Raw genomic sequence first — 57,671 nt, 5'->3', positions numbered from 1 at the left:
CAGTGGTAATACCAGAAATCCGGTTATCATCTTTTAAAATTACTCCGGCTCCCAGAAAACCCAGACCGGTTAAAACATTGGCTGCCAGACGGTCGGGGTTGGCGACGCCGATTTTTAAGGAAATAATAGTAAATAGACAAGAACTCAGACTGACCATGATCATGGTGCGCAGTCCGGCAGATTTACTGTGATATTCCCGTTCTGCCCCAATAACTGCACCAATCACGACTGCTAACAGCAAATCATAAAGTTCATGATACATGCTTCGTCCCTGGACCTTATTATTGTCTCCAGATATACGAAATATTGGGGCGAGGATACAAGTCGAAACTTGCATCCTTGTGAGTTGTTATTGTAACTTTTCCCATTCAATTACAGCTTGGGCCTGATCACCGATCAGGGTCCATTCACCATCCATAACATTCAGTTGCAGCTGCATGGTACGTTCACATAACTGTTGTACCGCTTCAGTGCTGGCAGTTGAAATTTTCCAGACCTCAACATTCGACAGCGTTTTCAGTTTGGAATTACGTTTATACCATTCATCAACTGAAGAACCATAAGCAACTACTGCGACCTGTTTGCAACGTGCGCTGGCTTTTTTGACTTTATCTTCGTCAGGACAACCCACTTCGATCCATTTCAATAATTGGCCAGTCAGGTCTTTTTCCCACAGCGCTGGCTCATCAGTCTCAAACAGATCCTTGGTAAATTCAAGCGCCTCGCCAGCAAAACGTGCATAAGCCAAAACACGTACCATCAGACGTTCAATGGTTTCCGAAGGATGCAGCGCCATCGTCAACTGATAGTCTTCATAACGATGGGTATCCATATCGGCAACGTTCAAATCTGCCTTATAAATTGTCGCTTTTAACGCCATAATACAATCCTCAAATTTGGCGCCTAGCATATAAGATTTATTGCATTTTTGCTGAACAGATTTCATCTTATCCAGCTATTTTCAACACGCAGATTCGAAGTTATTTTTCCTGAACAATCCGGCATTGCATTAAGGCGGTTTCAAATTCCAGCCAGTCACGTGAGGTCTGGTAAATCACTTCTACCCGGTTATCAATGCCTTCTTCGGCAGACTGATAATTAAACTGATCAGGATTGAAATTAAAGCTTTTCCAGCCCTGATTGGTATTAAAAATCCCTTTGATTCTGAGCCAATCCTGCTGCTCACAAAGCAGATCCAGCAGATCATAAAAATCAAACTGCCAGCGTTTTGGCAATTTCCAACCTGCCACCTGATAGCCTTGTGCACTTTCAACATAATGATAAGGCAACTGATGTACGACAGCCGGCACCTCTCCCAACACTTGGCGCTGTTGCTTGAGCAGTGGCTGAATCTGCCGTGAAGCACCCTGATAATCCTGTTTGATTTGCTCAATATCCAGCTGTCCGTTTTCTATCATCAGCCAGTGCTGGGCATATGGCTGATACTCAGACTTGAGTTCAGTTAAAGCAGCATGATCAGTTTCAGTCATCAAATCAGCATGGGAAATAACCACGATATTGGCAACTTTCAGCTGATCCGCATACAGGTTCTGATGCGTCCAGTCCCGATCATGTAAACGTGAACCATCGACTACCGTGACCAGAGCCTGCATTTTCAAATGACTCTGCCAATGCGGTTCGGTGAGCTGTTCCAGCAGTTGCCCGGGATGTCCGAGTCCTGTAGGTTCAATAAATAGCCGGTCCGGTTTGGTTTCTGACAATAGCCGGGACAGAGCAATCTGCATTGGCAACTGACTGCTACAACATAAACAGCCGCCCAGCAATTCTTTTACTGCATAGCCCTGATCCTGAGGCAGTAATTGCTGGTCGACGCCAATCTGACCAAATTCATTCATCAGCACAGCCCAGACTTCTTGCTCCGGTTTCTGGCTCAGTAAATATTTTAATAAAGTGGTTTTACCAGCACCCAAGAATCCGGAAATGATGTGTACAGGAATAGGCTGCTGAGCGGCAAGAACTTTCAAAATTGATTCTCAAAGATAGAATTAGAATGAGTAAACCTGACTATTATAGAGCACTGGACTTTAGCAAAAGTGTTCATTTTTGGATGAGTAGATCCTATTTATCTCAGTGCAAATAAAAATAACAATCTGTAGTAAGCACTTTTTAACCATTAACTAGTTCACTTAAATGCTATATTTGAAATATTTACACACATTTCCAGCTAACAATTTCCTATACATTTAACAGAAGAAAACAAATTTCCAGTGATTGTATTTGCTTGGTTAACAGCTTCGTGCGGCTTTTGTTAATTGCTTTGCTCCATAAAATTTTCATGCTTAGGATGAATTCCTGCCGGATTGATGTGATGGTCATTCGGCAGTTTATAAATGTAATAAAAAGGATGCTCAACATGAAATATGCACAAATCTTACTCGCAACAACGCTTACTGCAGCCGCAGCTACCAGTTTTGCAGCAAACAATACGACTGACACGAAGACCACTGAGGAACAGAAAGTCACTGTGACAACTCAGGAACTTCCTGCAACGAATAACCCAAATCCGAATGTAACCACGGCTGGACCTGCTGACCAGCCTGCTGCATCTGAAGCTGCTACAGAAGACAAAGATGGTAAAAAAACGACCAAGTCGACATCGACTCGCTAATCAGGTTTAAAGCAACATCTCGTGCAGTAAATCTCCAGTAGGTTCGACCTATGCTGCCGGATGTAGACTGAGGCTGAATCATGCAACTGCGTGATTCAGCTTTTTTATATGTTATAGGCTATTCACTATAGCCAGAAATAATCATAGGATTCATTCATCTTATGAATAAATTTAAATATTATTATTTATTATCAATAATTTATTAAAATTAAAATCTTTTCCATTGAATCTTTTTGATAGACATGACCTACTATGGACTAGCTTGTTTAGCGCTCTTGATTGTTCCTTAATAGTCTCAATCCTGAATTGATTGAATGGACATTCGCTATGAGCAATACAAATTACACAACTGAAGTGGCGATTTTGGGTGCTGGCCCGGTAGGCTTAACGATTGCCAACTACCTTAGCAAACAGGGTGTTCAAGTCACTGTAGTTGAACAGCTGGATAGTTTAATCGATTATCCGCGTGCCATCGGCATTGATGATGAATCCTTGCGTACCATTCAATCTTTGGGACTGGTTGATCAGGTCTTGCCGCATACCACTCCTAACCATGCTATGCGCTTCCTGACACCCAAAGGCCGTTGCTTTGCAGACATTCAGCCACTGACTCGTGAATTTGGTTTCTCCCGCCGTAATGCTTTCATTCAACCTCAAGTAGATAATGTTCTGTTAGAAGGCCTCAAACAATATAAAAAAACTGAAGTACTTTTCTCTCGCCATCTGACACATTTCAGCCAGGATGCTGAGGGTGTAACTTTAAATGTTCAAACTAAAGACGGTGGCGCAGAAGTTATACATGCCCAATACCTGATTGCTTGTGATGGTGGTAACTCTTATGTACGCCGTACGCTGAATATTCCATTTGAAGGTGAAACTGCACCGAACCAGTGGATCGTGATTGATATCGATAATGACCCATTGGCAACCCCTCACATTTACTTATGCTGCGACCCGGTACGTCCTTATGTATCGGCTGCCCTGCCGCACGGCATCCGCCGCTTCGAATTCATGGTCATGCCAGGCGAAACTCAGGAAGAACTCAGCAAACCAGAAAATATTGCCAAACTACTATCTAAAGTTTTACCAAATACCGATGGAATCGAAGTGATTCGTCAACGTGTCTATACCCACAATGCACGTATTGCAGATAAATTCCGTGCTGACCGTATCCTGCTTGCTGGTGATGCTGCGCACATCATGCCCGTATGGCAAGGCCAGGGTTATAACAGCGGTATGCGTGATGCCTTTAACTTGGCGTGGAAAGTTGCATTGGTGATCCAGGGTAAAGCAAGCCACGAATTACTGAACTCTTACCAATTGGAACGTAAGGATCATGCCAAGGCGATGATTGATCTTTCTGTGATGGCCGGTCATGTACTGGCGCCACCAAAAAAATGGCAAGGTTTTGTTCGTGATGGTATTGCCTATGCATTGAACTATATCAAGCCAATCAAACAGTACCTGCTGGAAATGCGCTTTAAGCCTATGCCGAAGTATCATGATGGTGCCCTGCTGGCCAATACTCAGAAAGACTCTCCAGTCGGCAAGATGTTTATTCAGCCGCAGGTACAGCTGGAATCTGGTGAAACTGTATTACTCGATGAAGTGATTGGCAATGACTTCGCCATCATTGCTTGGGGTGTGGATCCGAAATGGGGCTTAAGTCAAGAATCGATGCAACAATGGAAAAAATTGGGTTTGAAATTTATCCAAGTCATTCCTGCGGTTCAATTGTCCAACCAACAGCGCAAGAAATACGAAGATGTGATCACCATTGGTGATATTGGTACGGACATTCGTACCTGGTTCGGCAAGACCAAAGACTCTATTGTCATCCTGCGTCCAGACCGCTTCGTGGCAGCCTTAGCGATTCCTCAATCTATGGAAAGCACAAGTCAGGCGCTATTTAGCAAGCTCCATGTCAAATAATTGACCTCAGTCAAAAAACCACGCTCAGGCGTGGTTTTTTTATTTATAGATGAACATAAAAGCTAAGTCCGGTATTGCTCAAACCATGAAATATCTTTGAGAGAATCACGACGTGCCATCTGCTGTAGGAAAGGTTTAAATTCTTCCAACGGCGGCAAAATTTTTGTACTAATTGCGAAGATCAGACAATAGGCTACATATAGATCTGCAGCAGAAACTTTTTCACCTAAAAGATAGGGCTTAGCCTGCGACAAACCTCGTTTAAAAAAATCAAATACCGCGGCTTCATTACCAAAACTTAAACTGGTTCGGACCTTTTCAATCTGTTCTTGAGATACTTGTAAATTTTTTACATCAATATATTCAGTCAGTGGCCCATGACAGAAGAAAATCCATTTTAAATAAGTACCACGCTTGGGATCATCTAAAGCGGGTGCCAATCCTTTGTCCTGATACTTATCTGCCAGATAGATGATAATAGCCGCCATTTCTGAAATTACGACGCCTTGATCAACCAGACAGGGAACTTTACCCATCGGATTGATCTGAAGATATTCAGGTTGATGCATATCTTTAAAAGGAACTTCCACCTGCTCAAGCTGGTCTTCAATCTGTAGTTCTTTAAGGATAGGCAGCAAGGTCATGCCACGTGACTGAGGGTTGTTATAGAGCTTTATCATTCTGCTTCAACCGATTTCTTATTTTTTGAATTTCAGTATAAAGCGATTTTCTTCTTCGATTAAAAAGCATGTGCTACAGATCATTTCTGTAGCACATTTCATTTATGGAAGATCAATAATTTACTTAAAAAGGTCCACACAAAACTTTTCTTTGAGCACTTTCAGAATCAGTTCAATCGCAGGATGCTGGTTATTTTTACGGTAACTGACATAGAGAGCAATCATCGGTAAAGGTTCCAGCGTTTTCTTCACCACAATATTATCGCCGAGTAAAGGAATCACATAGGCTGGTACCAGACTCCAGCCAACCCCCATGCCGACCAGGTTGACATTCAGCAGAATATTGGTGGAATACTGCACCACATTCACGTTCAGTTTCGACTGCCTAAAGAAATCATCAATAATCTTATGCAGCTGTGGCGAGGCCTGTTCATCACTAATCACAAAATCCTGATTTTCAAACTTCTTGATGCTGACATAAGGTATTTCTGCGACCGGAGAATTTTTCGGCACAATCAGCGTCAGTGGCTCATCAAAAATCTGAACGGACTCAAACTCATCCGACTGATCTCGGTAGCGGGTAAAGGCAATATCAATACTGCCCTGTCTCAGCGCGCTAAACTGTTCTGCATCGGTCAGGCTATGAAACAGTGCTTTCAGTTCAGGAAAATGTGCACGGATATTCGGCATGATATAAGGAAAAATTTTCATTTCCGCGACCGGTACGAAGCCGATATTCAGCTGACCCTTATGTGCATGGGCGATCTGACGGGCTGCCTGCACGGCACGTTCCGCATGTTCTAAGCTCAACAGAGCTTCCTTTAGAAAAGCCTGTCCAGCCTCGGTCAGCTCAACCTTGCGGTTATTCCGCTCCAGCAATTGCGCATCCACTTCACGCTCCAGATCCTTAATCTGCTGACTGAGTGAAGGCTGAACAGTATTCAGCTTTTCAGCTGCCCGAGTGAAATTCAGCTCTTCAGCCACTGTAACAAAATAGCGTAAATGTCTTAATTCCATTTTATTCTTCCGGTAAGGATGCTGAAATCGAAGGTCGCTTCCTGGCCACATATTGACGGTAGATCAATAAAGTGAAAATCACCATCACTGCACAGAACATATAGGTCTTTTCAAAACCGTATTGCGCAATGATCATACCCATCACTACTGAACCCACTGCCAGTCCAATATCAAACAGGGTAAAAAAGGTAGAAATTGCATGGCCCATACGCTGTTTTTCGACAGATTGAATCGCTAGAGTTTGTAAACATGGAAATAATGAACCGTAACCAATTCCGATAAATACCGCAGACAACCACATAGTCCATTGGCTGGACATGACACTGACAATCATCATGCCAATCGCAAAGAAAATAAAGGAAGGATAGATAACTGCACTTGGTCCTTTACGGTCGTAAATTTTGCCCACCCAAGGCCGTACCAACAACATTGAGGCCGCAAAAACAATAAAGAAGATGCCGGTATAAGCCAGTAGTTGCTTGGTTTCACTAAAGGGCGTGATAAAACTCATGATACTGGAGTAAGCAAAAGCCGTGAGCAGTGCCACAAAACTCACCGCCAGCACTTTGACTTCAATAATGTCATGCAGGCTGAATTTTGATTTTTCGACCACTGTAGCTTGAGGTTTTACTAATTCGGTAATTTTCAGCATGAAGGAAAAGATCAAGCCGATAGAGATAATCACGGCAAGCAAGCCAAACAGCACTTTAAAGCTGGTGAACTGAACTACGGTTAAGGCCAGTAATGGACCAAATACCACACCCAGATTAGTCGACATGACAAAATAGCCCATGCCCTCACCCTTACGAGATTCCGGAATAAACTCATTTGCAACGGGAACGGTGACCGTCGTCAGTATGCTGAACCAGATCCCATGTAAGAAACGCACTGCCAATAATGACCACATGCTATCGACCAGCAGATAACTAAAGGAAAATAAGGCAAAAATAACTCCGGCTCCGCGCATTGCCAATTTCTTGCCGAGTTTCTCGATGATCATGCCAGAAAAAGGTCGAATGGCGATGGAGGAAACTAAGAACAGGGTCAAAGCTAAACCTGCTTCTTTGACTGATCCGCCCAGATCTTTCATGATATAAACCGGCAGAATGGTCAGTAAGGCAAAGTAATAGACAAACAGGAACAGATTGTTCAATAAACACAGAATAAAGGAGCGATTCCATAAGCGCTCAGGACTAGCAGACATAACACGCAACTTTTAAAAACAAATTTAAGAACTGACTAAACTCAGGGAGAAATCAAAGCTGGGCTTAAGGCCAGATCTACCAGATTCTGGATATATTGATCATCCGGCATGCGGTTGAAGAAAATGATCTGGTAATGAATCGGCCCGTATAAGGTGTCCAGCATCAGATCAAAAGGATAATCCGCACGTAATTCCCCACGCTCGATGGCCTGTTGAATCAATTGGTGGGTTTGTTTTCGACGTGGTAATAGATACTGCTGAAAAAAGTCTGCAGCCAGCTCCCGATGATTGGCCATAACGACCAGCAAAGCTCGGCCTACCGGATGATTAAGCGCCTGAACCAGCAGAGTTAGCTGTTGAACCAGATTGCTGCGCAAGCTTTGTGAAGCATCCAGTTCAAATACCCCTGCTGTGCGCTGCTTGAAAGCATCTAGTACCAGTTCAGATTTATGTTTCCACCAGCGGTAAATCGTAGATTTGCCAACCCCTGCCCGTGCAGCCACATCTTCAATGGTTAGCTGATGATATTCACCTTCTGCCAGTGCATCCGAAACCGCCTGCAGAATACTGTGCTGACGCCGTGAACATTTTTCTTCTTCACTCATGCTTAAAACCAAAAAACAAAACGATACGTATCGTTTCATATTAGATTAAAAAAGAAGCTTAAGCCAGAGTTAAATGAATTTTATAGGCAAAAAAAAGACCTCTCATTGAAGGTCTTTTTAATAAGCAAATTAAGTTTAGTTCTTAGCTATGCGCTGATTTTTTATAGATACTGCATGAAGGATGATGATTTTCCTGCAGACGGGCAACTTTACGTTGTTCAGCTGCTTCAAAACGGCAACGTTTCCAGTCATTGTCCAGATTCAGCGGTGGAATCTGTTTAGGCTTACCATTTTCATCAACAGCGACCATCGTGAAGTAGCAACTATTGGTATGGCGTACAGTACGTTTCTGAATATTTTGCGCTTCTACACGAATGCCAATTTCCATTGAAGTACGACCTACATGGTTCACACTTGCCAGGAAAGTCACCAGCTCACCCACATGAATCGGTTCTTTGAAATTTACTTTGTCTACAGACAGGGTTACGACATAACTACCCGAATAGCGACTCGCACAAGCATAAGCAACCTGGTCCAATAATTTCAGAATTGTTCCACCATGTACATTTCCTGAAAAGTTCGCCATATCTGGCGTCATAAGGACCGACATCGTTAACTCTGACTGGTCATCCGATGCTGTTGCAATTTGATCTAAAGGGGCCATCGTTTTCTCTGAACTCTTTGAATGACAATGATATAGACCATTATTATAGCGTTTTTGGCCTAAATAAAATGTTCAATTCGGCAAATAAAACATCATAATTCTTGATATGAAATTTTTCTCCATACAAAAAAAAAGATATTCCTCTGAGGATCCATAGAAATCATCAGAAAGTTATTTTCAGTAACTATAAAATAAACAGGAATTTATCCCGTGAATTATTTTTCTGGATTAATAAACGGTGGCTGAAAGATTTTTGATTAAACATGCAGAACTCCATTCAAGAAAACTGCATGCATTAACAAAAAATAACCTCGATTTAGGCAGGTACCTGCCTCAACATTTCGCGAGCCACATTCTCATAACTTAAAGTCTGCTGACCATGCAATATAGTTTCAACGGTAAAAGAGCCATCGGGATGAACTTTAGTTACAGTAAAAATCGTATTTTCAAACTGAGCTAGTATGACTTGCTGGCCAATTTCGATGTGGTTCATATGGCTTTTACATTTATTAATCTGTCGATTTTTATTCTGTCATGATCTTCTAAGCTTTTGAACAGTTGTTTAACTTAAGTCTGTGAATAATTTTGTTAAAATCAAAAAATAGCCTTAAAAACATTTTCATAAAATCACTATAGTTTTATAATTCAAAGATTTATTTCCCATTGAAACTTGGGCTTTAAGTGACTTTCAATAGGTAGAAAACATCAGCTCATCTCTAAAAACGATGAGCAAAAATGAACTGCTTTTCACCTATATGAGAAAAGCAGTGAATATTTTTATACATCTTTATGAAAAATAAGTATTTTGTTAAAAATATCAGAGCAAACTATTGTTGCTGAGCCAATAGCAAAGGGATCTGATGACCCTGGCTATAATTATGCTTCTGATAGACTTGAGCAATTTCTGGTAGCTTGAGTTTAGCTGCCTCGATGCCAGCGTCCATGGTCAATTCCCTACCACGCACATCAAAGATATGACCTTTTTCGCGTAAGTCTGGCTGAATCACCACATCGGCGTATTGTAGTTCCTCAGAAGCTAGACGTTGCTGCATGATATTAATATTCTGGTTGAATAGACCCCAGACATTGGTGGTTTCGGTATGGATCGGCTGCGCCAGAATATCGACAGCAATCACAATATCAGCGCCCAACTCACGAGCTACTTTGACCGGCACCGGACTGACCAGCCCTCCATCCACATATTCTTTTTTCTGGATGACAGTTGGAATAAACATGCTTGGAATAGAAACGGATGCACGCACCGCCTGACCGGTATTACCATAATTAAAAACTACGCGCTTGCCCTCTTTTAAGGCTGTTGCTACCACAAACATCGGGATTTTCATGGCTTGCAAAGGCGTCTGATCAACCTGCAAATTCACATAATTTTCAACTTTTTTGCCATCAAAAAAGCCTTTACGGTCCAGCTTGATGTCGCGAACATCAGTGGCTTTCATGCTTAATGCAATATTACGCAGTTCAATCGCTGGTTTACCACTAGCATAAATGGAACCTACGATACTGCCAGCACTGGTTCCCACAATAAAGTCAGGTTGTATGCCTGCCTGCTCCAACACTTCAATCGCACCGATATGCGCATAGCCACGCGCACCGCCACTGCCAAGAGCGAGTGCTATCACTGGACGGTTTTCTGTTTGCTTAATTTTGCGGAAATTGATCTGGTTTGGACGTGCCTGGGCTTCTGCTACTGAACTGGCAGATTTATGACTAGAGTTAGATGGATTAAAACCAGATGTCGTTTGGCAGCCGCTCAGACCTACCATTGTCATCGCCAATATACTCAGTACATATTTCTGCATGCAGAGCACGTCCTCAATTTGTTAAAGCAGCATAGTGTATAAACACATGCTTAAATAATCTGTAGAATTTCGTAAAACTGTCATACAGTTGCACTAATGTCTTTCAATTTTCAGCCACTGTATGAATATACCTTCACTGTACCGGATCTTTCTCACTTTCCTGCAACTGGGCTGTATGGCATTCGGTGGACCGGCAGCGCATCTGGTGTTTTTTCACCGTAAATTTGTCGACCAGTTACAATGGTTAAATGCAACACAATATGGCCAGCTGGTTGCATTAGCGCAGCTGTTACCCGGCCCAAGCAGCAGTCAGGTAGGCCTTTCAATTGGCTATCTGCAAAGGGGTTATGCTGGGGCATTCGTGGCTTGGCTTGGATTTACTCTGCCTTCAACGCTTCTGATGAGCTTGATCGCAGTACTCGGTCAGCACTATTTCCATATTCTAAACTCAAACAGCTTTCATAGCATTCAATTGATCGTTTTTTCTGTAATCGTCTGGGCATTCTGGCAAATGCTTAACAGTTTCTGCAAGAGCATCTGGCAGTATGTACTGGTCTTGATTTCAGTCCTAATCCTGAGCTTCATTAGTATCAGTTTGAATCAGCTATTAGTCATTATTTTAGGGGCAGTTTTTGGCGTTGTAATGGCAAAATTTTCCAATTCTCCTCAGGAAAATAAGCCTGCTTCAAATTCATCTACCATTCACTCAAGTTATATTCGTCCACGTCATGCACCCTACTGGTTCATCGCATTTATACTGCCCTTTTTCCTGATTCCTCTACTAGTCAAATCTGGTTCTTGGCCTGAACTCGCATTTTTTGCTGATTTCTATCAAACTGGCTCATTAGTCTTTGGTGGCGGACATGTCATTCTGCCTTTGCTGCATCAGGACTTTGTGGCGACCAATTTGCTTTCGTCCCAATCTTTCGATCTAGGTTATGCGTTTGCTCAACTGATGCCGGGTCCATTATTTAGCTTTGCCAGCTATGTCGGTGCCCTGTTGCCTTGGACAGGCTCACCCTGGATTAATACACTTTTAGCAACCTGTGCCATTTTCCTGCCTTCATTTTTTCTGATTTTTGCTACTTTGCCTTATTGGTCATGGTTAATGCAGCAACGTATTATTTTTCAGGCGGTAAGCGGGATTAATGCGGCAGTGGTCGGACTGCTTTTATATTTGCTGATTGATCTCTCTCAGGCATATTTTCGTTCTTGGTCTGATCTGGTTTTTGTCATCGTGATGATTCTACTGTTACGCTCAAAATTACCAGTCTGGTTCAGCCTGATTGCTGGCTTTATCCTATATCAAAGTTATCTTAATTTTGTGTCATTCTAACAATTTAAGCTCATAAAAAAGCCCCGAACCAGTCAGGGCTTTTTGCTCAAGTCTTACCAGATATCTGATTTAACTTTATCTTTAAATTTCGGATGATCATCGAGCTTAAACTCTGGTTGCTCGATGCCACGTTTCAGCTGACCGGTATAGTCCTTGAGCAGCATCAAAATAAATGGCATCAGCAGTACGATCGCAATCAGGTTGATACTGGCCATGACACCCATGAACAGATCTGCCATATTCCAGATCAATGGCACACTGGCAATCGAGCCGAAATACACCATAAACAATACCAGCAACCGGAAAATAAACATGACCTTGCTGTTATTATTGATGAACTGGATATTCCCCTCTGCATAGGCATAGTTACCAATGATAGAAGAATAGGCAAACAGGAACAGAATCAAGGCCAGGAAGTCATCACCCCAAGCACCAATCTGGCTTTCAAGCGCCATCTGAGTCAAGGTTACGCCTTCAAAACCGGCATTTTCATACAGGCCAGAAACCAGAATCACGATGGCGGTACATGAACACACAACGAAGGTATCTACAAATACACCAAGCATTTGAACCAGACCCTGATTCACCGGATGTTTCACGTCAGAGGCAGCCGCCGCATTCGGTGCTGAACCCATCCCCGCTTCATTCGAGAATAATCCGCGCTTAATCCCCATCATCATTGCCATCGAGATCATGGCGCCAAAGAAACCGCCTGCAGCTGCTTCAAACTCAAATGCTTTGCTAAAGATCAGCTGGAAAATAGATGGCAACATATCGTAATTGATGACGGCGATATATAAAGCAACAGCCAGGTAAAGAACTGCCATGAAAGGCACTACCCCTTCAGCAACTTTGGCAATCCGCTTGATCCCGCCAAAAATAATCATGGCCGTAATCAAGACCAAGACCAGACCGACCCAGGAAACTTCCAGATCGAAGCCGCCTAATGGCAACATCAGATTGGCTTCATTCCAGCCCCAGGCATGTGAGGTTGCACCAGTAATCGCATTGGCCTGCACAGCATTAAACACAAAACCGTAGGTCGTAATCAGCGCAATCGCAAATACAATTCCCAGCCATTTTTGCTTAAGACCCTGAGTAATGTAATACGCTGGTCCACCGCGGAATTGCTGGTTCTTGTTATCCCGAACTTTAAATAACTGGGCTAATGACGATTCTACAAAAGCAGAGCTCATTCCCAGAAATGCAGTAAACCACATCCAGAACACAGCACCTGGACCACCGACAGCAATCGCAATGGCGACACCAGCGACATTACCCACACCAACCCGGCTAGCTAGACCTGTAACAAAAGCCTGAAACGGCGTAATACCATGATCGTCTTCGACCTTGCCACGACTACGTTTCATGACTTTCATACTGTGCCAGAACAAACGGATTTGTACGGCACCGGTCATGATCGTATACAAAATACCGACTGCGACCAGGAATACCACCAAAAAGTCCCAGAGTGGACCATTTAAGGCATCGACCCAGCCCAGTAAGGTTTCATTTAGCTGATCATTCATGTCATATCCTTATGAGCTTATGACTCATTATCAAGCTTAAAATTAGACGAAAAATTTCAAGATCATCTGGATGATCGTGGCATTAATCAAGTCAACGAAGAAAGCACCACATAATGGAACGATCAGAAAGGCTTTATGCGAAGCGCCATACATATTGGTAATCGCCTGCATATTGGCAACAGCCGTTGGGGTTGCACCCATCCCGAAACCACAGTGACCTGCAGCAAGTACTGCGGCATCGTAGTTTTTGCCCATCACCCGGAAAGTGACAAATGCTGCATATAAAGCCATAGTCAAGGTCTGTGCACCGAGAATCACCATCAATGGTCCTGCCAGATCCGCTAGTTGCCATAATTTTAATGACAGCAGCGCCATGGCCAGATAAAGCGACAATGAAGCATTACCAAACACATCAATCGCACGGTCGAAGATCTGGATTTTCAGGATGCCTTCCAGCACGTTACGCAGAATCACGCCACCTGCCAGTGCCCATACAAATGTTGGCAGTTCAAATACTGTATCTTTACTGAAGCCAGTCATCAGTTCTGCAAATGCCAGACAGCCTGCAAACAGACCAAGTGTGGTAATGGCATTATCGGCAGTGATCAGACGGACACGATGTGGATATTCAAATTGCACATATTCATCTGTCGTGCTGTCCATTGGCGTGTTGTCACGTTTTTCGATCTGCTGATCGGTACGGGCCACAGCAAGATTATGACGGTTAATCAACAGTTTAGCCAAAGGCCCACCGATAATTCCACCAATAATCAGACCAAAGGTCGCACTTGCCATCCCGAGCGCCAAAGCCCCCTGAATACCATGCTGAACCTCAAGAATTTCACCCCAGGCGCCAGCAGTACCATGTCCACCAGTCAAGGTAATCGAACCGGCAATCAGACCGATCAGAGGATCAATACCTAACAAGCTTGCCAGTCCCATACCGACTGCATTTTGCAGTGCAATAAATGTCGAGATGGCAACCAGGAAGATCACCAGTCCGATCCCGCCTTCACGCAATTTGGCAAAGTTCGCGCTTAAACCGATTGACGCAAAGAAAATCAGCATGAAACTGGTTTGCAGCTCTGCACTCGTAGTAATGCTATAGCCCCAGAACGAATGAACCAGCAGAGAGATAACCGCTGCAACCAGACCACCTGCAACAGGTTCAGGAATGTTGTAACGTTTTAGAAAATCGATTTTATCCACCAAAAACCGACCCAGTAATAGAACAATTACTGCAGCGATCAGGGTATAAAATGCGTTAAAAGTAAAATCCATAATTTTTTTGTCCAAGATGGTTCTGAATTTTTGTCATTCTAAAAGTCGTGTTGCGATTCATTTCTATAAAAGAAAACCTTACATTACCCCATGTAATTGTCATCTTCTTCATTCATCCATCGCTTTTAGAATTAACAAAGCATTCCGCATCTGTTTCAAACTTATGAATATCATCGTGATGATCATATTCAGTGAGAGATTTATAAAAGCGAAAAACGGCCTTTTGCTGATTGCATAAGCTACGCCAGATGCGTAAATTCATCTAAACGTGCCACTCATAGCGATAACATCCAGCCTATATTTTTTACTTCTCAACCAGCATGAATTGCTGCATGAGTGCTTTTAACCTAACTGAGTTCATCAAGTCATTTGCAATAATGATATTTCAAATAGAGCTTGACCATGCAATCTTCATTATTTCTTCAAAATGCATGTATTCAACTGAAAAGTCGCACATTATGCTGTTTCTTTGTATAAAGTTTTATTGTTTTTTATTAACTATAGTTAGCGAATATATAAAAAATAATTATAACTTCTTATTTTTTATAGTTTACTACCCCTAAATTCTAATCGAAATAAAATATTAATTGAACGTAAAAACGGATATTTAATTTTATTTTTAAGATTGAATTTTAATCATTCTATTTTGTTTTTAACTTTCCTTTTAGTTCCAGCCATTGATGTTAATTGTTCAAGATATCAGCATCTAAAGTATTGGTTTCATTTTTAGAAGGAGTTTTGTTTAATCATTCAATAGATTTCTTAGGCTATTTATATAACTCCTATATCGGCTAAGTACATTCTCATTCATGTGATTTTTATTAATCATCATAATTCACTGTGAAACTAAAATTCCCCCTGCCCGACAGAGTTTGTTTGGTTTATAGTCAGTTCACCATCATTAAGGATATGAGATTGGAAATTAGAATGGATCAAAACCTCGTTCATGCTGTAGATCAAACCATTACTTCCCGTCATTCAGTTCGTGCTTTTCTGGATACGCCGGTCAGTACCGGCATGCTCAAAGACATTTTGACTGTGGCCAGCCGCGCCCCTTCAGGGACCAATACCCAGCCATGGAAAGTATATGTGCTGACAGGGAAAAAGCGTGATGAGCTGGTGCAACGTGTCTGTCAGGCGCAAATGGAGCTTTACCAGAATCCGGCACTGGCCGAACAATATAAAGAAACCTTTGCCTACTATCCCGAGCAATGGTTCTCTCCTTATATCGACCGACGCCGTGAAAATGGCTGGGGCTTATATGGTTTGCTGAATATCCAGAAAGGTGAAAAAGAGAAAATGGCACGCCAGAACCTGCGTAATTTTGAACTGTTTGATGCTCCGGTGGGGCTATTCTTCACCTTACATAAAGATTTGGGCGTAGGTTCAAAAATGGATATTTCCATGATGATTCAAAACGTGATGCTGGCTGCCAAGGCGCGTGGTCTGGACACCTGTCCGCAGGCTGCGTGGAATCATTTTCATAGTATCGTGCTGGATGTACTGGGCGCAGGTGAAGATGAAGAGCTGGTCTGTGGCATGTCACTAGGCTATGCAGATCCAGACCATATCGTAAATACCTTTATCACCCCACGTGTCCCGGTAGAGGAATTTGCCGTTTTTGTAGATGAATAATATCGAATAAACCATGATCCAAGCATCAACTTTGGGTAGCTTGCATCTGACAGAGATATAGAGCTCTTGCAGCTCCTTATCTCTGTTTAACTCTAGGCAGTTCTAATTTCAATACATATCTAAAGGCTATAACCACAAAGATCGCCATCACCAAAGCCATATTGAATAAAACATCCCACAGCATAAAGTTCAGTAAAACCCCACCCAATAAACCGCAGGCAAATTGCATACTGCCCATGATCGCACTGGCGGTTCCCGCACGCGCACCCTGCTCTGCCATGGCCAGCGCCATCGCATTCGGTCCCACAAAACCAATTGAAGCCACAACAACAAATAAGGCCGCCATAACCAGGACAACAGATTCAATGTTTAGATAACCTAAAACCAGTAAAGCCAGGACACCAATTCCCTGTAAAGAGGCACCTAGTTTTAAGCGACTTAATACTGAAAGATATTGAGCCAGATGCTTATTCAGAGTCGAAAACAGCATGATTCCCACAGCATTGCCTCCGAAAGCATAAGCAAACTGCTGTTCAGTGAGATGATAATGATCCATCAGAATGGCTGAAGAAGCACTGATATAGCAGAACATCACCGCCCCAGAAAAACAGCCTACCAGCATCGGTCGTCTGAAACTTTCATCCTGAAATATGGTTCGGTATAAACTCAATACCTGCTGCAAATTCAGTTTGAGACGGCGTTCCGGGGGCAAGGTTTCCTGAAAGAAAAAATGCACACAGACCAGACTAAACAAGCCACAGCCCATCAGCACCAAGAAAATAATATTCCACTCAAAGAACATCAGTACCCATGCGCCGAGACTTGGCGCAATAATCGGTGCAATGGTCGTTACAATCATCATGCTGGCAAAGGCCTGGGCAGCCGCCTGCATATCCAGCCGATCACGAATGGTTGCTCGGGCAACCACGACTCCTACACATCCTCCTAAGGCTTGTAATACCCGTGCTGCAATCAGGCTCCATTCATTCTGTGCAAACATACATAACAGGCTGGCCAGAATATACAGACTCAATCCAAAATAAAGCGGTGGCTTACGTCCAATCCGGTCACTGATCGGGCCATATAGCAACTGCCCAACCGCCAGTCCAAGGAAATAAGCTGGCAGACTATTGGAGACCATCTGGGTACTGACACCAAAATCCGCTGCCATTTCTGGCAAGGCAGAGAGATACATATCAATGGATAAAGGACCAAGTGCAGTCAGTGAAGCCAGCAAAATAATCCAGGACATGGCATAAGGTCGTGGTGCTGTCGTATTGGAGTTCATGTAATTAAAGATTTTAATGCGCAGTAGGCAGACAAATTAACATAGCGCATAGTATGATTTACATGGAAATTAAAAGTTATAAATATACTTTTTCTCATATGTATATTCAGCTTTGCAGCAAAGACTGCAAGAGAAAGGATCACCGTTGAAATCTTGGCTCAATCGTCTTAAGCACGCGACTTATAACACGACCCTGATGTATAACCTGCGTATGCTGATCGCTTTTGCAGGCACTGCCTTTGTTCCCTATTTCATGGGACAGCAGTTAATGACTATTCCACTCACCCTTGGAGTGGTGGCCGCAGGTTTAAGCGATATTGATGACCGCTTTTCCGTGCGTATCCTGAATCTGTTCTATACTTATTTAGGCTTCTTCATTACCGCAGTGGCAGTCTATCTGTTATTTCCTTATCCGCTGCTGTTTGCTTCTGCCCTCATTGTTTCTTGTATTGTCCTGATTCTGCTCGGCTCTCTCGGTCGACGTTATGCCACGATTTCCTATGGCTGTCTGGTGATTTCTGTCTATTCCATGCTGGGGGTTGAACTATTTGATGGATGGTATCAACAGGCGAGCCTGCTGCTGATTGGTGCAGTCTGGTATGGCTTTTTGTCGACCCTCAGCTTCCTGCTATTCCCAGCGCGACGTGCACAGGATAATCTGGCCAAATGCTATGCCTCTCTGGGTGATTTCCTCTATGCCAAATCGAATCTGTTTGATGTCGATATGACGGCAAAAAGTTATCAGCAAAGTATGATCGAGCTGTCACTGGAAAATGGCAAACTGATTTCAATTTTTAATGAAATGAAGACTGTTCTTTTGACCCGTCTGAAAGGTGATCGTGGTCAAAAGGATACCCGTCGTAGCCTGCAATACTATTTTGTAGCGCAAGATATTCACGAGCGTGCCGATTCTGCGCATATTGATTATCAGAAACTGGCCAAGATTTTTGAACACAGCGACGTTTTGTTCCGTTTTCAGCGCATCCTGTCGATTCAGGGCAAAGCCTGTAAAGACCTGAGTGAAAGCATTCAGCAGCGCAAAACCTATAAACATAATAAACGCTTCAAACATGCCTTTGAAAACCTGAGATTGTCCCTGGAAAAATTGCGTACAGAACAGCAGTATGATCAGGTCTGGATCAATGCCCTATTTGCTTTATTCCAGAATCTGAAATCCATTGATGCACAATTACGCAACCTGGAAACTGAACGTAATATCAAATTTGATCGTGCTAAACATATTGAAAACCAGCTCAAAGATGACGACCTGAAAGGCTGGGAAGATATCAAGATTCGGGTCAAGCAGCATCTGACACCTGAATCTGTGTTGTTCCGTCATGCCATTCGTCTGTCGATTGTGCTGCTGATCAGCTATATCTTTGTCCAGCTGACCGATATTCAGTATGGTTACTGGATCCTGCTTACAGCACTATTCGTCAGCCAGCCTAACTTTAATGCTACCAAGCGCCGCTTACGTTTACGTATTGTCGGGACTCTGGCAGGTATTCTTTTGGGATATGCCATTCTGTACTTTATTCCTTCTGTTGAAGGACAATTATTACTGCTGATTTTGAGTGGGATTCTGTTCTTTGAATTACGCAGTAAACAGTATGCACAGGCCACTGCCTTCATTACCATTCTGGCACTGATTAACTTTAATTTGGATGGTATGGGCTTTGCCGCAGCTATCCCCCGTATGATTGATACCCTGATTGGCTGTGCGATTGCCTGGTTTGGCGTGAGCTTTATCTTCCCGGACTGGAAATTCCGTCGCTTGCCGCGCAGCATTAGCCGCAGCCTTCAGGCAGAATGTGACTACTTGAGTGAAGTGATTGAACAGTATAAGTCTGGACGAAATAATGGTCTGACCTACCGCGTGGTACGCCGTGCAGCCCATAATACCGATGCTGAAGTCGCTTCCCTGATCTCGACTTTGGCCACCGAACCTGATTTTGATCCGGTTCAAAAATTACAGGCTTTTGAGTTCCTGTGCCTGAACCATACTTTTATCAGTTATATTGCCGCGCTGGGTGCGCATCGTGAAAAAATTCAGGATCAGGATGTGCTGGACTTGCTGGATCAAGCCCTAGAAAATATTCGTGGTGCCCTGCTCTATGATGAAGTACCTGACCTGAGCACCCAGAATATGATCCAGAATATCCGTCAGCGTCTGTCACAACAGCAGGAAGAAGACCAGAAACCATTGATCATTTTGCAGCAACTGTCTTTAATGTTTAGTATCTTGAAGCAATTGAGTCAATTAAAGCAGAGTTTGAGTCATGAACGTGACGAACAGGCCACTGAATTGGCTTCATTATAATTTGGCTGATTTTGGAACAATATACTCACTGAATCAGCACAATTAATGCTAAACTTTTTACAGTTTTAAATCTGTTAATTTCATTATGACCGCGAAAAATTTATACGCTTATACCCTACAGCCTGTGAACTATGAAATTTCAGAAGCTGAGCAGCGTCATGCTCAGCTGATGATCTGGCGTAGTACCAATAAAATTGGCATGAAAGCCTGGCTGATCATGGGTACTATTGTTGCCTTGTCTATTCTGGGAATTATCCTGATCAAGAACTACTCAACAGTCATTTGCTGGGTGGCGATTGTCTGTGTAGTACTGTATTACCTGATCCGTACTTTCGGTCTAGAATGGTATGTTAAACGCAAGATGAATGAATTTCCGGTACAGGAAATTAAAGGTATCCGTCTGGGCGTGCAACCGCATGGTATTGTGATGCGCCAGAAAATGGGCATGCAGGAAGGTGTGGGTGCTATTGGTTGGAAAGACATTTATGAATGGTATAACACGCCAGAATTCATGCTGATCAATTTTAAAGTCAAAGGTCAGCAAGGTGCTTATATCCTGCCTAAACGTTTAGACAGTAAAAACTTCTCTTTCGCGACCATTCGCAAGCATCTGCAAGAAGAAGTGGGCGCACCAAAAGAAATCTAAGATATATCCCGGTTTTGAAAGACCTCCTGTTTCGACATGGAGGTTTTTTTACGTCTATCTTTTATCCAACCCATCGACACAAATGATAATGAGAATAAATATTATCATCATAATCTATAATTTATTCTGATTCTTCAGTTATAATTTGCCTATTTTTACACATACCACCATAAATCTGACCATCATGTTTAAAAAGACATTTTTCCAAATCCACTGGTTTCTGGGGATTACTGCAGGTTTGATTCTCTCAATTATGGGAGTCACGGGTGCTATTTATTCTTATGAGCCGCAAATCTTAAAATGGATGAATAGCGACAGTTATACTGTACAGGTTCAAGAGCGAGACAAGCTTAGCCCTGCCCAGCTGTATCAGCATTTCCAGAACCAAAACCCTGAAATGAAAATTAACAGTATTACCGTGGCACAGGATCCAAGTGCCTCCAGTACGGTCAATATTGCGAAAGAGGGAGCACGTCGTGGTTATAACATGATGGTCAACCCCTACACGGCTGAAGTATTGCCTGAAATTAAAGGCCGTGAATTCTTCCAGTTTGTACAGCAGTTACATCGTAATTTAACAGTAGGTCCCGTTGGTAAACAAATTACCGGTGCCTGTACCCTGATGCTGATCTTTTTCGTCTTGTCTGGCCTGTACTTACGCTGGCCAAAACGTCATTCGATCAAGCAATGGCTGGCAGTGAAGCCGCAACTGAAAGGCCGTAACTTTATCTGGGATCTGCATGCAGTAGTGGGTACCTGGGTGGTGATTTTCTACCTGATTCTGGCTTGTACCGGTCTTACCTGGTCTTATGGCTGGTGGCGTGATGGTATGTATAAAGTTTTGGGCGTAGAACGTCCACAACCAGAAATGCAGGCCAATGGCGGTCGCGGCGAAGGTGGGCTACGTGGTGAACGCGGTCCTCGTGGCGATGGTGAAATGCGAGGCGAAGGTCGCCAAGGTGGTGAGCATGGACCTCGCGGTGAAGGTGAAATGCGTGCCGAAGGTCGTTCAGATGGCGAACGTGGTCCTCGTGGTGAACGCGGACAACGTGGTGAAGGCCGTGAAGAAGCTGGCATGAGTCCAGAAAGTATTTCACGTGCGCTGGATCAAAGCTGGACTGGCTTCAGTACTCAATTTGCAGGCAAATATTCGACTGTAACATTTAACCTGCCGAAAAAACCGGATGGTGAAATGCAGTTGAGTTTTGTTGACCCTGTGGCACAGCATGAACGTGCCCGCAACAATGCGACTTATAATTATCGCAGTGCTGAATTTACCGAAGTCCAGCTCTATGAAGATAAAAACCTCAATGAAAAAATTATGAGCAGCATGTTACCGGTACACCGTGGCAGCTTCTTTGGTCCTGTGTACCAGTTCCTGGTCATGATTGCCGCATTATTAATGCCATTGTTCTTCGTGACCGGCTGGATGCTCTATCTGAAACGTCGTAAGCAGAAAAAACTTACTCTGGCTGCACGCCAAGGGGCAACTGCCCTGCCTCTGGATCCAAATGCCAAGCCTTGGCTGATTGCGTATGCTTCACAAACGGGTGTCTCTGAACAACTGGCATGGCGCACAGCTACTGCCTTACAGGAAGCACGTCAACCTGTCAGCGTTAAAGCAGTACAGCAACTAAGCCTTGAAGATCTGCAACAAGCAGAACAGGTTCTATTTGTAGCCAGTACTTATGGCACAGGTGAAGCACCTGACCTAGCCTCCTCTTTTGAAAAGAAAATTTTGTCTGCCAAAGCGGATCTTAATCATCTCAATTATGCAGTTTTGGCTCTAGGCTCCCAGGAATATCCTGATACCTATTGCAGCTTTGGTCATCGGATCGACCAGTGGTTACAACAGAGTGGTGCCAAGCAGCTCTTCAAGACCATTGAAGTGGATAATGCCAATAATGAGCATATCCAGCAATGGACCAATGCCCTTGCCCATGTGACCCAGTTTGAATTGCAGGATATGGGTATCGATAAAACCTTCGATCAATGGACTTTGAGCAAACGTGAATTGCTGAATCCAGACAGTCTGGGGGCACCTGCATTCAATATTGAACTGGTTCCACAGCATGAAGCCGTCTGGCAGGCAGGTGATATTGCCGAAATCCAGCCAGGAAACAGCCCTGAACGTATCCGTGCATTTATGGAGAAATACCGTATTGCCGCGGGTACACAAGTGCCTTCTCTGAAGCAAAGTATCGAACAGGCACTTTGGAATCGTGATTTGACTCAGGTTGATCCTTTTGATTCAGTAGATGAGCTGTTACAGCAATTACCAACTCTTGCTACACGTGAATATTCAATCGCCAGTATTCCAAGTCAGCAAGTGCTACGTCTGGTCGTGCGTCAGCAATCTGATGCACAAGGCCAGTTAGGTCTGGGCTCAGGCTGGTTAACACAGCATACTGCCCTAAATTCACCGATTGCCCTGCGTATTCGCAAGAATGAATCTTTCCATCTGATTGCAGATAACCGTCCGATTATCTGTATTGGTAATGGTACGGGGATCGCAGGTTTGATGAGCTTGCTGAGTGCGCGTAACCGTCAGGACTATACTCAGAACTGGCTCATCTTTGGTGAACGTCAGCGTGCCCATGATTTCTTCTTTGAAGAAACCATTCAGGCCTGGCTGCAAATGGGTACATTAAAACGACTGGACCTTGCTTTCTCTCGTGACCAGCAGGAAAAAGTTTATGTGCATCATAAATTGCGTGAGCAAGCTGAAGAATTGAAACTCTGGGTCGCTCAAGGCGCCGTGATTTATGTGTGTGGTAGCATTAATGGCATGGCCAGCGATGTCGATCAGGCTCTGATTGAAATTCTCGGTGAAAGCACAGTGGATCAATTACGTCTGGATGGTCGTTATCGTCGTGATGTATATTAAGATCAGCTGATCTATAAAAGACCGGGCTTCATGCCCGGTTTTTTATTAATAAGATAGAAGAAAAGATAAAAAGATTAATAAAAATATGAGTATCCAAATATCCAACCCACTTAAACGAAGTCTCAGCCTGATCTTTGGTTTGATCCTTGGCATAAACAGCCTCTGGTTAATAAGTCAGGGACAAAGACATTTCGGTGTTCTTTTGCCAATTTTCATTAGTGTAGCACTGATCCTGTATACTCTGCTCTTTTCAAGTATTCAACGCTGGAAACAGCACTCCAGATTTAGAACCTGGTTCTGGAATAGCCTCTGGGCCGGATTTCTACTCTGGATGATCAGTGTCGTAATCTTCTTTGCTTATATCCAGATGTCTATTCGTACAAATGAATCTACACAACCTCCTGCCGCTATTCTGGTTTTAGGCAGCGGGATTACGAATGGACAGCCCTCACCCATCTTAAAAAGCCGTCTGGATACTGCAGCTAAATATGCAGCACACTATCCAGATGCTTTAATGATTATGACAGGTGGGCGTAATTATCGGGAAAGGCAAAGTGAAGCTGAGGTCATGCAGCACTATATCAACACCACCTATCCAGAACTCATCAACCCCATTCAACTTGAAGATCGAAGCAGAAGTACTGCTCAAAACCTGATGTATTCTCAAGTAATCTTGGAACAACAAAATATAAGTCAAAATGATCCGATTGCGATTGCAACCAGTGATTTTCATAGTCCTCGTGCTCGTGCCATTGCCAGACACCAAGGTTATCAGCAAGTGATTAGTTTGAGTGCCAGTACTCCCCTTTATCTGCGCTATAACTCCTGGTTAAGAGAATATTTTGCCTTTTTGAGTGGCTGGCTGCTCAATGAATATACACTATCTGAATAAGTGACTTAAACACTAAATTAATTTAAACGGATATGCCTTGGCGAAGGGATCGCTGGATTTTTGAATAGTTCAGGTTTCTGTACATAGACCTGATACAGGTAGTTTTTAAGATCCAGCAAAAGTTTTTCAGGCGCAACCAGAATATTCTGCCCTTCCGGTGTCAGATCCAATGACACAATAGTGCTTTCCTGACGTAAGAAAGGAATGACCTTTTCAACAAAATCTTTGAGGGTAATTTCCTGAATCTGGTAATTGGCCCAGTTATCTTTAATGAGTAGTCTGGCCAGACCTTTGCTTTGCCAGGTCGCGAAAGCTCGCTGTCCTGTCGGCGTGGCACATAAAGCCCAGCCCTCTTGATAAAGTGCAAAAATGCCACCTTGGGCAACAATAGCTTCAATAAAATTTTTATAAACTTGTAGCGGATCGTAGGCGATATTTTGCGATTTGATCGCTGCCTTACGCTGGTATGGATTTCTCATAGTCTGAAATCTTCAAATTATTATAGACTTCAAATTCTATGAAATATTCAGGATTTAGGCAAGAAAGATATGGTGGGCGCTGACGGGATCGAACCGCCGACATTCTGCTTGTAAGGCAGACGCTCTACCAACTGAGCTAAGCGCCCTGAAGAATAAAATAGCACTGCTATTTTATGATGCAAGACAAGCGAAGCGCGTAGTCTTGAATTATGAAACACATTTTCCACATCAGGGAATGAAAAATGGCGCAGCGGACGGGACTCGAACCCGCGACCCCCGGCGTGACAGGCCGGTATTCTAACCAACTGAACTACCGCTGCATCGCGTATATCTTTAGAAGATATGGTGGGCGCTGACGGGATCGAACCGCCGACATTCTGCTTGTAAGGCAGACGCTCTACCAACTGAGCTAAGCGCCCTTAAAGGGTCAAACTGTTTGATTCTTAGGATGGCGCAGCGGACGGGACTCGAACCCGCGACCCCCGGCGTGACAGGCCGGTATTCTAACCAACTGAACTACCGCTGCATCACAAAAAATCTGGTGGGCGCTGACGGGATCGAACCGCCGACATTCTGCTTGTAAGGCAGACGCTCTACCAACTGAGCTAAGCGCCCTCAAAAGGTCTATCATGTAAATGGCGCAGCGGACGGGACTCGAACCCGCGACCCCCGGCGTGACAGGCCGGTATTCTAACCAACTGAACTACCGCTGCACTTACACAATGTCGCTATTGTGGCAAACGATTTATCAAGAACTTAAAGTGGCGCAGCGGACGGGACTCGAACCCGCGACCCCCGGCGTGACAGGCCGGTATTCTAACCAACTGAACTACCGCTGCACTATAGTGTCTCAACTTTGAAAGAAGCTTGGTGGGCGCTGACGGGATCGAACCGCCGACATTCTGCTTGTAAGGCAGACGCTCTACCAACTGAGCTAAGCGCCCTTTCAAATCGACTTCATCGCTTGATGAGGTGCATTATAGAGAATCTTCACAGACTGTCAAACGCTTTTCTGACTGTTTTCTGCTTTTTCGGTGTGAGTGATTAAAAAATAGGTTGATTGTTAAAAAAAACAACACTTTTTGTTTATTTTTTAAGTCTATACCGATTTTCTAAGGACACTCCCTGAAACTAAAAGCCGAATTTTTACGGTTTTACTCATGAAAATTGAGACCAGAACATGCAACAGATTTCAGTATTGTTGAAAGATTATACAAAGCCCAGCTCACCGCAACGTTGTGATCCTGTAATCTTTATTTTAAAAGCTTGCAGCCTTGTAAGAACAAATTGATGACTTTTATTGGCAGACTATAAATCATGTTTCTAACTCTATTTGGCTGTTAAAGTAGAGTGAGTAGAAGATCCATGCCTCCTTTACTTCTACATCTATAAATAAAAGATATTTCAATTAATTTTAAATCAATCACAAATCTTCTTAGGTCATTTAAACAGTCAGATTCAGCGGCTGTTCTGAAATATAGACCAGCGCATCTTCATTCACCAGTTCAAACAGCTCGGCCACATCCGTATTCCGCATGCGGATACAGCCATGTGACATTGCAATACCCATCGGCTCAGAATCAGGCGTACCATGAATATAGATATAACGTTGGTAAGTATCACAACCCTCGCCCTGGTTAAAACCTTCTTCAAGCCCACTTAGCCATAAGATCCGGCTGAGAATCCAGTCTCGCTGCGGGAATTGCTGTGCCAGTTCTGCATTATAAATTTCACCTGTCGCTTGACGGGCAATAAACACACTATTTAAAGGTGTCTGCTGGCCAAACTTTTCAGCGACTTTATGCCATCCACGAGGCGTCTTGCCACTATTTTCTGCTTCACCTATGCCATTCTTACCCGTAGAAATCAGGTATTGCTTATTATATTTTGGCAAATATAGTTTTTGTTGGGCGAGATCAATCAGGATTTCTGCCTGATCCAGCTGCAAATGGCTCATGACTTCTCTTTCTCTGTCTTGATAGTTTCTAGTTCTACTTTCTTTGTGGCCATGTGTTCTGGATGGATTATGTCCTGAACTGGTTCGGGTCGACGCCATAACCAGATCGCCACAATCAGCATGGTCACATCAGTAAAGATTTTGACTGCCAGCGGTGCTGTCGTAAATAACATGATAATGCCACTGATGAACATCATGATACTGGCCAGCCATTTGGCCTTGCGTGGCACAGTACCATTGGCACGCCAGGCTCTTAAAGTCGGACCATATTTTGGATGATTCAGCAGCCATGCATCCATCTGTGGCCAGCCTTTGGATGCCGCCCAAGCCGCCAGAATTAAAAATACTGTAGTTGGCATGCCGGGCAAGATTGCGCCGATAAAGCCCAGTACGACAAACAGTACGACCAGGCTTCGCCAAAACAATATTTTCATAAATCGGTCCTACCCACAAAATTAGGGGTAGTATAAAGTGTTTTTAAAATCTGTCCGTTGTATTTGTGCACTTTTCACAGGATGTGCTATGCCCTTTTCCAGTCTAAATCATCATCTTGTAGAAGCATGGCAATATTATCAGCATCCTTTGGTGCGGCAACTGGCCTTTGCTGTTGGCAGTCCAAACCTTCTGTCTCAGATTCCGACCGAACTTGAAGTCGTCTATGCTTTCGAATTACATGATTCTGAGACTTGGCAACATCACCTGCAAAATTATCATCCACGTCTGAAATATCTGGACAAGCATCCTGAAGAGCTGGAGCAATTCGTGCAGCAGCTTAAAAGCACCCGGCTGGGTTTGCGCTTTGAAATGCTGGTCTGGTTCTGGCTGCTGGATGATGCCTATCACCCCTATAAGCTTTTGGGTCATAGCATTCAAAAAATTGACGGTGCTAAAACACTGGGTGAACTGGATTTTCTGTTACTCAATACAGAAACTGGTCTGACCGAACATTGGGAAGTGGCGCTGAAATACTACCTCGCAGAAGCCGATTTTAGCCTGCCAAACTGGTATGGCCTGAACCGCACCGATACTTTAATCCGTAAAATGAAGCATTTCACCCAGAAACAGTTCCAGTTTGATGAGGCTCTGGATCAGCAGATCGATCAGCGTTTCTGCATGTTAAAAGGCCAGCTTTATCTTCCAATACATCGTGCAGATCAGACATTGCCTGGCTGGGTCAATACCCAACGTCGCATAGGCTTATGGGGCCAGCAGATTCCCGACCCAGCGGCTAATTTCTATCGTTTGCAGCGTCATGAATGGATTTACCCCAATGCTCAGATCAGCAGTTCAAGTCCCTATTGGTGGACAAATGGACTTTATAAAAAGGCTGATCAAGAGGATTTTTATATGTATCGTAGCCCGCTTCTACTACCCTTTCCTGCGCATAAACCCTTTTAAAACATTACATTTATTAACCGAAGCACTATGAAAACCACATATTTTTTATGTCGTATATTTTCTAATCTTAGTTCCACATCATAATAATTTTATTATCGATAATACGGAGATGATGATGAAAAAAATTCTTGCTGCTTCATTGGTAATGGCTTTTGTTTTAACTGGCTGTAACACTGTCAAAGGTGTGGGTAAAGACGTTTCTAAAGCAGGCGAAGCTGTAACAGGCACTGCAGAAAAAACTTCTGAAGAAATCCGTCAAAACTAAACTCTTTCTAGCTTCTCCACAAACCCTATCTCAGATAGGGTTTTTTTATGTAGAACATTCACATTACAGGCCATATTCGCCTATCATAGAGCCGACAAATTTATCGACTTATGAATCCATCGTATGACATCTTCCGCGACTCTTGATTTAAGCCTGCAATTATTACGTCAGCCTTCTGTGACCCCTATTGATCATGACTGCCAGAATATCATGGCAGAACGTTTGAAGAAGGTGGGTTTCAATATTGAATCAATGCGCTTTGAAGATGTTGATAATATTTGGGCGCGTAAAGGTACTGAAGGCCCGGTTTTCTGTTTTGCTGGCCATACCGATGTTGTGCCAACCGGCAACCTGGATGCCTGGAACTCTGACCCATTTGCTCCAGAAATTCGTGACGGCAAGCTATATGGCCGTGGTAGCGCCGACATGAAAACGGCTTTGGCTGCGATGGTTGTAGCCACTGAACGTTTTGTCGAAAAATATCCGAATCATAAAGGTTCGATTGCCTATCTAATTACTTCAGATGAAGAAGGCCCATCGATTAATGGTACGGTAAAAGTGATCGAAACGCTGGAAGCCCGTAATGAGAAAATTACCTGGTGTCTGGTAGGTGAACCATCAAGTACCAACAAACTGGGGGATATTGTCAAAAATGGTCGTCGCGGTTCGTTGAATGCCAACCTGACTGTGAAAGGCAAACAAGGTCATGTGGCTTATCCCCACTTAGCAGTGAATCCAATCCATACAGCGTCTAAAGCCATTGCCGAACTGTGCGAAACAGTCTGGGATAACGGCAATGAATACTTCCCTGCGACGTCTTTCCAGATTTCAAATATCAATGCCGGCACCGGTGCAACCAACGTTGTTCCGGGCACCATGAATCTACTCTGCAACTGGCGTTATTCAACAGAAGTAACTGCTGAAGAATTAAAAGCACGTATGCTTGAAATTCTGGATCGTCATGGTGTGGACTATGATATTTCATGGACTTTATCTGGACTGCCATTCCTGACACCAGTAGGTGAGCTGGTGAATGCAGCCAAAGATGCCATTTTAACTGTGACTGGTACTGAAACTGAATTATCAACTTCAGGCGGCACCTCAGATGGTCGTTTTATTGCGCCTACCGGTGCACAGGTACTGGAACTCGGTGTACTGAATGCTACGATTCATCAGATTAATGAGCATGTCGATATTGCAGACCTTGAACCACTGTCTGAAATTTATGAGCAGATTCTGGTGAACCTGTTAGCCAATTAATCACCAGATGTAAAAAAAGGAACTCAGAAGAGTTCCTTTTTTTATGTGCTTTGTAATGAATTACAAGCCAATTGAAGACTGAATATAACCCATTTGCGGGATGTGAAATAACTGATCCCCCATACGCACATACTGGAATACTGCGGGGTCAGTCACTTGCTGATCAGCATCGACGACTTCAGAAATACGCAGACGAATGGTTTTCGGCATTTCATTACACATCAGGGCAAAACGCTGATGCACCTCATCTCCTTCAATCACCAGCGCCACCCCACTTTTACGTGTAGGATCATTAACTGCATAAACCGGTAATTGCGCATCATGCCATTTAACCACTTTAACCTGGGTATCACTATCCAGTGCAGACAGGACAATATTTTGTGGTAACAGCATTGGATCTTTGCCGTGACAGTCAATAATATAAGCATCAATAAATCCGGTAGATACCGTAATTAAATGCTGAAGTTCCTGCTGACTTATCTGATCAGCCATTTTGGCATTAGTCGTATTCTGACTCATTTATGACCCCTGTTTTTCAGCAATTAACTGTTGAATATTCGCCAGTAATTCAGCTTCCTGGAACGGTTTGCCCATGTAGTGGGTTACGCCCAGACTGAAAGCACGTTCACGGTGTTTTTCACCAGTACGTGAAGTAATCATGATGATTGGCAGGTCACGGTGAATATCGTGGTGACGAACCAGGTTCGTGACCTCAAAACCATCCATACGCGGCATTTCAATATCCAGCAGCATCAGATCCGGACGGACATTTTCAAGCTGCTCAATCGCATCTACACCATCTTTGGCGGTGACAATATCATAGCCCTGACGCTCAAGCAGACGCGAGGTCACCTTACGTACAGTCACCGAGTCATCCACGATCATCACCAGACGGCGAGCATTGCCAGAACGTGAACCATCGCGTTGATCCTGCATGTGTTTCACACGCTGCGTACCATGGATCTGACGAGCAATATTCTGACCATCCAGAATCAGACAGACCTGACCATCACCAAGAATCGTCGCACCGGTGACTACACCAATATTGGCGAACTGATGGCCGATTGGTTTCACCACAATCTGTGCACGTGAACCTACTAACTGATCCACAAGTAAGGCAATGGTTTGACCACTGTTGCCTTTAATCAGCAATACTGGCAGTGAATGCGCCACATTATTCAGACGTGGAATTGGCTGATTCGATACGAACTCAGACAGGTAACGCAATTTGTAATTGACGCCATCAATCTTGAAGAAATCGTCTTTACTGTTGAAGTAAGTTTCCAGAGTAGATGGTGCAATACGTACAATACGGTCGATTTGCGCCAGAGAAACGGCATATTGCTGATCGCCCACTTTTACCATCAAGGCATCGCTGACCGCTACAGTCGTCGGTACGCGAATGGTGAAGGTTGTGCCTTTGCCGACTTCAGAGCTGACAGATACGTGACCGCCCAGAGACTTGATCTCGCTTTGTACTACATCCAGACCCACACCACGACCTGAAATCTGGGTTACAGATTTAGCAGTACTGAAGCCTGGGTGGAAAATGAATTGCAGTAGCTCTTCCGAATCCAGTGTCTGATCTTCTTTGATCAGGCCTTGGCTGAGTGCTTTTTCACGAATCTTCTCAGCATCAATACCTTTACCATCATCACTAAATGAGACGATGACATCTGTACCCTGACGGCTGATATTTAACAGGATTGAACCGACTTCTGATTTGTTCAAGGCAATACGATCTGCTGTATCTTCCAAACCATGGTCAATCGCATTACGCAGCATATGCTCGAATGGCGTTACCAGACGCTCCAGAATATTACGGTCTAATTCACCTTCACTATTCTGAACAATCAGTTCAGCTGGACGGTTTAAGGTCGTAGAAGTCTGACGTACGATACGTTGTAAACGTGGCAACATCCGGTCAAACGGTACCAGACGGGTACGCATCAGGCTTTCCTGAATCTCGGCCTGAATCCGTGATTGTTGCAATAACAAACCTTCAGTTTCACGAATCTTGTCGGATAAGGTGCTCTTGAAGTCAACCAAGTCCGAAGCAGATTCTGCAAGCGACTTGGACAACTGGTTCAAGGACGAATATTGGTCCATTTCCAGCGGGTCAAAGTCTGCATAACGCGAGTTTTCTGAACCGTGTTTGGCAATAATTTGAGATTCCAGCTCGCCTTCCATTCGGCGCAACTGATCCGCCAGACGCTTGATTGCCAGTTCCATCTCGTTCAGGGTATTGCCGAGCTGGCCCAAGTCCATTTCGATACGCGAACGGTTAATCGCATTCTCACCTGACAGGTCGATCATCTTCTCAACCAGATCAGCAGAGATACGGATCATCTCGTGGCTGGTATCGGTATTGCCGGTATCAACCCACTCACCCATCATACGTGGTGGCTCAGTACCATCACCTTCGACAAATTCGAAGCTATTTTCAGTGACCAGCGTTTCTGTTTTAGCCAGACGTTCTGGCAGCTGCGCAGTAACATCCACATAAGCAATCTTTTTCAGACTACTTTGGATCTGTTCAAAATTGCTATAGTCACGTTGGAAGATGGCTTGTCTTAACCAAGCCAGTGTTTTTTGCAGCAGGCCATCATACGCATTCGAGTTAAAGTGATATACCGCAAACTGTTCGAATGTGGTTTCCAGTTCATACGCAATGCTGGCCACCTGTTCGTTTTCAATCATGCGCGCACCCCCCTTGATACTGTGGGCAGCACGTTGTAATTGAAGCAATAAGCTACGGTCACTACGCTGATCAAACCATTGGTTCAGCAGTTTTTCTGTATTGTCGAGAATCTCTTCTGATTCTTCCAGGAAGGTTTCTTCAACAATCGACTTCAGTTCATCTTCTTCAGAGCGTTCTTCTGCTACAACTTCGACTGGCTCAGTCAAAGTTTCTGTTTCAGTAAGCTCAACTGGTTCATCTTCTAAGTCTAGAGCTTCTAGATCTGAACTTGTGTCTTCTGATGCAATCTCTTCCGCTGCTTCATCCGCTGTTTGTTCGGAATCAGCAGTAGCTTCTGCATATTCAAATTCGACAACAGGAATCGATGTTCCTACTGGAGCTGCAACAGCTTGACCAGCCACCAAGGCCTGAATATTTTGCAGAATCGAAATTGCTTCAACCGCTGGATAATCGATACCTTCATCACGGATCGACTGGATACGGTCAGACACGTTATCTTGCACCAGACGAATGATTTGAATCAGAGCAGGCGTTACTGCAATCTGCTGACGGATGATTCGCTCATAAATACTTTCCAGTTCATGCGAAATCGAACCAATATGAGAAGCGGTAATCATGTTTGCACCACCCTTCAAGGTGTGCAAATGACGCATCAGATTATTCAGTGAAGTCGTATCATCCTGCTTTTTACTCCAAGTATTCAGATCTTCATCAATACCTACCAGTAATTCATCCGCTTCTTCGAGGAAGATATTCAGTAGATCCTCATCGAAATCACGCTGAGTTTCTGCGCTGTCGATGTATTGGCGATCAGAGGCAATACGCTGGCTTAAAGCAGCGAAGTCAATGCTGGCTGTGGTTGCAGCTTCAGGAATAGAAATTTCTTCTGATACTTGTTCAGCAGGGACATTGTCTTCGGCAAAGATTTCCAAGTCCTGCTGTACAAATGCAGCCAGTTCACTCAAGGTTTTTTGCGTATCATCATTCAGAATGACACGCTGGCCTGCTGCTAGGGTATCGAATAAATGAATGAATTCCTGATGTGCCTGGGCAAACAGCTCATAAGCATAATCGCTGTTCAGCAGTACCGGTTTTTCTAGTAAGGCATCATAGGCAGATTTTAAATCTGTCGTAAACTCATGAATACCCAGTGCGGCACGGTTATCTGTATGTGCAAGCAGCTCGGCAGCCTGCTCGCTTAAAGCCTGAATATATTCCGGATAATCGACTTTAGCCCGTTTATCGAATTCAAATTCGGCATCCAGCAACAGGTCAATCTCCAGTTCAACCAGCTTAGTCACCAGACCTTGGGTTTCAACTGTTTCCGTTTCAGTGGCTGCGAAGCCATAATCATTCCAGACACGCTCAAAAGTCGCATACACTGCTGCCAGTTTGCTGCTATCACCCTGACGTAACAAATGCAGATAGTCGCTGACAAATTCAGCATACTGAATTAATACAGCAGTTTCTTTTGAAGTGGAGGCAATTTCATCCTGAAGCAATGTTTTAAACAGATGTTCTACTTTAGAGCTGGCCTCGAAGATTTCTTCGATCTGTGCCATGGACGAACTGCCGCGCAAAGTATGAATAGCACGAATCAATGCATTATAATCCTGCACTTTTTCATTTTCGCTACGCAGGAACTTGGCAATTGTTTCGAGATGCTCTTCCGCTTCCTCGATAAAGATCGCCACGGTTTCTTCTACATCACTACGTGCAGCATCTTCACTATCAGCTTCTTCAAGCTCAAATTCTGTTGTGCTTATTTCTATTGCTGCAGTTGTACCTTGATCTTCAACTGAATCACCTAGCTCAAGACCTGTGATCTGACCTTCAGCAGTCAGACTGTCTGCAAGTTGCAAGAGTTCTTCTAAAGCCGGTTCAGGTGTCATTTGTTGTTGTAATTGCTGACCTAAAAGCACGACTGGGCGTAAGTCAACATCGAGTTCCTGCACCTGTTTGAATTTTGGATATAAAGTAAACTGATAAATATTCAGTACAGCTTTGGCATATTGTTGAATCGTAGGCGTTAACTGGATCGAACCTGAAAGTACCCGATTTAAGGTATCTTCCACGGCCCATGCAATTTCACCCGCAGATTTAGCCCCTACCATACGGCCTGAACCTTTCAGGGTATGAAAATGGCGGCGAATGGTTTTCAGGTTTTCCTGATGAGCCGGATCACTCAACCATTCTGGAAATAAAGCATTTAACTCGACGAAAATCTCTTCGATTTCCTCGACAAAAATTTCAAGAATTTCTGCATCTTGATCAAGATAACTGTCTTCAGGAAGCGTTGTCGTTTCAACTAAATTTTTTAATATTTCTTTCATAGCTAATGCTTCTTACGTTGTGCCGCCAAGAAGGGCGCTCAAACTTAATTGTGACCGTCACGCGAGACCTAACCTTAATAATTAGGTCCATCTTGTCGAGGCTTTATCTGTATTTCTGAATGTGCCTCAACCTAGGTTAAGGCACACTCCCCTCATACTTTCTGACTTTATTCTGGTAGTTTAAAGTCAGATACAGATTCACGTAATGCATCGGCCATGTTCGCCAATTCAGATACCGAACGTGCTGTATCGAAGGTTGCACTCGTAGTTTGTGAAGTAATTTCCTGTACGACATTCATCGTGGTCGCAATATGACCTGCAGATGCTGACTGAAGTTTCGCAGCATCGGAAATGTTTGCAATCAGTTTTGCCAGGTTATTCGATACGTTCTGAATCTCATCTAGTGCCACACCGGCATCTTTAGACAAGTTCGCACCACGTACAACTTCGGCTGTGGTTTGTTCCATTGAAATTACGGCTTCGTTGGTATCGGTCTGAATGGTTTTTACCAGGCCTTCAATCTGTTTAGTTGCAGATGCAGAACGTTCCGCAAGACGCTGGACCTCATCCGCTACCACGGCGAAACCACGACCAGCTTCACCCGCCATCGACGCTTGAATCGCTGCGTTCAAAGCCAGGATGTTCGTTTGGTCGGCAATATCGTTAATCAGGGCGACGATGTTACCAATTTCTTGTGAAGATTCACCCAGACGTTTAATACGTTTCGACGTTTCCTGAATCTGTTCACGAATCGTATCCATACCTTCAATTGAACGGTGTACAACGTCTGCACCATTTGCAGCAATTTGTACTGAACGTTCCGCAACGACTGCAGATTCTTCCGCGTTGGCAGATACCTGGTCAATGGACATCGCCATTTCGTTAATCGCAGCAGATGCACCGGCAATTTCTTGTGCCTGGTGTTCAGATGCTTCAGCTAACTGGTTGGTAATGCTTTGAGTTGTCGCTGTATATTGCGCAACTTCCTGAGAAGTTTCGGTAATACGAGATACCAGGTCACGTAACTGGTCGATCGCGAAGTTAATCGAGTCGGCAATCGCACCGGTAAAGTCTTCCGATACTGTTGCATATGAACGCAAGTCACCATCCGCAAGGTCAGCAATCTCGTCCAGTAAACGTAAAATCGCATTCTGGTTACGGTCATATTCTTCTTGAAGACGGGTTACACGCTGTTTATCTGATGCACCACGTAGGCTTAACAGGCGGAATACACACAGCAGGAAGCCGATCAATAACAGAATTAACAGAACCGCTGGAACGATTGTTTTCAGACCAGAGTTACCAGATAGTTTGTTCAGGTTATCGAGCAGGACATCCGATTGCGAGAAAATTGACGCAGATGCCTGACGTACTTTTACGATTTGCGCAGAGTTTTTTAGGATTGTCGCAGATGCTGATTCAAGTACATCATCATATTCTGCTTTAATGCCTTCAAGAGACTCGCGCAGGTTTGGATCAGTAATCCGTTGTACACCCAGTTCAGCAGAACCGTTTAACTGTGCATTTAAGTATGAACCGAAAGTTTCGGTATCGGCACTGAAGTCGTCCGCTGATTCACGTGAACCGTCGTTACCGGTCAATACCAAGCTGATCGAACGTAAAATACGTTCCGCAATGAATACCTGGTTTTTCGCAATGACCACCTGGTTTGACGGCATGTCTTGACGCGCCATCTGGTCGACCATCAAGTTATATTCGGCCTGAATCCCCGGGATGGCTTCACCAATTGCGATGTTGGTGTCATATAACTGGTTAATGATTTTTTGTTGCGATGCAATCAGGTCAATACTAGAAGACACTTCTGTCCACTGTTTATCTACTGCTTGTAGCGCTTCATTATTGGAGTGAATATTTTTTACAGTCTCAAGGTTTTCAGCAAAAGCTTTTTGAGAATCTGTCAGGTTTTTCATCGCCTCAGGTGTACCAGAAGCCGTTGCTTCAGTCGCCTGACGAGAAATGGTTTGTGAAAGCAGACGTAAATCACCCAGACTTTGTGTCAGCTGGTTGGCACGTGGCACACTGTAGAAAAGATACAATAAAGTGATGGTTGCTGCTAACAGACAGCCGGCTGCACCATAAATAAACGGTTTAGACTTTTCACTATCACCAAATACACGTGACAACTGATCTGTTTGTGATTGAATCTTGGATAAAAAAGTATTGCCACTTTTGCGGCTACCTTCACCTGTATTTTTCTTTTTAAGTTTAAAGCCCATGCAGCCTCTCCCCGATTTACGTCTTTATTACTTTCGTGCGCGACGTTTAATTTATAAATTTTATAGATGCGTTCATAAATTTTGGATTTTGCAACAGACGACTGAATAAGAACACATGCCATTGTTGGTTATGCTGGTGGAAAAATCCCTGACAGTATTCTTGTAAGTTATTATCCAATTCAGTTGTTTTAGAAAAAAAACTTTTCTTATTAAAATGTTGTATACCCAAAACTTGATCAACAACCAAACCGACATATTGGTCATTATGGTGAATACATAATACTTTTTGAGTCGGTGAAAACTGGCTACTCTGTCCTGATACATATTGAGTCAAATCAGAAACTGATAATAACCTTCCCCGAATATTGGCCAACCCTAAAACCCATGATTGAGTATTAGGAACTGGCGTATATTTTGGAGGATAGATCACTTCGGATACTTCCCCCAGCGGGGCAACAAAATATTGCCCCATCATCTCAAAAGCAATGCCTGACCATCGGTTGACTTCATTTTCATTAGAAACGTAGTTTTTATTTCCCCGTTTCGCAATGCGAAGCAATTCGATAAATCCATTTGCTGCCATAGAGCTTATCCTGCGTTGAGGTGGTGCTTAATCACTTCAATCAACTGTTTTTCATCTACCGGTTTTGTAAGATAATCTGCGGCACCCTGACGTTTACCCCAAACGCGGTCAGTGGCCTGATCTTTGGTACTTACAATTACAATCGGAATATGCTTGGTGGTTGCACCACGTGCAATTTGACGTGTTGCCTGGAAGCCATTCACGCCTGGCATGACCACATCCATCAATACCAGATCTGGCAACTCAGCCTGAGCCATGGTTACCCCATCTGCACCATTGGATGCTTCAATCACCTCAAAGCCGTGTTTAGAAAGAATCTCTCTAAAACGGAATGTTTCTGTCGGTGAGTCATCTACGATTAAGATACGCGCCATGCCAATTCCCCTAAAAAAATCAATTATTAAGCACTAATATGGTTACGGATTGCGTTAAGCAATTCATCTTTACTGAAAGGTTTAGTCAAGTATTCGTCCGAACCAACAACACGACCTTTGGCCTGATCAAATAAGCCATCTTTACTCGAAAGCATAATCACAGGAATATTCTGATAATTTTGAGAATTTTTAATCAACGCACAAGTTTGATAACCATCTAGACGAGGCATCATGATGTCTACAAATACGATGTCTGGATTGGCTTCTGCGATTTTTGACAAAGCTTCAAAACCATCTACCGCAGTCACGACTTCATATCCTTCGCGCTGTAGAAGAGTTTCTGCTGTACGACGAATGGTCTTTGAGTCATCAATGACCATAACTTTTAGATTTTGGAATTTATCGTCCATTTTGACCCTTCCCATTTTAGAAACGATGCGCCATAAGGCTCATAGGATTATTTTATTACGATCGATAAACATTTTTAACACAAATCCACTTGTATTATCAATGAACATTTTCTACACAAGTGTGCAAAAATAGCGGGTTTTCATTAACCATTTCACATTTTTATTTTGCCATTGCTTTTTTTTTGACTGACGGTAGTTTTTAATTCGTGAATTTGAGTCTAATATAGCATTATTATTACTTTAAAATAAGTAATTTAGTCAACTTTCAATTGGGGAGCCAATGATGAGTCAGTTTTCGGAAAAACTTGCTTTCATTGATAAAAATAAAATGACTGGCCGATTCATATTTGCAGTGACACTTTTTCTTCAGGTCACCATTTCTTATGCCTCAACTAACCAGCCACCGAAAGCCACCTGGTACCGCTATTATGATAATAAAGGCGTGGCCAATATCAGTACTAATGTTACCCCCAACCATATCCGCTATGGCTATGAAGCACTTGACCAGAATATGCAGGTCATTAAACGTGCACGTCCTTATAATGTCGATAAAGATATTAAACAGGCACCGCAACGTGCCCAGCAGGCTCAGCGCATTGCAGAAGATCAAAAACTGAAACGTGCCTATACCAATAGCCATGTCGCTCTACAGAAAAAGAATGAAAGTCTGAGCCAACTCAAAAAACAGATTGCTTTTCAGCAAGAACAGATGAAACAGTTGCAGCAAGACCGGGTCATGTTTGTACGCCAAGAACGTGAATATTTACGTAAAGGCAATAATCCACCGGCATCTTTAAAAGCTAACCTTGAAAACAACCAGAAAAACCTGATTTCTCAAAAAGAAAATATTCAATCTTTACAAACTCGCTATCGAAATATGGAAGCGGAATACGACAGAATTATTGCCCGTTTAAAAGCACTTGAATAAACACAAATAACTTGTTGTTGCTTTAAACGACCACAAGTGAAAAGGATTAATATGCCATTTGCACAGCATTTTCATATTTCAAAGACCCCTTCTTCGCGCTCTGTATTGATGGTGAGTGCACTTTGCTTAAGTCTTTTTCTAAGCGGCTGCAATAAAAATGAATCTACACCGCAAGCCGAAAGTCCCAAAACAATTGAACTAATTCTTCAGGATCTGGTAGCTGTAAAAACAGGTACTTCAATCCAGAAATCCGCATTTACCGGCACTATTCGCGCAGTCAACCAAAGCAGTATTCAAGCGCAGGTTTCGGCCACTGCCACCAGTGTTAATGCTCAGGTCGGTGACAATGTAGCTAAAGGTCAGGTACTGGTTCGCTTAAATAATCAGGACAATGCCGCACGTCTGGCTCAGGCCCGTGCCAATCTGGCATCTACCCAGGCACAGGCCAATCAGGCGCGTAACATGATGCAGCGCAAAAAGCGCCTGCTCGACCAAGGCTTTATTTCTAAAGTTGAATATGAGCAAAGTCAGGTTGACTATCAGGCCCAGGTTGAAAATGTCCGCGCACAGCAAGCCAATGTCGATATTGCCGTAAAAGCCGATCGTGATGGCATTATCACCAGCCCGATTAGTGGCGTGATCACCCAGCGTCAGGTTGAGCCCGGTCAAACCGTGGCGATCGGACAAACCCTGTTTGAAATCGTAAATCCAAATCAACTGGAAATTCAGGCCCGTGTCCCGAGTGAGATGCAGTCCAGTCTGCGTTTAGGTAGCAAAATTGAATACCAGATTCAGGGCAATCCAAACACATTTACCGCTGCTATTAGCCGGGTATCTCCAATTGCTGATCAGGCTAGTCGCCAGATTGAATTCTTCGCCAGACCAAATGAAAGTATTCCCTCTTTAAGTATTGGCTCTTTTGTTGAAGGCAATATTCTGAGTTCTCAACAAGTTTCTGGTCAGATCATTCCCCTCGATACCATTCAGGATATCCAGAATAAACCTTATGTCTGGGTTATACGTCAAAACAAAATTATTAAAGTGAATGTTCAGGTTCTGGAACAGCGCTACAACCAGAATACTGCAGTGATCCAGGGTCTGGAGACAGGTGATCAGGTCAGCCGCATTCCATTTACCGAGGCAGATCTCAACAAGCCAGTGACGCTGCGTTCCAACTAATCAGACAGGATCATTAATATGTGGTTTACCCGAATTAGTGTGAAGTATCCCGTCTTCACCATTATGATGATGTTCTGTTTGATGGTACTTGGATTGGCTTCCTGGCAGCGCATGGGTGTAGAAGAATTTCCGGATGTAGACTTTCCCTTTGTCGTGATTTATACCAACTATCCAGGTGCTTCCCCAGAAACCGTTGAATCGGAAATTACCAAAAAACTCGAAGACCAGATCAATACTATTTCTGGTTTAAAACAGGTAATTTCACAATCCAGTGAAGGCCTGTCGATGATCACGGCTGAATTCAATCTGGAAGTGCCTTCAACTACAGCGGCACAGGATGTCCGTGACAAAATTGCCTCAGTCACCGCTGAATTCCGTGATGAAATTCAGGAGCCAGTCGTCGAGCGTTATGATCCGACTGCCAATGCAATCATGTCGATCGTATTTGAGTCCGACAATATGGGTTTAAAGACACTAAGCTCCTATCTGGATCAGCGCATTGTTCCACAACTGAGAACTGTTCCGGGTGTAGGTACCGTCAACCTGCTCGGTGATGCACAGCGCCAGATTCGCATTCAGGTTGAACCACAGAAACTACAAGCTTTTGGCATTGGCGTGGATAGCGTCATCAATACTCTGAAATCTGAAAATATCGAAGTTCCGGGCGGTACATTAAAATCTGGCAACTCGGAACTGGTGATTGAGATCAATTCCAAAGTCCTGCATCCCCTCGCCTTTGGCGATCTGGTCATTGCCAATAAAAATGGTGCACCGATCTTTCTGAAACAGGTCGCAGAAATTGAAGATAGTCAGGCAGAACTTGAAACTGGTGCATTTCTGGATGGCAAGGCTGCAGTGGCTGTCGACATTCTGCGTAGCTCTGATTCTAATGTTATTGAAGTAGTAGACAGTACCTACAAAACTCTTGAAAGCATTAAAGCCCAATTGCCACAAGGAACCACCTTAAAAGTTGTGGTGGATTCTTCAAAAAGTATCCGCGGCACCATTGGTGATGTTGCGCGTACCATTATTGAGGGTGCGGTTCTTGCTGTGCTGATTGTTCTATTATTTTTAGGTTCTTTCCGCTCAACGGTCATTACTGGCCTCACTTTACCGATTGCATTGCTCGGAACTTTGACCTTTATCTGGGCTTTTGGTTTCAGCATCAATATGATGACCTTATTGGCCCTGTCTTTAAGTATCGGTTTGCTGATTGATGATGCAATTGTAGTACGGGAAAATATCGTACGGCATACCGATATGGGTAAAGACCATGTTACTGCCGCGCTGGACGGCACCAAAGAAATTGGTCTTGCCGTTCTGGCAACAACACTGACCATTGTCGCGGTATTCTTGCCTGTTGCATTTATGGGCGGGATTATTGGGCGTTTCTTTTATCAGTTCGGTGTGACGGTGAGTACCGCCGTTCTGATTTCCATGTTTGTCAGTTTTACCCTTGATCCAATGTTGTCTGCACATTGGGCAGAAAAGAAAAAAGATCCAAATAAAAAGCCAGGTCGAATTAAACGTTTCTTTAACTGGATTTCAGGCAAATTAGACAATTTAAGTCATGTCTATGAAAAGCTATTGAAACTAGCTTTACGCTTTAGATTCATTACCATTGTGATTGCAGTGGCGTCTTTGTTTGGCGCTTTAGCCCTATCAAAACTGATTGGCACCGAGTTTGTACCCGTACCAGATAAGGGCGAAATCCGGATCAAGTTCGAAACTCCGGTCGATGCTTCACTGGAGTATTCACAAGCCAAACTACAACAGGTCGATAAAATCGTACGTCAGCATCCTGATGTACGTGCAACTTACGGTGTAATTAATGGTGTGACCGATCGCGGTAAAAACCATGTCAGCTTACGTGTCACTGTGACGCCGCGGACTGAACGTGAGAAAAGCTTGAATGATCTCAATAATGAGTTCCGTCAGCGTTTACAGTCTGTAGGCGGTATTACCATTACTTCTGTAGCTTCTGCGGATGAAACCGTATCGGGTGGTCAAAAGCCGATTATGATTTCAATCAAAGGGCCGGATTTGAATGAACTACAAAAGATTTCCGATCGCTTTATGGTCGAAATGGCTAAAATTGATGGCATTGTCGATCTGGAAACATCCCTGAAAGAGCCAAAACCGACCTTAGGTGTACAGATCAATCGCGTTCTGGCCAGTGATCTTGGTTTGTCAGTCAATCAAATTGCCAATGTGGTTCGCCCACTGATTGCCGGCGATGATGTCACCACCTGGCAGGATGAAAAAGGTGAAACCTATGATGTTAACTTACGCCTGACCGAAGACCGGCGCACCCTGCCAAGTGACCTGCAAAATATGTATATCACTTCATCTAAAATGGATGGCAATAATCAGCCGATTTTGATCCCGCTTTCTAGCGTCGCGAATTTTGAAGAAAAACTGGGAGCTTCTCAGATTAATCGTCGAGATCTGGCGCGTGAGGTGCTGGTTGAAGCAAATACCTCTGGACGCCCTGCAGGTGACATCGGTACTGACATTAGCAGACTTCAGGATAGTTTCGACATGCCGCCGGGTTATAGTTTTGATACCCAAGGCGCCAATGCAGACATGGTAGAATCCGCAGGTTATGCGCTCACTGCGATTACCCTGTCGATTGTATTTATTTATATCGTATTGGGTTCACAGTTCAACAGCTTTATTCACCCTGCTGCCATTATGGCTTCATTACCCTTGTCATTAATTGGTGTATTCCTGGCGCTATTCCTGTTTAATTCGACCATGAACCTGTTTTCAATTATCGGTATTATTATGCTGATGGGCCTGGTGACCAAAAATGCGATTCTGCTTATCGACTTCATCAAGAAAGCCATGGATCGGGGTGAAGCCCGTTATGATGCGATTCTGAATGCCGGCAAAACCCGTTTACGTCCAATTCTGATGACCACCAGTGCCATGGTCATGGGAATGGTGCCGCTCGCTCTGGGCTTAGGTGAAGGTGGTGAACAAAGTGCGCCTATGGCACATGCCGTGATCGGTGGAGTGATTACTTCTACCCTGCTGACCTTGGTGGTTGTTCCAGTGATTTTCACTTACCTGGATGACCTTAAGAATTTTATGCTGCGCCAAGCCCGTAAAATCATGGCATAATTTAAACCATCACAATGAGGTGACATTCAAGAATGTTCACCTCATTTTTTATTGTATAATCTCTGCTTTAACGCTTAATTTTTTAGGACAGTTTCCATGCGCGCGAGTCGCTTTTTATTTGCAACGTTGAGAGAAACCCCGAACGATGCTGAAGTTATTTCACATCAGCTAATGCTTCGTGCCGGTATGATTCGTAAGTTGGCTTCAGGTTTGTACACCTGGCTGCCGATGGGCGTTCGCGTATTAAATAAAGTTGCAGCGATCGTTCGCGAAGAGATGAATAACGCGGGTTCACTCGAAGTCTTGATGCCTGTGACCCAACCAGCTTCTCTTTGGGAAGAGTCTGGTCGTTATGTGCAATACGGTCCTGAACTATTACGTTTTAAAGATCGTCATACCAATGACTTTGTGCTTGGCCCAACACATGAAGAAGTGATCACTGATCTGGCACGTAATGAGCTAAAAAGTTACAAACAACTGCCTGCAAACTTCTACCAGGTTCAAACCAAGTTCCGTGACGAAATTCGTCCTCGTTTTGGCGTAATGCGCTCACGTGAATTCATCATGAAAGATGCCTATTCTTTCCATGCGGATCAGGAATCTCTGCAAGAAACTTACGACAAAATGTACGAAGCGTACTGCAAGATCTTTACCCGTTTAGGTCTGGATTTCCGTCCAGTACAAGCGGATACCGGTTCAATCGGTGGTTCAGGTTCACACGAATTCCACGTCTTGGCTTCAAGTGGTGAAGATGATATCGCCTTCTCAACTGAATCTGATTATGCGGCTAACATCGAAATGGCTGAAGCGATTCTGGTGGGCGAACGTGCTGCTCCGGCTCAAGAACTGAAAGTGGTTGATACCCCAAATCAGAAAACCATTGCTGATGTATCAAATTTCCTTGGCACTGATCCTGCGCATTCAGTAAAGGCATTACTGGTTCAAGGCGTTGCAGCTGAAGAAGGTAAAGCAGCTCCTGTCGTTGCCCTGTTCCTTCGTGGTGACCATGAACTGAATGAAATTAAAGCCGAAAAGCATCCAAAAATTGCTGCGCCTTTGGCTTTTGCTACTGAAGCTCAACTTGCTGAACTAGGTTTAACTGCTGGTTTTGTAGGTCCACAAGGTTTAGTAGAAAAAGGCCTAACAGTGATTGTTGACCGTGCTGCTTCTGTACTTTCTGATTTCGTCGCAGGTGCAAACGAAGCAGACAAGCATGCAACTGGCGTGAACTGGGAACGTGATGCGCAGTTTAGCGAAGTTTATGACCTGCGTAATGTGGTTGAAGGCGATCCTTCTCCAGATGGTAAAGGTACACTTCAAATCAAACGCGGTATCGAAGTAGGTCATATCTTCCAGTTAGGCAAAAAATACTCTGAAGCTTTAGGCTGTAAAGTCTTAGGTGAAGATGGCAAACCATTCACTGTAACGATGGGTTGTTATGGTATCGGTGTGACACGTGTCGTAGCATCTGCAATTGAACAGAATTACGATGAAAAAGGTATCATCTGGCCGACTGCGATCGCTCCATTTGAAGTGGCAATTGTGCCAATGAATGCGCATAAATCACCTCGCTCTTTAGAAGCAGCTGAAAGCTTATATGCAGAACTGCAAGCTGCTGGTTTTGACGTATTGCTTGATGACCGTAACGAGCGTCCAGGTGTGAAATTCTCTGATCTTGAATTGACTGGTATTCCACATCGCATTGTGATTGGTGAAAAAGGTCTGGATGCAGGTACTTTTGAATATAAAGGTCGCCGTGATGCAGAATCAGTAAATCTTTCAAAAGAAGAACTACTAGCAAAAATTGCGAAATAATTTTTTTCTGAATCAATAAAAAATCCCGCCTAGAGCGGGATTTTTTATGTCTCTAACTTAGCAGAACTTATGCCCGCCAAAGCAGTTTGAGGTCACATTCTGGTTCTGTAGCAGCTTGTCCATTAAGGTTAAAGTTGCAGGAGTACCTGTTGCATAATTGGTAAACTTACCCACATCAATATTCAGTTTACGAACCACGGCTACATTCGCAAGAGATCCTAAAGCTTCACCAACACTGACATCGATTAAGTTTTCAGGACGTAACAGAAACTCAGAAATTGCAGTTGCTACCTGAGGTAATACGAATGAAATATCAACTTCATCTGTGGTTTTTAACACACCCAATTGAATCGGGTCTTTAAATGATAGCCACCAACCTGGCTTGGCAATATCAGCCGCATCCGCACCTTGCCAATGCACATTCTGACTCTGTAAAGACAAATAACCGCCTGTGCCATTTAATGGAATATTATGGATCATATTTAGAGCCTGAACAAAGGTGATGTCCATATTCAGGTTATCCAGACTTGAACCAGCACCCATTTGAAAGAAAGAATGTGTTCCTAAATTAAGAAATCCAATTAATGGATCAAACTCTACATACAGCTTATCTTTTGAAAAATCTGGTGTACCAATCACATCACTTGGCAAAGTTGAACCCGTTAAAGCCTTTGCTAATGGAATCGAAGCAATAGTAGAACGGATATTACTTACAGTCGCTGACTTTAAGCGTTGCCCAGTCACGACAGTTTCTGGCATAGTAAAGTCTACCCGCATGGAAGGCACTGTAATCCCGGTATGGCCATCAGCACCTGGCTTACTGGTAAAAGTACGTGTTTGTCCTAAAGCCTTTAGATTCCCTGAGATTTTTTCATCATTTGCAATACCAAAGGTTCCCGCTTTTGTAACAGACTCACCAGTGGTTTGCGCCATTTTCATATAACCACTAAAACTTTTGAGGCCATCATTCGGATTTTCGATGTTGTCAGTCCCCATGGTTAAGAGTCCGACAATTTTATCTGCACCTAGACGAAAACCGACCACTTCACGGGTAGAAGCACTTCCACCATTTTTAATTGCAAACTCAACAAAGGGATTACTCACACTGGCACTGGTATTAGCACGGTCGCCTGAAAAGACAGGGTTACCTTTATCATCAAGAGAGGTATTTAAGCCACTCAAAGCCAAGTTAGAAATATCAATATCACAACCATTAGTATTCCCAATACTGTTATTCGTTCCACCACAACCAAGCTGCAAAGTTTTGATATTAATATTCAATTCCATTAAAGCTTCAATACTTAGCTTATGGAAGTTAATTCCTTGTGATGAATCATAAGCATTTTCCAAATTTAATAAGGCCTGTGCATCAACTGCCGATAAAGCCTCATCGTCTAAGGCTGTCATTGCCATCGCCTGTTGAGTAAGGCCCATTAAAGTGACAATCAAGCTATTCAATATTATTTTTTTCATGAAATCATCCCTTATTTCAGCGCGGTGTAATGCCTAGCGTACTGCGCATGGTTCCGCCTGTGAGTGCAATTGTTGCTATATTCTGCATATTGCCATTTGTGGTCATGGCCATGTTGGTTCTAAACGGCTCGATAATCTTCTGATCTTTATTAAATTTAATTTGATTATCTAAAGTAACAGTATCTTCACTCACGCCTATTTTGGTGATTAATCCTAAATTCCCTTCCATACGATTAAAGTTAATCGCAGAAGTATGAACTGCACCTGTACTATCTACATCTTCATTAATCAGACTAAAATAACTACCAAGATTATTAACATCACCTTTTTCTGTAGAAGTTAATGTTCGGAACTTAAAGTTTGCATCCAACGATAAATAATTTTCGCCTGCTACATCCAGTCCCGGAATAATCATTAACTCACCACTACCATCAAGCATCATGGCAATTGTTGTTAATACATCATCGCGTTTAGAAAAGTTGTCATCAGGAACAAACTGATCACATTTATTGCCTGATACACAGTTATATTTAGATCCCGGTAATTGGCCAATTGCCACTTCAGCTTTAGCTGCGATCAGCAATTTATCAGCTTTTACATAGATGCCTTTATCTTCATAACCAATCACCCCTTTGGATTCAATAAAGGCATCAATATTTCGAAGGCCAGCATAATAGTTTCGCGCATGGCCATTCTCTACACCACCATCAATTAAAAGAATTGAAGTTGTACTTGGTGCTCCAGTTTTGGCATCCTTTCCATAACCTTCAGTTGATGCCATCACGTTATAGGCAATACCATTCTTGTCACCGTCATATTTTGTACCCGACAAGGCAACATTGGCATTCAGGTTGTAAATTGGAATACCAATTCCCCAAGAACCACTATTCCCGGAAATAATACCAGTATCATTAGAAATAAAATTTGCTTTGGCTGCAATCGACTGGAAATCCATACCCCGTATGGCGATTAGTGCAAAATCCTGATTAGCAGACGTACTGCTTAAAGTTTGCTGCAAAATCGGATTACTTTGTCTAAGTGTTGACTTAATATTGTCATTAACTAAAAATTCTAGGCTCTGTGCCTGAATTGTATTGATATAAATATCGCCAAAATCAATATAAGCATTATTCTTTCCAGTTAATGAACGTAATTCATTAAACTGAACTGCATAGCTTCCTTTACCCGTATGACCAATTTCCAAAGTCGTTGGCTTTAAACCCTGTGCTGCTGCCACTTCCTGATTGGTAAAATCAGCTGATAAACCAAGATGCAAGCCACCTTCACCTGCGTTATAGCTTGAAACACTCTGATCTTGTCGCGTCAGCACACCACCAACTTTATTACTTATATCAAAAGAATTCAGTTTTGACTGATCGGCACCTAACGACAAACGTGCATTACTCACTGCACCCGAAATACCATAGCGCATGATATTTTTTAAATCGCCATCTCCATTCTGATAGCGTAAATCAAAGTTTAATCCAGCTGTTTGCGCACCAGTTGTTCCTACAGCCACTGGTTTTAAATTAATTAGATGGTCTTGTGTGCCACTTTTACTGGAGAGTACGATGCCTTGTGTCGGGTCTATATACATATAGCCCGTACCAGCGAAGTTAAAATTAAAGTTATCTAGAACTAAGCTATTTGTACCTAAAGTATGTTTGATCGTGGCATCTTGCAAATTGAAATCGATAGTAGCTGTTTCATTCTTATTGAATAAACCTGCTGTCGTATGAAGCACCATTTTAAATGGACTATCAATCGCAAGACCTAGTTTGCCCAAATTTTGATTGTTTTCGACACAGCTTGTTCCAGCACAATCCTTACTCACAATTTTAAAATCTGCATTGGCACTAAAGGGAGCTACGCTTGCTTCTAGACGGATCCCTGCACCAGCATCGGTCGCACCGACATCAAACTTAAGCTGGCTTAAAATCGCATTTTGATCTTTGCCTAAGATTTCTACTTTATGCAATCCCAGTCCCATCTTGGTATTTACATCAGCATTCGGGTCATACCAATTGAGCTGTTCAACTTCTACTTTTGATACCTCGTGTGTAATCGTAATACCGTCTTGACCAGTGATATGACCCAATTCTTGTTCTTCAATCAGCTCTAGTGCATAACTATACTGTGCCAAACAGACACATGCCGTTAATAATTTAATTTGTGATTTTATTTTTTTCATTCTTTCATCCCTATGCTGCATCCATGCAGTTAGCAACGGCTTTGTGCACTCCCTGCTGAGCAGTTAAAGCCAAATATTTTTAAGTTTCCTGACATGTGCATGTTGCCGTGCATATTGAGACCCATAAAGCCCTTCTCACGTCCCCGGTCAAATTCTGGAACATCTGCTGAGGCAGTGGTATATGTACCGTCCGCTTTATAAACACGATTGGTGAAGGTCGTATACTTCTCTGAATTGGCATAGCCTTCTTTATCGCCCTCACCGGTTCCGGTTTCAATAGCCAAAGTATTAAAACCCAAGTTTCTTATTTTTAGAGGTTTATCGTCATAAAAAGTGATTTTCATGGCTGTTTGAGGATTACCTGCCGCATTAGTAATCGTGGTGCCATCGATAGAAAACTTATCAATTTGCAGGGTGCCTTGTATGCCTTTAAATACCAGCCATTTTTTATTGCCTTGGGCGTCGACATGATTGTTAGGAGAAATCGCCAAGCGACAAAACAAGGTGTTAATTCCACAATCTGTTGTTGGCTTGTAATACACTTCTAACTTATTAGCGACCGTTTCAGAAATTTGAGATTTTGTTAAATCAGTAGCGTATTGATGGTTGAGTGACAAGGTCCAGCTTAAATCCGCTCCGCCTTGACCCGTTTCTGCTGTCATTTGCTGCGAATCAAGACTGACTAAGCCGGCTTGTGTCGCTAAAGAAATCCCTAGAACTGTAGCAAGCATTAAATTTTTCAACATTGCCCTATTCCTTTATAGACCTGTAGTTTTTATTTTTAGATGTTGAATCAACACACCGTCAATCACTGCTGAACCAAAATTCCTCATTGAGTTATCAGTAGCTCCCCTAAATACCACACCAGTAGCATTATTATCATCTTTTGCCTTCAGCATATTGGTATTGGCAATACGTTCAACAGAACCAATGGCGATACTACTGTGAGTTGCATCGCGTCCTTGATACAAGGCAATGCTATCTGAAGCTTGAGCTTTAATTTCAGTACCACACGTATATACATTACATGTAGAGCCTAAAAGTGCTTCTGATCCTAAAAAGCCACCTTTTCCATCTGGATAACGCTGATAAATCCGGTTGTAAATATCTGGAATTTTAGGAATACGCGTCACTTCCAAAATAATATTATTTCCTTCCGAACCCACGACAAAAGGCTGGTACATACTTCCTAGTACCAAGTTGATATTCGGGCTATATAAATACAATCCCTCGGTATCATGAAATATAGGAGCTGCAGAGCCATTTAAAGCAGGAGTCGGACCATCTCCATCAAGATTATTCTCTTTTGCTGCACTACTAATACGAATCCCTTTACTGTTCAAATTGTTTGAATCACTGGTCAAAGTAGAGGGATCATCATTAGTATTGAGTCGGATCAGACTCGCCAGGCCCAAGGTTTGACTATATGCAAGATCAGGCGATGTAAGAGTTTGAAATAATCGGACTTGTGAACCATTCATGCTCAAACCATTAGCAATAAATTGTGCACGAAAGCGTTCAGAAATATCTAAGCCTGAAGTAGGTGCTCCAGTAGCATAATCTACGGTATTACTTGAATTTAAAGAACGCGAGAAAATATCAGTCCAAAAACCTAGTTTAATATTATTATCTGCTTCATTTGCAGCAACTGTTGCAAGAGGTGCTTCCAAAGCTAGATAGCCCACTTCTTTTCCAGTATCCGTAAACTGTTTTACTGTTTCGGCTCCGGCATGAAATAACCAAGGATTGCTGGCTGTTCCCCAATTAAACCCCTGATTGCTATAGCGGCTACTGAGCGAGTTATCACTTTTTGATAGAGCCAAACCATAGATAAATACATCAGCCTTCGTACGTAGCGTACTGACTGAGGCACCCATTGCAGCTTCTTTGGCCGCTGTTGTTGCGCTCGCTTTAACCGCCTGCTCCATAGCAGTCACTGCATTTTTTGCCTGAATCAGTGCATACCTATCAGCTTCAATTGCTAGTTTTTCTTGAGTCCTGTTTTCAACAATCGTTGTTACCCCAGGATCGATCAAATTACTTCGGGATCCTACAGCCTGAGTCCATTTATTATTAAGAGAAACGGATGCCCGATTCCCCCATAATAATTCAATCATTTCATAAGTATTGGCTAAAGCATATTCAGCCGACTTATTCTTTAGACCAAGAGTAGATTCCAATGACCCTGGTTTGGTTATTGTTCCATCATTACTTAGAGATAAAGGCCAAAGGTTACCATCATAATAATCTTGATAACGCTGATCATAATATTGCTTCATTAAAGCGGAATTACGATATTCTTCCACAATACCATTACGTGCATTAGCACCAATTTCATTACGGATTGCGGTTAAAGTCGTATTATAGTTTTGAGTTTTATAGGTACTGACACTATTGTCATAAGTCGTTTGATAAAGATTGGCATTTGCACTAATACCATTTAAATAGCTACTCGCATACACTCGATCATAGACTTTATTATAGGCACGCTCACCTAATTGAGCATAGTTTTCTCCAGTCGGAATAATACGAATAAAGCCTGTGTCTGCCTGACCTGGATTGGCAATGTTTCGTGCATAGCTTGAACCGCTGGAAGCATCATTCGGTGCCTGAAAAACCATTTTAAAGTCATCAAGTACCAGGGCAACACCTTCACCGGTAGTATCAGAAAGAGAAGAATCAGTTAATTCCTGCATTGCATGTGCAGATGGCAATAATCCTAAACCGATCATCATTGCCAAAAAGCTTTTACGAAATTGAAATTTAGCTTTTATTTGAGCCATCTCGACCTATCCTTCTTATCTGATGCTCCGCATCTTTATCCTTCAGCTTCCCAGCCTTCAATTTTTGATTTTTATGATGCTTGGCACATCTTTTTTATATATTCATTCTTCATTATGCTTATTTTTAGCAGGATTACCAAAGCCAAAAGACCAAAAACCCCGAGTTTCCGATGAATGAAACAGCAAAAAAAATAAGCGAGGCATTAGCCTCGCTTATTCAATGCTTTAAAACTATTAAGCTTTAGGCAAAGTAACGCCTGTCTGTCCTTGGTATTTACCACCACGATCTTTATATGAAGTTTCACAAACTTCGTCTGATTCGAAGAACAACATTTGAGCCACACCCTCACCGGCATAAATACGTGCAGGCAGGTTAGTCGTATTCGAAAACTCTAGCGTGACATGACCTTCCCACTCAGGTTCAAGTGGAGTCACATTCACGATAATGCCGCAACGTGCATAAGTCGATTTACCCAAGCAAACGGTCAGTACATTTCGTGGAATACGGAAGTATTCTACTGTACGCGCTAAAGCAAATGAGTTGGGTGGAATGATACAAACATCCGATTCAATATCGATAAAGCTTTTTTCGTCAAAGTTTTTCGGATCGACAATTGCAGAGTGAACATTGGTGAATACTTTAAACTCACGCGCACATCGCACGTCATAGCCATAGCTTGAAACACCATAAGAAATCAGCTTTTGACCATTTTCATCCAGACGAATCTGGTTTTCTGCATACGGTTCAATCATGCCGTGTTTTTCGCTCATTTCGCGAATCCAACGATCAGACTTAATTGCCATTGATATAATCCAAAAATCTTAAAAATAAGTAATTGCGACGTACTTTAACTGAAATTGACACTAATGAAAATAAGCGAAATTCTGACAGCTAAATTTCAGGAAATTTAGCTGCTTTTTCAGGTTTAAAGACTGAGGAGTGCTGAATAGGATAAAGGTACAGAAAAGCTCATTAAAATAATGGAAGCGGTCTTTTGTAAGTTCTTTTGATTCAGCCAGCGATTGTTTTTTCTGGCCAATAAGCTACCTAAAAAGGTCCAGAAAAATGCGATAGGAATAAGTAATGCCAAGAATGCCAGCATATAAGTCACATAATATTGACTGCTTTTCCACACCATGACCGGGAAAATAGCCGAAGCAAATAATAATGCCTTAGGATTCAGCAAAGTCGCCAAAAATAGTTCCCGTGCCCGAATCGAAATACATTGAAAATTTTCACCAAGTTCTGCGGTACGCCATAATTTTAAAGCTAAAAATAGAATATAAGCAGCACTACAGAGTTTGAGAATATGAGGTAATTCCGGTAAATAGATCGAGATTTTACCAATCAAAAAGCCCCAGAATGTAATTGCGATGAGATAGCCGAAAGCTTCTGCAGGAATAAGGCGAAAAGTTTTTCTAAATCCAACTTGAATACCTGACGATGCCAATAAAGTATTGGTTGGGCCCGGTGTTAATAGAATGGCTGCCACTAAACCAATAAATAACCATGAAATCATAGTTTGACCTCGCTCTTAGGTATTAAGCATAAAATAATCCGGTCAAATCTGCAAAAAAATAATTGTAAGAGAACATATTAAAAAAAATTATATTTTATTTTTTTATTTATTTTCATATAATTATATAAAAATAAAAGAAAATTTTATTTCAGTCAATTTTGTCAATTTATAAAGCTATAAGCTCATCATAAAATTGCTATAAAAGTAGAAGTTTCAATAGAGTATTCGGACTTAAAATTCCTGAAATACTAGTCTCTACAACATGAAAGAAAAATCATCCAAAACTTTGAAATGATTATTTCTGGTAACCTTTGATTGAATTTTAGCCAACTAAAAATCCCTGCTCTTACGTATGAACTTTGCACACTTCTAGAAAAAGATTTGGTGATGGGAGCAACTTTTACCTAACTCCTAATGATTAAATTTTCACTCTCCATTTAAGATGTCTATCTTGCTCAATTTGTTCAACATATTGATAAAGCAAAATTTCGAAAAAAATGCTATTAAAGGTATTCAGACAAAATAATTGCTGTTAAATTGTACAAGGACAACAATTGATAATTCACATTTTTTAACATCCAGACGGTTTAGTATATTGTTGTTTTAATTATATTTTAAGAACTACAGAATAATATCAGGAGTCATATATGAATAAATGGATCAAACTTTCAGTCATGAGTTTAGCGCTATCAGGTGTAGTTGCTTGCTCGAATGATAATGCACAAAATAAATCAGATAATCAGGCTGCGTCTGGCGAGAGCGTAGCTGTAGATAAACTGCAAACCCGATTTGTCAATATTGCGACAGGCGGTGCCTCAGGTCCTTATAATGTCATCGGGACAGGATTGGCTGAAATCTATAACAAGACCTACGGCGTAAGTTCCAAAACTCAGACCACTGGGGCTTCTGTCGAAAATCTAAATTTATTAAAACAGAACAAAGTTGAAATGGCCTTTGTCATGAGCGACAGCTTAACTGAAGCAATTAATGGTCAAGGCAGTTTTAGTTCTAAAATTGACAACGTGCAGCAGATCGCTGCTCTTTATCCAAACTATGTACAGATTGTCACTTCAAAACGTTCTGGCATCAAAAATATTGAGGATCTCAAAGGCAAACGTATTGCAGTGGGCGCCCAGAATTCAGGTGTAGAAGTGAATGCCCGTACTCTATTGAACGGTTTTGGTATCACTTATAAGGATGTCAAAGTAGATTACTTAGGTTATGCCGAAGCAGCAGATGCCTTAAAAGGTGGCAAACTGGATGCGGCCTTCCTGACTAGTGGTCTTCCAAACTCTTCTCTGATGGAACTGCAACAGGGCTTTGATCTGCAACTGGTGAGTATTAATCCAGATAAAGTGAAAGCGATTGCCAAAGATCAGGCGTATTTCCTGCCAATGACCATTCCTAAAGAGACCTATGGCAATGCTGAGGATATTCCTACAGCTGCGATCATGAATGCGCTGGTGGTTCGTTCTGATCTCTCTACAGATGATGTATATAAGCTAACCAAGACGTTCTTCTCCAGCTTGGATCAACTCGCCAATTCACATCAGGCTGCTAAAGAAATCACTTTAGAAGGTGCACAAAAAGGTCTGGTTGCTCAACTGCATCCGGGCGCGCAAAAATTCTATGATGAGAATAAAGCGAACTGATGAAATGGATACAAGGTGCAGCGATTGCTGCACTTTTTAGTTTGGCTGCTTTTTTTATTACCTATGTTTGGATGACATTTCCGTATATTTTTGTGGAAGTGAAAGAGCAAAATTTTCAGTGCAAAATTGACCAGAAATCTTTTCAGCTCAGCTGGATGCATTCGGTAGAAAGAACACAGTGGAAAGAACGTTATCTTCTAGACAAGGACCATTTCATTCTGACAGATACTCAGTTCATTTCATTTGGTGCGGGTACACCTGATCAAGGTACTATTACTCGACAGGATGATGGCAACATCCATATGCAAATCAACCGAGAGATGAAAGAACTCAACTGGGTCATTTCACGCAGAATGCGGGGACAAATTGAGAGTGCTGATCGGATATGGAATATTTATCAGGATTTTCCCGACTACAGCACGGTACAACTTTCTATAAGAAAAGACAGCCTATGGAAAAAAAGAGGTTTAAATGATTGCCTATGAATCCACAAGAAACAAGAAATGTGACCGAAGCACTGGATGATCAACAGCAACAAGAATTATTAGAAAAATTTGACCGTGAATCTGTCACTCGCAACCCGAATAACAAATCGGTTCGCTGGTTTATTGCTACCCTGGCAATATCCTATTCTTTATTTCATCTTTATATTACTTTTAATCCCTTACCCGAACTGATCCAGCGTGCGGCGCATGTATCCATTGGTCTGGCGCTGATTTTCTTGTTATATCCAGCACGTCAAGCAAGTAGCCGACAAAAAGTCGCATGGACAGACTGGATTTGGGTCATTGCCTCTTTTGCTTCTTTCTTTTATCTGTTTAAAGAATACCAGGCCATTATGACCACCCGGGGAGGCATTCCCAATACGCTGGACATTGTCTTCTCAATTATGACGGTAGTATTGGTGGTTGAGGCTGCTCGAAGGGTAATGGGCTGGATGTTGCCGATCTTGGGACTGATTTTCTTGAGCTATCCATTTGTCAGTCATTTTGACTGGATGCCGGATCGCTTGCTCACTCGCCCCTATACATTCAGTGATATTTTCGGGCAAATGTATCTGAAGACTGAAGGTTTATATTCTTCAGCCATTGGTGCTTCAGTCACCTTCATTTTCTTGTTTATCCTGTTTGGTGCCTTTCTGGCGAAATCAGGAATGGGAAAATTATTTAATGATCTCGCCATGGCACTTGCCGGGCATAAGCAAGGTGGGCCAGCCAAAGTTGCTGTCATTTCCAGCGGTTTTATGGGCAGTATTAACGGGACGGCGGTTGCCAATGTCGTAGGAACAGGCTCATTTACCATTCCTTTAATGAAGAAAATTGGCTATCACAAAAACTTTGCCGGTGCTGTTGAAGCAAGTGCTTCTGTTGGCGGACAGATCTTGCCGCCAGTAATGGGTGCCAGTGCCTTCATCATGGCAGAAACCACGGGTGTCAGTTATGGCACGATTGCCTTAGCTGCGGTATTACCTGCCCTGCTGTATTACCTCGGTGTGATGGCACAAGTCCATTTCAGAGCAGGTCGAGATCATCTGAAAGGCGTACCGAAAGCCGACTTACCACGAGTCAAAGAAGTCCTAAAAGAACGAGGACATTTATTATTTCCAATCGTTGCTTTAGTGTTCTTCCTATTCCAATCCATTCCGGTTAGCTATGCGGCTGTGTATACGATTTTATTGACCATTGTGGTGGCAGCATTCAGAAAATCGACCCGCATGGGACCTAGGGAAATTCTGGAAGCTTTAGCTGATGGCGCTAAACAATCACTTTCCGTGATGGCGGCCTGTGCGGTCGTGGGTATTATTATTGGTGTGGTGAGCTTGACCAGTTTTGGCTCGGTGATGACTTCTTCGATCATGAGCATTGGTGCCGGCAGTCTGTTTCTGACCCTTTTCTTTACCATGATTGCATCGATGATTCTTGGTATGGGCCTACCATCTATTCCTGCCTATATCATCACCGCAACGATGGCTGCTCCGGCTTTAGCCAACTTTGATATTCCAATCCTAGTCGCGCATATGTTCGTATTCTATTTTGGCCTGTTTGCCAATATTACCCCTCCCGTCGCCTTAGCCGCCTTTGCTGGTGCGGGGATTGCCGGGGGTGACCCAATGCGGACTGGATTCCTGGCCTTGCGCCTATCCCTAGCCGGATTTATTGTGCCCTTCCTGTTTGTCTATAACCCGGCGATGCTGATGATTGATACAACAGATATTGCCGTGAATGCCAAAGAATTTGCCTTACCGGCATGGAATGTCATTTTAAGCATTACCGTAACATCCATTGTCGGCATTCTGGCACTTGGCGCTTCAGTCGAAGGGTATTTTAAAGCTAGCATGAACTGGTTCTGGCGCATTTTCTTGGGGGTTGGTGCACTCATGATGATTGTCCCTGAGACCATGACCGATATTATCGGCACCATCATGGTGATTATTGCGATAGGCTTTAATATCCTTCAGGCAAGAAAAGAAAATACAATCACGACTAAAACCTCATAAAAAAAGAGAGCCTCAGCTCCATTGCTGTCCCACAATTTTTCACAAGAGGAAGCTCAAATGAGCTTCCTCTTGTTTTATGGGTATTTTATCGGGTGAAAATAAAGCTTTTAAAGTTCTTCTTTCAAACAAATTCACTTGAATTATT

The 57,671-nt window shown here is 42.9% G+C and carries 46 protein-coding genes and 8 tRNA genes (1 of these 54 running past the window's edge); 18 read left to right on the top strand and 36 right to left on the bottom strand.

Annotation, left to right across the window (positions count from 1 at the left end; genetic code table 11):
• From FTV31_RS09850 to FTV31_RS09840, 3 genes are all read right to left on the bottom strand, one after another.
• On the bottom strand, positions 1 to 262 hold the 5' portion of the coding sequence (locus FTV31_RS09850) for an MgtC/SapB family protein (protein ID WP_004784935.1). The gene continues 362 nt to the left of window position 1, outside the view; only the first 262 of its 624 coding nucleotides appear in the window; its start codon is at positions 260 to 262; its stop codon lies off the left edge, out of view.
• Between the two features lie 87 nt (positions 263 to 349).
• On the bottom strand, positions 350 to 880 hold the full coding sequence (locus FTV31_RS09845) for a YaeQ family protein (protein ID WP_180014591.1): 531 nt from the start codon (positions 878 to 880) through the stop codon (positions 350 to 352).
• A gap of 100 nt (positions 881 to 980) precedes the next feature.
• Positions 981 to 1,985: a GTP-binding protein gene (locus tag FTV31_RS09840; protein ID WP_159123390.1), complete on the bottom strand. Its 1,005-nt coding sequence runs from the start codon at positions 1,983 to 1,985 to the stop codon at positions 981 to 983.
• A gap of 389 nt (positions 1,986 to 2,374) precedes the next feature.
• Here FTV31_RS09840 and FTV31_RS09835 point away from each other — a divergent pair, with 389 nt between their 5' ends.
• Together FTV31_RS09835 and FTV31_RS09830 are read left to right on the top strand one after the other, a co-directional pair.
• Positions 2,375 to 2,629 carry a hypothetical protein gene (locus tag FTV31_RS09835; RefSeq protein ID WP_034170131.1) on the top strand — a complete coding sequence of 85 codons (255 nt, stop codon included), beginning with the start codon at positions 2,375 to 2,377 and terminating at the stop codon, positions 2,627 to 2,629.
• A 327-nt stretch (positions 2,630 to 2,956) separates the two neighbouring features.
• Positions 2,957 to 4,561, top strand: coding sequence for a bifunctional 3-(3-hydroxy-phenyl)propionate/3-hydroxycinnamic acid hydroxylase (locus tag FTV31_RS09830; RefSeq protein WP_180014589.1), 1,605 nt, complete (start codon positions 2,957 to 2,959; stop codon positions 4,559 to 4,561).
• Positions 4,562 to 4,623: 62 nt separating this feature from the next.
• Here the strand turns inward: FTV31_RS09830 and FTV31_RS09825 are convergent, their stop codons facing one another.
• From FTV31_RS09825 to FTV31_RS09795, 7 genes are all read right to left on the bottom strand, one after another.
• Entirely contained in the window at positions 4,624 to 5,241 is a 618-nt protein-coding gene (locus FTV31_RS09825) for a glutathione S-transferase family protein (RefSeq protein ID WP_179992629.1), read from the bottom strand.
• A gap of 120 nt (positions 5,242 to 5,361) precedes the next feature.
• On the bottom strand, positions 5,362 to 6,258 hold the full coding sequence (locus FTV31_RS09820) for a LysR substrate-binding domain-containing protein (RefSeq protein ID WP_180014587.1): 897 nt from the start codon (positions 6,256 to 6,258) through the stop codon (positions 5,362 to 5,364).
• 1 nt (position 6,259) lies between these two features.
• Positions 6,260 to 7,462, bottom strand: coding sequence for an MFS transporter (locus FTV31_RS09815; RefSeq protein ID WP_180002138.1), 1,203 nt, complete (start codon positions 7,460 to 7,462; stop codon positions 6,260 to 6,262).
• Between the two features lie 41 nt (positions 7,463 to 7,503).
• A complete protein-coding gene (locus FTV31_RS09810) occupies positions 7,504 to 8,067 on the bottom strand; it encodes a TetR/AcrR family transcriptional regulator (RefSeq protein WP_166137661.1) in 564 nt (187 codons plus the stop codon).
• Between the two features lie 142 nt (positions 8,068 to 8,209).
• A complete protein-coding gene (locus FTV31_RS09805) occupies positions 8,210 to 8,731 on the bottom strand; it encodes an acyl-CoA thioesterase (protein ID WP_004784949.1) in 522 nt (173 codons plus the stop codon).
• 316 nt (positions 8,732 to 9,047) lie between these two features.
• Complete coding sequence (locus FTV31_RS09800) at positions 9,048 to 9,224, bottom strand: hypothetical protein (RefSeq protein ID WP_180014585.1); 177 nt, start codon at positions 9,222 to 9,224, stop codon at positions 9,048 to 9,050.
• Between the two features lie 334 nt (positions 9,225 to 9,558).
• A complete protein-coding gene (locus FTV31_RS09795; protein ID WP_180014583.1) occupies positions 9,559 to 10,551 on the bottom strand; it encodes a patatin-like phospholipase family protein in 993 nt (330 codons plus the stop codon).
• Positions 10,552 to 10,672: 121 nt separating this feature from the next.
• On the opposite strand from FTV31_RS09795, the gene chrA reads away from it, so the two are divergent.
• On the top strand, positions 10,673 to 11,887 hold the full coding sequence (gene chrA / locus FTV31_RS09790; RefSeq protein WP_180014581.1) for a chromate efflux transporter: 1,215 nt from the start codon (positions 10,673 to 10,675) through the stop codon (positions 11,885 to 11,887).
• 53 nt (positions 11,888 to 11,940) lie between these two features.
• Here chrA and FTV31_RS09785 read toward each other — a convergent pair whose 3' ends face one another.
• A complete protein-coding gene (locus tag FTV31_RS09785) occupies positions 11,941 to 13,416 on the bottom strand; it encodes a sodium:alanine symporter family protein (RefSeq protein ID WP_180014579.1) in 1,476 nt (491 codons plus the stop codon).
• 42 nt (positions 13,417 to 13,458) lie between these two features.
• Positions 13,459 to 14,697: a sodium/glutamate symporter gene (gene gltS / locus FTV31_RS09780; RefSeq protein WP_180014577.1), complete on the bottom strand. Its 1,239-nt coding sequence runs from the start codon at positions 14,695 to 14,697 to the stop codon at positions 13,459 to 13,461.
• 927 nt (positions 14,698 to 15,624) lie between these two features.
• Here gltS and FTV31_RS09775 point away from each other — a divergent pair.
• Positions 15,625 to 16,332, top strand: a complete 708-nt coding sequence (locus FTV31_RS09775) for a nitroreductase (protein ID WP_180014575.1) — start codon at positions 15,625 to 15,627, stop codon at positions 16,330 to 16,332.
• A 76-nt stretch (positions 16,333 to 16,408) separates the two neighbouring features.
• Here the strand turns inward: FTV31_RS09775 and FTV31_RS09770 are convergent, their stop codons facing one another.
• Positions 16,409 to 17,620: a multidrug effflux MFS transporter gene (locus FTV31_RS09770; protein ID WP_180014573.1), complete on the bottom strand. Its 1,212-nt coding sequence runs from the start codon at positions 17,618 to 17,620 to the stop codon at positions 16,409 to 16,411.
• Positions 17,621 to 17,765: 145 nt separating this feature from the next.
• Here FTV31_RS09770 and yccS point away from each other — a divergent pair, with 145 nt between their 5' ends.
• The 4 genes from yccS (at position 17,766) to FTV31_RS09750 (ending at position 24,365) form a co-directional block, all read left to right on the top strand.
• The gene (gene yccS, locus FTV31_RS09765) at positions 17,766 to 19,940 is read left to right on the top strand and encodes a YccS family putative transporter (RefSeq protein ID WP_180014571.1); all 2,175 of its coding nucleotides are present in this window, start codon (positions 17,766 to 17,768) and stop codon (positions 19,938 to 19,940) included.
• Positions 19,941 to 20,025: 85 nt separating this feature from the next.
• Positions 20,026 to 20,586: a YcxB family protein gene (locus FTV31_RS09760; RefSeq protein WP_180014569.1), complete on the top strand. Its 561-nt coding sequence runs from the start codon at positions 20,026 to 20,028 to the stop codon at positions 20,584 to 20,586.
• 184 nt (positions 20,587 to 20,770) lie between these two features.
• Positions 20,771 to 23,473 carry a sulfite reductase flavoprotein subunit alpha gene (locus FTV31_RS09755; RefSeq protein ID WP_180014567.1) on the top strand — a complete coding sequence of 901 codons (2,703 nt, stop codon included), beginning with the start codon at positions 20,771 to 20,773 and terminating at the stop codon, positions 23,471 to 23,473.
• A 97-nt stretch (positions 23,474 to 23,570) separates the two neighbouring features.
• Entirely contained in the window at positions 23,571 to 24,365 is a 795-nt protein-coding gene (locus FTV31_RS09750; protein ID WP_180014595.1) for a YdcF family protein, read from the top strand.
• A gap of 17 nt (positions 24,366 to 24,382) precedes the next feature.
• Here FTV31_RS09750 and FTV31_RS09745 read toward each other — a convergent pair whose 3' ends face one another.
• From FTV31_RS09745 to FTV31_RS09695, 11 genes are all read right to left on the bottom strand, one after another.
• On the bottom strand, positions 24,383 to 24,844 hold the full coding sequence (locus tag FTV31_RS09745) for a DUF2750 domain-containing protein (RefSeq protein ID WP_180014565.1): 462 nt from the start codon (positions 24,842 to 24,844) through the stop codon (positions 24,383 to 24,385).
• A 70-nt stretch (positions 24,845 to 24,914) separates the two neighbouring features.
• A tRNA-Val gene (locus tag FTV31_RS09740) sits at positions 24,915 to 24,990 on the bottom strand.
• Between the two features lie 97 nt (positions 24,991 to 25,087).
• Positions 25,088 to 25,164, bottom strand: a tRNA-Asp gene (locus FTV31_RS09735).
• 23 nt (positions 25,165 to 25,187) lie between these two features.
• A tRNA-Val gene (locus FTV31_RS09730) sits at positions 25,188 to 25,263 on the bottom strand.
• A 30-nt stretch (positions 25,264 to 25,293) separates the two neighbouring features.
• A tRNA-Asp gene (locus tag FTV31_RS09725) sits at positions 25,294 to 25,370 on the bottom strand.
• Positions 25,371 to 25,383: 13 nt separating this feature from the next.
• Positions 25,384 to 25,459, bottom strand: a tRNA-Val gene (locus FTV31_RS09720).
• A gap of 21 nt (positions 25,460 to 25,480) precedes the next feature.
• Positions 25,481 to 25,557 (bottom strand) — tRNA-Asp (locus FTV31_RS09715).
• Between the two features lie 49 nt (positions 25,558 to 25,606).
• Positions 25,607 to 25,683 (bottom strand) — tRNA-Asp (locus FTV31_RS09710).
• 29 nt (positions 25,684 to 25,712) lie between these two features.
• Positions 25,713 to 25,788: transfer RNA gene (locus FTV31_RS09705), tRNA-Val, on the bottom strand.
• 500 nt (positions 25,789 to 26,288) lie between these two features.
• Entirely contained in the window at positions 26,289 to 26,801 is a 513-nt protein-coding gene (gene elsL, locus FTV31_RS09700; protein WP_159123377.1) for a cell wall-recycling L,D-carboxypeptidase ElsL, read from the bottom strand.
• On the bottom strand, positions 26,798 to 27,235 hold the full coding sequence (locus FTV31_RS09695; RefSeq protein WP_125278257.1) for a YbaN family protein: 438 nt from the start codon (positions 27,233 to 27,235) through the stop codon (positions 26,798 to 26,800). The genes elsL and FTV31_RS09695 overlap by 4 nt, the downstream gene beginning before the upstream one ends.
• Before the next feature lie 88 nt (positions 27,236 to 27,323).
• Here FTV31_RS09695 and FTV31_RS09690 point away from each other — a divergent pair, with 88 nt between their 5' ends.
• From FTV31_RS09690 to dapE, 3 genes are all read left to right on the top strand, one after another.
• Positions 27,324 to 28,199 (top strand): DUF1853 family protein, encoded by an 876-nt coding sequence (locus tag FTV31_RS09690; RefSeq protein WP_180014563.1) that lies wholly within the window; start codon positions 27,324 to 27,326, stop codon positions 28,197 to 28,199.
• Between the two features lie 115 nt (positions 28,200 to 28,314).
• The gene (locus FTV31_RS09685) at positions 28,315 to 28,464 is read left to right on the top strand and encodes an entericidin A/B family lipoprotein (RefSeq protein ID WP_004784975.1); all 150 of its coding nucleotides are present in this window, start codon (positions 28,315 to 28,317) and stop codon (positions 28,462 to 28,464) included.
• A 123-nt stretch (positions 28,465 to 28,587) separates the two neighbouring features.
• The gene (gene dapE, locus FTV31_RS09680; protein ID WP_180014561.1) at positions 28,588 to 29,724 is read left to right on the top strand and encodes a succinyl-diaminopimelate desuccinylase; all 1,137 of its coding nucleotides are present in this window, start codon (positions 28,588 to 28,590) and stop codon (positions 29,722 to 29,724) included.
• 60 nt (positions 29,725 to 29,784) lie between these two features.
• On the opposite strand, the gene FTV31_RS09675 is transcribed toward dapE, so the two are convergent.
• From FTV31_RS09675 to pilG, 6 genes are all read right to left on the bottom strand, one after another.
• Complete coding sequence (locus FTV31_RS09675) at positions 29,785 to 30,243, bottom strand: hypothetical protein (protein ID WP_180014559.1); 459 nt, start codon at positions 30,241 to 30,243, stop codon at positions 29,785 to 29,787.
• The gene (locus tag FTV31_RS09670; protein WP_180014557.1) at positions 30,244 to 34,758 is read right to left on the bottom strand and encodes an Hpt domain-containing protein; all 4,515 of its coding nucleotides are present in this window, start codon (positions 34,756 to 34,758) and stop codon (positions 30,244 to 30,246) included. It abuts the gene before it with no gap.
• Positions 34,759 to 34,925: 167 nt separating this feature from the next.
• A complete protein-coding gene (locus tag FTV31_RS09665) occupies positions 34,926 to 36,995 on the bottom strand; it encodes a methyl-accepting chemotaxis protein (protein ID WP_180014555.1) in 2,070 nt (689 codons plus the stop codon).
• 46 nt (positions 36,996 to 37,041) lie between these two features.
• Complete coding sequence (locus tag FTV31_RS09660; protein ID WP_159123371.1) at positions 37,042 to 37,578, bottom strand: chemotaxis protein CheW; 537 nt, start codon at positions 37,576 to 37,578, stop codon at positions 37,042 to 37,044.
• Between the two features lie 5 nt (positions 37,579 to 37,583).
• The gene (locus FTV31_RS09655; protein WP_004784985.1) at positions 37,584 to 37,952 is read right to left on the bottom strand and encodes a response regulator; all 369 of its coding nucleotides are present in this window, start codon (positions 37,950 to 37,952) and stop codon (positions 37,584 to 37,586) included.
• 26 nt (positions 37,953 to 37,978) lie between these two features.
• Positions 37,979 to 38,362, bottom strand: a complete 384-nt coding sequence (gene pilG, locus FTV31_RS09650; protein WP_004784987.1) for a twitching motility response regulator PilG — start codon at positions 38,360 to 38,362, stop codon at positions 37,979 to 37,981.
• Between the two features lie 283 nt (positions 38,363 to 38,645).
• Between pilG and FTV31_RS09645 the strand changes: the two genes are divergently transcribed.
• From FTV31_RS09645 to FTV31_RS09630, 4 genes are all read left to right on the top strand, one after another.
• The gene (locus tag FTV31_RS09645; RefSeq protein WP_180014553.1) at positions 38,646 to 39,290 is read left to right on the top strand and encodes a hypothetical protein; all 645 of its coding nucleotides are present in this window, start codon (positions 38,646 to 38,648) and stop codon (positions 39,288 to 39,290) included.
• Positions 39,291 to 39,341: 51 nt separating this feature from the next.
• On the top strand, positions 39,342 to 40,469 hold the full coding sequence (locus tag FTV31_RS09640) for an efflux RND transporter periplasmic adaptor subunit (RefSeq protein ID WP_180014551.1): 1,128 nt from the start codon (positions 39,342 to 39,344) through the stop codon (positions 40,467 to 40,469).
• Positions 40,470 to 40,487: 18 nt separating this feature from the next.
• Entirely contained in the window at positions 40,488 to 43,595 is a 3,108-nt protein-coding gene (locus tag FTV31_RS09635; protein WP_180014549.1) for an efflux RND transporter permease subunit, read from the top strand.
• Positions 43,596 to 43,691: 96 nt separating this feature from the next.
• Positions 43,692 to 45,410, top strand: a complete 1,719-nt coding sequence (locus tag FTV31_RS09630; protein WP_180014547.1) for a proline--tRNA ligase — start codon at positions 43,692 to 43,694, stop codon at positions 45,408 to 45,410.
• Positions 45,411 to 45,467: 57 nt separating this feature from the next.
• On the opposite strand, the gene FTV31_RS09625 is transcribed toward FTV31_RS09630, so the two are convergent.
• The 6 genes from FTV31_RS09625 to FTV31_RS09600 form a co-directional block, all read right to left on the bottom strand.
• Entirely contained in the window at positions 45,468 to 46,883 is a 1,416-nt protein-coding gene (locus FTV31_RS09625) for a hypothetical protein (protein WP_180014546.1), read from the bottom strand.
• Positions 46,884 to 46,899: 16 nt separating this feature from the next.
• Positions 46,900 to 49,074, bottom strand: a complete 2,175-nt coding sequence (locus tag FTV31_RS09620) for a DUF6160 family protein (protein ID WP_180014544.1) — start codon at positions 49,072 to 49,074, stop codon at positions 46,900 to 46,902.
• A gap of 29 nt (positions 49,075 to 49,103) precedes the next feature.
• Entirely contained in the window at positions 49,104 to 49,820 is a 717-nt protein-coding gene (locus FTV31_RS09615; protein ID WP_180014542.1) for a hypothetical protein, read from the bottom strand.
• 12 nt (positions 49,821 to 49,832) lie between these two features.
• The gene (locus FTV31_RS09610) at positions 49,833 to 51,857 is read right to left on the bottom strand and encodes a hypothetical protein (protein ID WP_180014540.1); all 2,025 of its coding nucleotides are present in this window, start codon (positions 51,855 to 51,857) and stop codon (positions 49,833 to 49,835) included.
• Between the two features lie 234 nt (positions 51,858 to 52,091).
• Positions 52,092 to 52,661, bottom strand: a complete 570-nt coding sequence (gene dcd / locus FTV31_RS09605; protein WP_004785008.1) for a dCTP deaminase — start codon at positions 52,659 to 52,661, stop codon at positions 52,092 to 52,094.
• A gap of 122 nt (positions 52,662 to 52,783) precedes the next feature.
• Positions 52,784 to 53,377, bottom strand: coding sequence for a LysE family translocator (locus FTV31_RS09600; protein ID WP_180002152.1), 594 nt, complete (start codon positions 53,375 to 53,377; stop codon positions 52,784 to 52,786).
• 647 nt (positions 53,378 to 54,024) lie between these two features.
• Here FTV31_RS09600 and FTV31_RS09595 point away from each other — a divergent pair.
• The 3 genes from FTV31_RS09595 to FTV31_RS09585 are packed head-to-tail and all read left to right on the top strand — an operon-like array spanning position 54,025 to position 57,526.
• Positions 54,025 to 55,029, top strand: coding sequence for a TAXI family TRAP transporter solute-binding subunit (locus FTV31_RS09595; RefSeq protein ID WP_180014537.1), 1,005 nt, complete (start codon positions 54,025 to 54,027; stop codon positions 55,027 to 55,029).
• Positions 55,029 to 55,514 carry a DUF1850 domain-containing protein gene (locus FTV31_RS09590; protein ID WP_180014535.1) on the top strand — a complete coding sequence of 162 codons (486 nt, stop codon included), beginning with the start codon at positions 55,029 to 55,031 and terminating at the stop codon, positions 55,512 to 55,514. The genes FTV31_RS09595 and FTV31_RS09590 overlap by 1 nt, the downstream gene beginning before the upstream one ends.
• Entirely contained in the window at positions 55,511 to 57,526 is a 2,016-nt protein-coding gene (locus FTV31_RS09585; protein WP_180014533.1) for a TRAP transporter permease, read from the top strand. The genes FTV31_RS09590 and FTV31_RS09585 overlap by 4 nt, the downstream gene beginning before the upstream one ends.
• Positions 57,527 to 57,671: the final 145 nt, after the last annotated feature.

The organism is Acinetobacter sp. YH16031 (assembly GCF_013417335.1).
Classification (GTDB): Bacteria; Pseudomonadota; Gammaproteobacteria; order Pseudomonadales; family Moraxellaceae; genus Acinetobacter.
Note: the sequence above shows the minus strand (reverse complement) of the source record. Positions and strands in the feature narration are given on the sequence as shown.

What these genes read in the sequence shown, in the direction of transcription:
- FTV31_RS09820 (WP_180014587.1), bottom strand. Translation starts at nt 6,258, where the DNA reads ATGGAATTAAGACATTTACGCTATTTTGTTACAGTGGCTGAAGAGCTG.
- FTV31_RS09795 (WP_180014583.1), bottom strand. Translation starts at nt 10,551, where the DNA reads ATGCAGAAATATGTACTGAGTATATTGGCGATGACAATGGTAGGTCTG.
- FTV31_RS09745 (WP_180014565.1), bottom strand. Translation starts at nt 24,844, where the DNA reads ATGAGAAATCCATACCAGCGTAAGGCAGCGATCAAATCGCAAAATATC.
- FTV31_RS09785 (WP_180014579.1), bottom strand. Translation starts at nt 13,416, where the DNA reads ATGAATGATCAGCTAAATGAAACCTTACTGGGCTGGGTCGATGCCTTA.
- FTV31_RS09660 (WP_159123371.1), bottom strand. Translation starts at nt 37,578, where the DNA reads ATGGCAGCAAATGGATTTATCGAATTGCTTCGCATTGCGAAACGGGGA.
- elsL (WP_159123377.1), bottom strand. Translation starts at nt 26,801, where the DNA reads ATGAGCCATTTGCAGCTGGATCAGGCAGAAATCCTGATTGATCTCGCC.
- FTV31_RS09835 (WP_034170131.1), top strand. Translation starts at nt 2,375, where the DNA reads ATGAAATATGCACAAATCTTACTCGCAACAACGCTTACTGCAGCCGCA.
- FTV31_RS09690 (WP_180014563.1), top strand. Translation starts at nt 27,324, where the DNA reads ATGCCCTTTTCCAGTCTAAATCATCATCTTGTAGAAGCATGGCAATAT.
- FTV31_RS09665 (WP_180014555.1), bottom strand. Translation starts at nt 36,995, where the DNA reads ATGGGCTTTAAACTTAAAAAGAAAAATACAGGTGAAGGTAGCCGCAAA.
- FTV31_RS09610 (WP_180014540.1), bottom strand. Translation starts at nt 51,857, where the DNA reads ATGGCTCAAATAAAAGCTAAATTTCAATTTCGTAAAAGCTTTTTGGCA.
- gltS (WP_180014577.1), bottom strand. Translation starts at nt 14,697, where the DNA reads ATGGATTTTACTTTTAACGCATTTTATACCCTGATCGCTGCAGTAATT.
- FTV31_RS09770 (WP_180014573.1), bottom strand. Translation starts at nt 17,620, where the DNA reads ATGAACTCCAATACGACAGCACCACGACCTTATGCCATGTCCTGGATT.
- FTV31_RS09585 (WP_180014533.1), top strand. Translation starts at nt 55,511, where the DNA reads ATGAATCCACAAGAAACAAGAAATGTGACCGAAGCACTGGATGATCAA.
- FTV31_RS09800 (WP_180014585.1), bottom strand. Translation starts at nt 9,224, where the DNA reads ATGAACCACATCGAAATTGGCCAGCAAGTCATACTAGCTCAGTTTGAA.
- dcd (WP_004785008.1), bottom strand. Translation starts at nt 52,661, where the DNA reads ATGGCAATTAAGTCTGATCGTTGGATTCGCGAAATGAGCGAAAAACAC.
- dapE (WP_180014561.1), top strand. Translation starts at nt 28,588, where the DNA reads ATGACATCTTCCGCGACTCTTGATTTAAGCCTGCAATTATTACGTCAG.
- FTV31_RS09685 (WP_004784975.1), top strand. Translation starts at nt 28,315, where the DNA reads ATGAAAAAAATTCTTGCTGCTTCATTGGTAATGGCTTTTGTTTTAACT.
- FTV31_RS09815 (WP_180002138.1), bottom strand. Translation starts at nt 7,462, where the DNA reads ATGTCTGCTAGTCCTGAGCGCTTATGGAATCGCTCCTTTATTCTGTGT.
- FTV31_RS09655 (WP_004784985.1), bottom strand. Translation starts at nt 37,952, where the DNA reads ATGGCGCGTATCTTAATCGTAGATGACTCACCGACAGAAACATTCCGT.
- chrA (WP_180014581.1), top strand. Translation starts at nt 10,673, where the DNA reads ATGAATATACCTTCACTGTACCGGATCTTTCTCACTTTCCTGCAACTG.
- FTV31_RS09830 (WP_180014589.1), top strand. Translation starts at nt 2,957, where the DNA reads ATGAGCAATACAAATTACACAACTGAAGTGGCGATTTTGGGTGCTGGC.
- FTV31_RS09635 (WP_180014549.1), top strand. Translation starts at nt 40,488, where the DNA reads ATGTGGTTTACCCGAATTAGTGTGAAGTATCCCGTCTTCACCATTATG.
- FTV31_RS09625 (WP_180014546.1), bottom strand. Translation starts at nt 46,883, where the DNA reads ATGAAAAAAATAATATTGAATAGCTTGATTGTCACTTTAATGGGCCTT.
- FTV31_RS09615 (WP_180014542.1), bottom strand. Translation starts at nt 49,820, where the DNA reads ATGTTGAAAAATTTAATGCTTGCTACAGTTCTAGGGATTTCTTTAGCG.
- FTV31_RS09845 (WP_180014591.1), bottom strand. Translation starts at nt 880, where the DNA reads ATGGCGTTAAAAGCGACAATTTATAAGGCAGATTTGAACGTTGCCGAT.
- FTV31_RS09775 (WP_180014575.1), top strand. Translation starts at nt 15,625, where the DNA reads ATGGATCAAAACCTCGTTCATGCTGTAGATCAAACCATTACTTCCCGT.
- FTV31_RS09595 (WP_180014537.1), top strand. Translation starts at nt 54,025, where the DNA reads ATGAATAAATGGATCAAACTTTCAGTCATGAGTTTAGCGCTATCAGGT.
- FTV31_RS09675 (WP_180014559.1), bottom strand. Translation starts at nt 30,243, where the DNA reads ATGAGTCAGAATACGACTAATGCCAAAATGGCTGATCAGATAAGTCAG.
- FTV31_RS09825 (WP_179992629.1), bottom strand. Translation starts at nt 5,241, where the DNA reads ATGATAAAGCTCTATAACAACCCTCAGTCACGTGGCATGACCTTGCTG.
- FTV31_RS09640 (WP_180014551.1), top strand. Translation starts at nt 39,342, where the DNA reads ATGCCATTTGCACAGCATTTTCATATTTCAAAGACCCCTTCTTCGCGC.
- FTV31_RS09630 (WP_180014547.1), top strand. Translation starts at nt 43,692, where the DNA reads ATGCGCGCGAGTCGCTTTTTATTTGCAACGTTGAGAGAAACCCCGAAC.
- FTV31_RS09620 (WP_180014544.1), bottom strand. Translation starts at nt 49,074, where the DNA reads ATGAAAAAAATAAAATCACAAATTAAATTATTAACGGCATGTGTCTGT.
- FTV31_RS09695 (WP_125278257.1), bottom strand. Translation starts at nt 27,235, where the DNA reads ATGAAAATATTGTTTTGGCGAAGCCTGGTCGTACTGTTTGTCGTACTG.
- FTV31_RS09600 (WP_180002152.1), bottom strand. Translation starts at nt 53,377, where the DNA reads ATGATTTCATGGTTATTTATTGGTTTAGTGGCAGCCATTCTATTAACA.
- pilG (WP_004784987.1), bottom strand. Translation starts at nt 38,362, where the DNA reads ATGGACGATAAATTCCAAAATCTAAAAGTTATGGTCATTGATGACTCA.
- FTV31_RS09810 (WP_166137661.1), bottom strand. Translation starts at nt 8,067, where the DNA reads ATGAGTGAAGAAGAAAAATGTTCACGGCGTCAGCACAGTATTCTGCAG.
- FTV31_RS09590 (WP_180014535.1), top strand. Translation starts at nt 55,029, where the DNA reads ATGAAATGGATACAAGGTGCAGCGATTGCTGCACTTTTTAGTTTGGCT.
- FTV31_RS09645 (WP_180014553.1), top strand. Translation starts at nt 38,646, where the DNA reads ATGAGTCAGTTTTCGGAAAAACTTGCTTTCATTGATAAAAATAAAATG.
- FTV31_RS09670 (WP_180014557.1), bottom strand. Translation starts at nt 34,758, where the DNA reads ATGAAAGAAATATTAAAAAATTTAGTTGAAACGACAACGCTTCCTGAA.
- FTV31_RS09760 (WP_180014569.1), top strand. Translation starts at nt 20,026, where the DNA reads ATGACCGCGAAAAATTTATACGCTTATACCCTACAGCCTGTGAACTAT.
- FTV31_RS09755 (WP_180014567.1), top strand. Translation starts at nt 20,771, where the DNA reads ATGTTTAAAAAGACATTTTTCCAAATCCACTGGTTTCTGGGGATTACT.
- FTV31_RS09805 (WP_004784949.1), bottom strand. Translation starts at nt 8,731, where the DNA reads ATGGCCCCTTTAGATCAAATTGCAACAGCATCGGATGACCAGTCAGAG.